Raw genomic sequence first — 57,671 nt, forward strand, 5'->3', positions numbered from 1 at the left:
TTTGGCTCCCCCCTTATTCACCCGAACTCAACTTAATTGAAATCTTATGGAAGTTTATGAAATATGAATGGATAGAGATAGAGGCTTATCGGGACTGGAAAAGTTTAGTAAAGGATGTCAAAAATGTGCTAAAAAAAGTCGGAACCGAATATGTAATTAATTTTGCTTAAGCACTTAAATAAGTTTTTAAGTTTTTAGTTTTTTTTACTTCCTGATGCAAATAGTTGTATGCGATGTTGCACGCTGTTTATTTTGATAGATAAGGAACGGCGCTGCAAAAATGTTTGTCGGCTCCAAGTTGATGCCGTACACCAGCGTTCATAGGCTGGAACGGCTACATCTGTGAGGAAGTTGCGCCATTGTATAACTAGCCTCACCGGTTGTGTTTTCTCAGCACGGACTCGACCGTTTTCCATCATGGCACGCCGCAACTCTTTGTCATCACGAAGGCGCTGGAGAGCAGCGATCGCATCCTCAAGGGAAGGTACTTCCAAATAGTCTAGTTCGCTTTGGCGCTCTGCTCGGAATGCAAAATCTGTCCCTAGAATTGCCGGTACACCAGCACACCAGGCGTTAATCAACTTCGTGGCAGGTTTCCAGGTGTAATCTTGGCGATCAAAGCTACGCACAGCTACGACTACATCGACATCACTGTAGTCGTTCCAGCGCTCAGACTTCACTATCTGCCAACTCAAACCTAAAGCCTTCAGATGCTCCTGCCAGGATGGCTTCTTTAGTTCAGATGCTAAGTTATACGTAATACCAAAGTAGGCAGCATTCTCAAATCGATCTCCTCGTGCAGGATCGCGAGGAATTAACCCTGGTTGCGACCAAAGTGGAATGTAGGAACTATCTTTGAAGGTCGATTCTTCTTGAGGGTTTTGCACAACATGAAGCTGTGCATAGGGATGTCGCTCGTAGTCTGCCTTCAGACAAACCATCAGCAATTTTGCTTGTGGCTGTAAAGCAAAGGGGAAAGATCGCCGATGTGCTAATACGATTCCCTCAGTAGGCATGGTTCCTGTTAGTTCACACGGAAAGCCATCTGCTTTGAGGCGAAGGTAAGTTTGTAGCGTCCAACAGTATATACCTTGTCCAAAACCTTGCCAGTAAGTATCGGCACTCTTTGGCATATCCTCAACCCAGTCCGATTGGGGAAGGTAAAAATATATTGGCGGTAATTCATCAGTCATAATTGTATGAAGAGGAGCAGGCGTTGCTAGAGAATCTAGGCATATAAAATCTGCAATCAAAAAGCTGCTTTTCTTTCCTTGCCTAGAGGTTTATTAAATTGACAGTAAATAGAGCTACTTTGCACCACTAAGTGTTACTGAGTGTTGTCGTTATTATCAATTTAACGGAAATTCCATGCTTCTCTTACTCGCAATACCGATAATTTTACGGGACGGAACACCTGCGATCGCGCAATTCGGATGCGATGCCTTAAATCTTTCGTTTCCACCGCTAGGTAACGGCGCTTCAGAGATGTTTGCTGAGTCAAAGTTGATGCCATACATCAGCGCTCGTAAGCTGGAACTGCCATATCTGTTAGAAAGCTGCGCTACCGTGCAACGAGGCTCGTCCGTGTTGCCTTTCCTTAGGGCGGGCTCGACTATGGTAGCATGACTATCTTTGAAAGGCGCAATGGGATCGCATCTTCAAGTTAAGCCAAGCCGCTCCAGAGAGCAACTCTTGCCAACGATTACTTTTCAAGTTACTAGTTGATAGCTTGGTAAAGACTACAGAAGAATTCAGCGAACTAGCTTAGTAAGGCTAGGAGCTAGCAATTCCTTTACATATAAACTTTAGAAATTTTATATTGTAGTGCCAAGATAAAGTAGCCGCCTCAAAAAGTGAGACTAGTATAAAGATTTTATAAACTTATTACTTTTTTAATGACATCCATCTATCAAAGTGTTATAAACTTCACTATGCCGATTGTTAAGTAAATATTTTCATGAATTTTTCAGTAATGGAAAATATTAAATCTATTACAGACAGCAACTTGTCTTTTTATCGCTCTTTACATTATTTCGAGAAATATGCTGAGTTTCATACTTTAGAAGAGTTCTACGAATATTGTAATTGGGCTAAATCCAATCATGTTAAAATATATATATTAGGTAATGGATCTAATACTTTGTTTGCGAAAAAGAAGATTAAATCATTAATACTAAAGAATCAGATGAATAAACATTTGCAACCTCTTTCCGGATAACAGGCTTGAAGTGTGTTCCTCTGTTTTCTTAATAGATGTACTCAAATATTGTTATGAAAACTCCTTTGACTCTTTTTATTACCTCGCATCAGTCCCAGCAACAATCGGAGGTGCCTTAGCTATGAATGCTGGTCGTGGTAGACAACACCAGTGTACTATATACGACTTTGTCGAAAGTGTCACTTTTTTTGATTTTGAAAGTAATACCATAAAAACGCTTGGAAGAGAGAACATTGTTAAAGGTTATCGAGAGACTGTATTTACAGGTATTCATTCTTGCCTTATATTAAGCGCTATCTTTAAATTCAACCAAGTAACCATCGAACAAAATCCTATAGCAGAAAGATGTAAATGGTCAAAAAAGTTTCAAGATAATTCAGCACCTAATTGTGGCTCCGTGTTTAAATTAGCCGATCATCGCATATTAAACCGATTAAAAGGATTTAAAATTGGAAAAACATCCTTTTCTTCTAAAACTTATAACTGGATCCTTAATAAGTCTGTAGACAGTAAATCAATACTAATTCTTATTAAGATTGCCAAGTTTTTGCATCTAATAAATGGTAAAAAAGCTGAACTTGAATTAATTACTGTAGATTAAATAAACCTCCCAAATTTAATCAATCCAACTAAATTCGACGGTTTGTTCCAAAATTACAGATTAGGATAAAAAAATGAGAGTAGGAATTCTCACTTTTCACCATACAACTAACTACGGTGCAACTCTTCAAGCCTATGCATTGTGGACAATTATTAAAGAACAAGGTTTTGACGTTGAATTTATTGATTATCGTCCTCACAAAGCTGTCAGGCACTATTTAAAAGAAATTCAGCCTATTCAGCAAAAAAGTAATAAGTTTATAGTAAATCGCCAAGCTTTATCTAATTTGATCAAGGCTTGGAAGATGAGAAGATTTTTACTTTCTAAAGTACGTCTAAGCCGAAAAAAATCTTATGTAAGAACTGGTTTAAAAGAATTATACGGTAATTACGATATAGTCGTGTGCGGTAGCGATCAAATTTGGTGTATTGATACTTACTTTCGCGGCTTTGATCCTTCCTACTTTTTAGATTTTCTAAGTGAGGAAATGACTTGCCAAAAAGTTAGTTATGCTGCTAGTTTTGGTAAAACAGAGACTCTAGGAAAACATAAAGAAATAATCTGTAAACTAATCAGCCAGTTTAATGCTGTTGCGGTTCGAGACTCCAATAGTTTACGTTTAGTTCAACAAGAATGTGGCAGAGAAGCAGTAAAAGTCCTCGATCCGACTTTTTTGGTTGAGTACAGCAAAATTACCTCAGTTCCTAAGTTAACAGAGGAATATCTTTTAATTTACAATCAAACACCTTTGAATCAGGAGCAACAAAACTTTGTTAGAGCAGTAGCTAAAGTTAAAAATTTAGTTATTATTTCTATTGGGGAATACGATCAAGTTGCTGATAAAAATTTCATAAATATTAGTCCACAGGAATGGTTAGGATATTTTAGTAAAGCTTCTTATGTTGTTACCAATACTTATCATGGAACGATATTTTCACTGATATTTAAGAAGTCTTTTACTGTATTTGCTAATAAAAAGAAAGCTAATAAAACTAACGATTTGCTGCAACTTTTTGGATTAGAAAATCGTGTTGTTTTAGATACATGTTCGGTTAGTTCTATAACGGAAGAGTATTTAAAAATTAATTATGCCTTGGTTGACGAAAAGTTAGAAAAAGAGGTTTTCAGGTCTAAGACGTATTTATTCAATGCTCTTGATAGCAAACAAGAATAGTGAAGTTGGAATTTTGCAGCCAATACTCTATCAAGCAGAGCTTTAGAATTATTTTCATGCTCTGTGCCAGTAGCGATAATAAGGTGCAAGATTTCAATCAATATAGTTTGCATCACTTTATTTGCTATAAGGTGTCAAAAACAAATTTTGTATTCTTTACATTTGAAATTTTAGGTGTTTTTGACTTGAGCTATAACTGATTTTACAGGCGCTGTTATCTTTCCTCGTACGCGACGAATTTGGCTTCGCATACCCTGCGTTTTAATATTTAGATCGCGGCGTATCAAGAACGTATGTCTAGTCAAATTGGATGCCATACACCAGCGCTTATAGTCTGGAACAGCTACATTTGTTAAGAAGCTGCGCCATTGAGCAACGAGCTTTGCAGGGTGAGTTTCTTCCGAACGAATTCGACAATTGTCAACCATTGCACGACGTAATTGTGGCTCGTTACACAAACGTTGGAGTGCTGCAAGTGCTTCCCCAAGAGAATTTACTTCTATGTAATCAAGTTCACTTTTTCGCTCAAGTTGGAAGGCAGACTCACGCCCCAATATTGCCGGTACGCCTGCATGCCATGCATTAATTAGTTTTGAAGCTGGTTTCCAAGAATAGTCTTTTTGACCGTTAAAGTCGCGCACAGCGAGAACTGCGTCAATTTCACTGTAATCATTCCAGCGATCGCGGCTTACTATCTGCCAGGACAGTCCTAAAGCATTCAGATGTTCCTGCCATGACGAATCTAACAGTTCAGAGGCCAGTTCTCTCTCACGACCAACAAAAGCAATATTCTCAAATCGATCTCCTCTAGTAACACTGCGAGGAATCAACCCTGGCTGTGGCCAAAACCGTATGTATTCGCTCTTCCAGAAGGGCCATAAAAGCATCTCTTCGCGAGGATTTTGCACGGTATGCAGCTGTGCATAGGGGTGTCGTGCTTTATCCCCTAGAATGCAAACGAGTAGCCATTTTGCTCCAGGTTGCAGATCATCTGGCAGGGAGTCTCGATGTGCAATGACAATCCCTTCGCTAGGTATGGTTCCTACAAGTTCGCATGGAAACCCATCCGCTTTAAGGTGAAGATACGTTTGCAGCGTCCAATTGTATATACCACGACCGCCATTTATAGAACATTGCCACTGCCAGTAAGTGTTAATGCTCTCTGGTAGCTCACCAGCAGGCCAATCATGTTGGGGAATATAAAAATAAATTTTTGGCAACCTATCAGTCATACGGGTGGGGATAATAAGAGATTATGGGAAGCATGGCTCTCGTAGCAGCATTAATTGTGCAAAAGTTTTAAACTCTTCTGGCTTTGGAAATAGCTGAGCGGATTCCGCTGCGAAGCCCTGCCGAATTTCGCATTTGTTGTAAGCTCTTTCGCATTTCCGTTGTTTGAACGGCTAGTTCGCGGCGGGTTAAAAATATTTTTCTAGTCAAATTTGAGGATGTACACCAGCGTTGATAAGCTGGGATTGCTACATCTGTTAAGAAGGTGCGCCAACACTCTACAAGTTTCTCAGGTTGTAGTTCGTCTGCACGTAGCCGACCATTTTCAACCATTGCCTGACGTAATTTTTTGTCATCGCGAAGTCGCTTGAGAGCTTGGATTACTTCATCCAGCGAAGTCACTTCTATATAATCGAGTTCGTTTCTGCGCTCGGCTTGGTAGGCTGACTCGCAACCAAGAATCGCAGGTACACCAGCATACCAAGAGTTATAAAGTTTTGAAGCAGGTTTCCAGTGAAAGTCATTTTGGCGACCGAAGCTACGTACTGCCAGAATGGCATCAACCCCACTGTAGTCGTTCCAGCCTACAGGGGTACCGACTAGCTGAAAACGCAAACCTAAGGCATTAAGTTGCTGGTGCCACGACGGCTGCTTTAGTTCCGCTACTACATTTTCTTCTCGACCCAAATAAGCAATATTTTCAAAGCGATCGCCCCGTGCTGGATCTCGCGGGATCAACCCTGGTTGAGGCCAATGGGGAATATAATATTTTTTTCCGGGAAGCAAATATCTATCTCCGAGCAGCCTATAGGGTTTGAGCATCTCTTCGAGATTTTGTACAACATGTAGCTGTGCGTAGCGGTGTTTTGATTTATCTCCACAAACAACAATTAGTAATAGTTTTGGCCCTGGTTGCAAATTGTTAGGTACAGTAGTTGTCCACGCCACAACAATACCCTCAATAGGCATCTCTCCTACCAATTCGCAGGGGAAGCCATCAGCTTTAAGGCGAAGATAGGTTTGTAAAATCCAGTTATACGAGCCGGTGGATTTACATCTGCTATAAGCTTCTCGGTAAGCCTCAGGACTCTCCAAGATATTAGTAGTAGGCCAGTCTGACTGCGGAAGATAAAAATAAATTGGTGGTAAACTGTCAATCATAATGGTATAAAAATGTGACTAAATTAGTAGAGGAGTAGAGGTACCAATCAACTAGACTACTGAATTACTGACCAATTAACGGTCTTCTAAAGCTACTTTTAACCTTATGTACTAAGTTGCTTAGGCGAATGCGAATTCCCTTTGTTTGTGTGGCTAAGTCACGGCGTGTTAAAAATACTTTCCTGGTCGAATTTGAAGCCGTACACCAGCGGTCGTAAGCTGGAATTGCTATGTCTGATAAAAAGGTGCGCCACTGTCTGACGAGCTGATCGGGTTGTAGTTCCTCCGCACGGAGCTTACTATTTTCAACCATTGCACGACGCAACTCTTTGTCATCGCGAAGACGTTTCAGTGCCAAAATCACTTCATCAACAGAACCCGCTTCTAGATAGTCGAGTTCGCTTTTGCGCTCCAATCGGTACCCAGACTCGCATCGTCCTAGAATTGCAGGTACGCCAGCAATCCAGGCATTGTAAAGCTTTGAAGCTGGTTTCCAGTAGTAATCATTTTTACGATTAAAGCTGCGTACAGCCACGATTGCATCAATCTCACTGTAGTCGTTCCATTGAATCGGGTTTCTGACTACCTGAAACCGCAAACCTAAGGCATTCATCTGCTCCTGCCATGACGGTTGCCTCAGTTCAACTACCAAATTTTCTTTACGACCCAGATAGGCAACATTCTCAAAGCGATCGCCTCGTGCTGGATCTCGCGGGATCAACCCTGGTTGAGGCCAATGCGGAATGTAATACTTTTCTCCGGGAAACAGATATTTATCCCCAACATGTACGTGTGGATAAAGCATTTCCTGGCGATTTTGGACAACATGAAGCTGTGCGTAACGGTGTTTCCCTTTATCTCCACAAACAACCACTAATATTAGTTTTGGCCCCGGTCGCAGATCGTTTGGTACAGTACTTGTCCACGCAACAACAATACCCTCAGCAGGTAATTTCCCGGCAATTTCGCAGGGAAAACCATCAGCTTTCAGCCGAAGATAGGTTTGTAATATCCAGTTGTACGTGCCAGTGCATTTACCACTTTTATAAACTTCTTGATAAGTTTCAGGATTCACCGGAATGTTGCTATCAGGCCAGTCCGATTCGGGAAGATAAAAATAAATCGTTGGAAGCTGTTCAGCCATGAGGGATGGAGATAAGCATGGATAACTACGGTAAATCTTGAAAATCAAGCAATACAAGAAATCTTCAAACGCTCTGTCAAAGCCAATGTTTCAACTGAAGGTCATAATGACCGGCTTGTTCCGGAGGATACCACCCTGTTTCAACCTTCTCGATTATTTTAGGTAAAGCTTCGATAAATTCTGAACCCCGGTCTTTTGGATGAACCGTCCAGGCTTTCGGAGAATCGAGAACCCCTCGGACATACTGCGTCGCCTCCAGTTGGTTCGATACCATCACTTCCCAAGAATCCAAAGCCCCTTTACCAGCGATATTGTTCAATATCGTTTGTAACCTCACTGGCAACCGATTGGCAATCTTTTGCCGATAAGGACGCCACAGCACTGGTAATGGAAGTAACTTGTCGAAACGCTTCTTGTCAATTAAGTAAATGCGACTGCTGAAAAACTTAAATGTGTAGAAACCATGCGGGTTCCGCTCATAGGGCACCCGTTGATACATATTACCATCCTCTGTCGGTGGCCCAGTCAGCGGTCTGATTGCCATCACTTCCGGGTGTTGTTGCATCAACTTCATCCCCTCTTCTACCCAGCTATAATCGGGTTGCTGATGGAGCAGCATATCGCTGTCATAGTGAAGCATATAGTCACCTTGGGCTTCTTCAATGTGAAAAATCGTGCCCAAAATGGGGTAGCCCTTATAGTTATGTGTATACCGGATGCGGCTACCAAAATGTTTGCGATATACTCGGTCGTGATATGCTCCGGAGTAGTCTATATCGACTACCTTGTCTACCACACCATCGCGCAGCAAGCGATCGCAGCGCTCCCGTAACTGTTCTAGAGTACCGATGCCTGGACGCCCGACTTTGTCCCCCGTTAGCGGTGCCGTATCTACAGCCAACACCCGTTCGCTAAACTTGAATTTACTCATCTTCACTAGATGAGGAATGGTGTGCATCATGAACGGCAGATCGGTTCGCGCTACCAAAATCCACAGTGAACAGCTAGCAATTGACATTAATTCTGCCTTTGTGTTTTAGACATCAGGAAGCTCCTAAAAAGATTTTAATGTATTATTCAAATTAACCTGCTGAGGATTTTTATATGACAGACGGCATCTATACACTAGCGAATGATGTAGTCTACGACCAACTCGTTGCTCTATTAAATAGCATAGAAGCCAATGTCGGTAAAGAAATCCCAGTCTGCGTTATTGCCTATGATAATCGAGTAGATCGAGTTCGCGCGGAAATCGCTAATCGGGAAAATGTAACCTTGCTGGATGATGTTAACTTGTTTGCTCGTTGGGAAGATTTTTCTAAACGGGTATGGGCAGCTCATCCAACTGCTTTAAAGACTTGGCAAGAACAAGGAATCCCCGGTGTTAATCGTATAGGCATGAATCGGCGATACTGCGCCTTTGATGCGGATAGCCCTTTTGAAAGGTTTATCTACTTAGATGCCGATATCGTAGTCATGGATTCGTTAAAGATTATCTTTGATAAATTAAATGAGAATGATTTTGTAGTTTATGATTTTCAGTATAAATCCCCCAATCATATCTTTAATCTCCAGTCACCAAAATTATTAGAAGTTGTTGATAAAAACCGGCTTAGCACAGAGATATTTTGTGCCGGAATGTACGCCGGGAAGCGAGGGTTATTCCCCCAGGAACAAAGAGATTGGTTTGTATCCAAGCTAGAGGAAGGCGAGGCAGAAATTTTATTTATGCCAGCGCCTAACCAATCAGTTCTTAACTATATGACGATGAGAGGCGAGATTTCAGTTTATAACTTGGCGCTGCATTTACCTGACGACCAAAAGACTGGAAACGCGGTTACTTCTCCCCATTTTGAAGCTAGGGATAACATTCTGTACGATCGGGGAAAACGACTAACCTATTTACACTATATTGGGCTGTCATCAAAATTGTTTTCTCGGATTAGTGAGGGAGAAAATATTGATTTTCCCTATCGGGATATTTTCTTGTATTATCGCTATCTTCACGAACCAGAGAAGCGCCCCAAGTTTACAACCAAACCGACACCTTACAATCAGGCTCCAAGTTTAGCCAAAAGAGTTTTAAAGAAAATTGGATTCACCAGTTGAGGATATTTGAATGAGTCGTGGTATTTATATTCTTGCCAACGATCGCGTAATTGATAATGCGATCGCGCTATTGAATAGCATTCGTGCTTATGATGCTGATAGTCCGATTGTGATGATTCCCTATAACAATCAGTATCAAGCGATCGCTGATATTATTACTAATTCTTATGGGGTAAAAATATACGAAGATTTACAGTTATTAGAAAAGATAGATGATTTAGTCAAGCAGACCTGTGGTGACAACCTTTTAGATAGACCCAACTTGCTTCGCAAGTTAGCCTGTTGGTTTGGCCCTTTCGATGAATTTCTATATATTGATACTGATATTGTTGTATTTGAAAAAATCATAGAAAATCTTAATTATCTTGAAAACAATGATTTTATCTGCTGTGATTATCAATACACAGGGGGCATCAAACAAGTTTTTACACCCAAAATTACAGAAATCTTCACTGAAGACGAATTGAAAGATGTTTTCAATAGTGGTTTTTGGGGTTCCAAGAAAAATCTAATTACTCAACAAGATTTGCAAGATACTTTTGAATTCTGTGCATCTCATCCTGAATATTTTTATGTCTTGAATTCCGACCAAACGATTCTTAATTATCTCGTATTAAAGCGAATGTCTCGACGATTTAATATTGTTCGAGAAAACGGGAAGGGGCCTGGAAATTGGGCAGGAAGCCCGCATTTTAAGCAGGAAGGCTATAAATTAGTCGATCCAAAAGTTAATCAACCTCTGAAGTTTGTACACTGGGCGGGCGTCCGTTTAGAGCCAGGTGGTTCGTATTGGGATATTTGGGAACACTATCGTTATCTGAATGAACCTAAACCAGCTCAAGTAGCATTCACTCAGAAGAAAAAAAGCTTGTGGCAGCAAATCAAAGATAAAATCAAGGGATAAAAATAGAATTCTGCAATAATATTTAGAAACATCTTCTTAACCCGCACTGCTTTTCAACTCGGAACCTCGCCCCCAACCCCTCGACCTTCACGGAGAGGGGAGAGAATATTAAAGCCTTCTGGGTGAGCGGGAAGACACAGAGATAGGGTGAAACTGTACTGCATCCAATCGAGAATTGCTATTAATTAAAATCTAGATTTTTAAATCAATAGCCTCCCAGGCAGCTTGAAAAAAGTCTCGTTCGCACAACATCGCATAGCGGTAAGTTGATTTCAAAGATGCTGTGGTAGAGGCATAACGATCGGCCAGAGTTTCTAATTTCTGAGCTAGTTGCTCAAATTCCTCACTGCTATAAGTGCGAATCCAGTTAGTGTATTGATGGTCTTTTATTCCACTCTGAGCTATCTGCTGACCTAAGAAAGTATACAGACGCATACAGGGTGCCATTGCCACAGCAATTAGACCAACCTCCGAACTCCAAGCTGTTGCTAATAAAAAGTCCGTGTAGCGGCGTGTAGCGGCTCCCGGTTCTACTGCTTGCAGGTTGACTCCCCACTCATCTGCATAGCCTTGATGAAGGGAAAGTTCATCTAAAACGCCCCCAGCTAGGGAATGAAACGTATTAAATCCTTCCGCGTCGGGAGCTTTAGCCGCAGCAATGCTATAGGCACGGGCAAAAGCTTCTAAGAAAAAGGCGTCTTGCCCCACATAGTAAGCAAATCGCTGCTGGTGTAGCGTGCCGTCGGCAATGCCTTGGACAAAAGGATGCTTGAGGCAGGCTTGTGCTAAATCTTGATTTTCCTGCCACAAATCGCTGGATATCGTCATAAACTGACTCGTAAATACTGGGCAGGGATTTGAACCCACCCTAGCAGAATTAAAAAAGCAATCGGAGGAGTAAGCTCCCAATACCTCCTAGGAAATTCGCCAAATTTCCGCCGCTGCTACCCGCTTCCTGCAAAGGTGTTGTCAGCTCTTTAATGAAAACTTGGCTAGTCTGATAGCCTTGAATATTTCCCTGGATGGTAAAGAGTTCGGAAGCTTTCTGAGAATCCAGAACGGCTCCGGAGCGATCGCCCATTTGATAACGCGCTACTCCTCTCGCTAGATATGCGGGGGCAAAGTTGGGCTTAAGAGCCAGCGATTGGTTGAAATGATCGATTGCCCCTTGTTGGTCTCCTTTTTGACCCTCTGCTACACCCCATGCGTAGAAATCTTCAGGCGTGGCTGCATAGCTAGGGATGCCAATAGCCGCCTGCAAGTTAGCACCATTGATGTTAGCACCCGCCAAATTTGCATTAACAAGAAAAGTTTCTCTTAGGTCAGCGCCTGCCAGGTTCGCACCTGTCAAGTTTGCACCGCTCAGATTGACCCCAAATAGAGAAGTCCCGCTCAGATTTGCACCTCTGAGGTCGGCTCCACTCAAGTTGGCACGACTGAGATTAGCACGGCTCAAATCAGCGCCAGTGAGATTAGCTCCTGATAAGTCAGCTAAAGCTAGACCCGCACCACTGAGGTCGCACTGCGAACATTGTTTAGTAGCTAATAACTGTCTAGTATGTTCGACGTTTTCAGCTTTTGCAGGAGCAGCAAGGGAAAGTGTCGTCAGCAGTGCTGCTGTTGCGGCGATTTGGGGTTTCATATCGAGTTGTGCAGCGGTAGCTCTCTATTTTCCCCAGCATAAACCATTCGGGAAAACATCAAGCTTTATCGTACAGAATTAGAACCGCTGCCATTCTCTGGAGTGTGAGTATTTGGGCGAGGTAAGAGGCTGATAATTTGCGATGCGGTTTCTTGCAAGTTGAGTTCTGATGCCATTTGAGGGGCAGTTGACCAGCTATGTCCCAAAAATACATTGAGAGAGAATGTTAGAGTCGCGGCTACCATTAGTTTTTCCAGCATCTCAAACTCCCCCCCACAGCAGATAAATTAGCGCATAAGATTCTGATACTACTAATATGAATAGTTTTTATCTAACATTAGGTGATTGACATGCCGGAGAAAATGTGATCGTATTTCCAGGACTGGGTGATCCTAGTCACATACAGCGAATTTACCGTCTTAAAGGCGCGATCGCAGCTTCTCATCGGCAAGCGCAACACCAAGCATTCCTACAACCGCAGCACCAAACTGGAGTCAATATCTTGTAACTTGGCGCAGCCACTCAAAGCGATCGCTAAATCAAGTTCATCCCGCAAAAGTTCCAGTACGTGCCCGACACCCGCCTCTCCCCCTACCGCTAATCCCCACAACACGGGGCGTCCCAATAATACTGCTTTCGCCCCTAATGCCAGGGCTTTGAGGACATCAGTGCCGCGACGGATACCGCCATCCACCAGAACTTCTGCGGTGTCCCCCACAGCCGCAACCACCTCACTCAGAGCATCAATCGTAGCGATCGCTCCATCCAATTGTCTGCCCCCGTGATTAGAAACAATCACCGCTTTGGCTCCATGTTCCACCGCCCGAAGCGCATTATCTCCCCGCAAAATCCCTTTTACCACCAAGGGCAAAGGCGACAGAGATTGCACCCATTCCAAATCCTTCCAAGTTAGCGCTGGGTTTAGCTGCTCTAAAAAATAGGCAAATAAACCCGATTCGCCGGGTTTATAGGAAATCTCTAAATCTGTCAACGTCGCTAAATTAGCCAGTTCCATCCCCGATGGCAAAACAAACTGATTTCGCGTATCTCGCTCTCGCTTACCCAGCAGAGGCGCATCAACTGTCAGACACAGCGCTTGGAAACCGGCAGCATAGGCGCGTTCTACCAAAGCACGGGTAAGGGCGCGATCGCGATGCACATACAACTGAAACCACTGCGGTGTCTGATTCCCGACGCTGGCAACTTCTTCTATACTTTTGGTTGCTAAGGTACTCAATACCATCGCGGTCCCCATTTTTGCCGCAGCTTTGGCAGTAGCAATTTCACCGTCTGGATGCGCCAAACACTGAAACGCCATCGGCGCGATGAGAATGGGCAGTTGTAGAGATTGACCGAGGATCGTGGTACTTAAATCTCGCTGGCTGACATCTACCAGCATCCGAGGACGGAGTTTGTAGCGTTCAAAGGCTGCTCGATTATCCCGCAGCGTGATTTCGTCCCAAGCACCGCTAGCGTAGTAATCCAGCGCCATCTGAGAGAGGTGCTGGTTGGCTAGCCTTTCGTACTCAAATAGATTAATAGGTCTAACAGGAGTCGTCATTTGCCAATGCTAGCCGATGCTCATCAAGAGCGATCGCATTTCACTTTGTTGCTATGACCTTTTTGCTATGTTATTGGCTACACAGAATTCAAGATTTGACCATGAATAAGTTATTACCCGCAATTGTAGGTGTGGCAGCTTTGCTCAGTTTAGGTACTGCGGCGGTGACAAATGCAAATGCAACACCAGATGTATCGGGAATCCGCCTAGCTCAACGACCTAACTGCAACAATCCTCAGACTCAAGGAGAAATGAATGCCTGCGCTGGAATAGATTACCAAAATGCAGATAAAAAGTTGAACCAAGTATACAAACAACTCCTACCAAGATTGCAAAGCTCGCGGCGACAGAAATTAATTTCAGCGCAGCAAGCTTGGATAAAGTTTAGAGATGCTAGTTGTACTTATGAAAGAACTGAATTTGCAGGCGGAACAATGGAACCGATGATTTACAGTAGTTGCCTTGCAGAAGTAACAAAACAGCGGACAGCACAATTAGAGCAATATCTAAGCAACGCCGATAAGTAAAGCGAGAATGCGATCGCACTACTGAAATGAAATCCGCGAGGAATGCGATCGCTCCATCCCAACTCTACTTCTGCAACTAGATATATTCTGCTTTATATCAAAGAAATAACCCTAACTCCTAGAGCCAGGGTTGAGGACTACTGGATTTTCCACTACCAAGGCGAATTGCAAATTGCATCCCCATTTGCAGAGTACGGATCAACACGACATTGCAATTCGCGGATAGTCATCCTCAAACTAGAGTTTTCTGCTTCCAGGTAATTTACTTGAGCTTGAAGCTCTTCAATCTGATTCTTGTAGCAATCTAGCTCAGTCACTACATCAAGCTCTTGTTGTGGAAGCAGCAGGATATAAATCATGGAAAAGTCTACCTCAGTAAGGTTTAGAGCGGACTTTTCCAAAATAGGTTTTCTTTCCCTGCGGCAGATGAAACTTGATCCTGATGTGAAGTTTTGTTAATCTTCAGGGTAGACTCCACCCTTTTCAGAAGCGTAAACCACTTTCCCTCTTTTCCATGCGAAACCAGGAAGTTTACGGCTGATAGTGGCGGCTAATTTAAAGGTTTCCTGTAGTAATTTGTAATATTGAATTAATTTAGTCCTCAGTAATGGATCTGACAGCACTGCAAATTGGCACACAATAAGTGTCATTCCCATCCAAGAAAATTCAAGTTTGTCCCAGCCAAAATTGCTTTTTAAATTTTCAACTTCTATTGGAGTTTGTTGAGTATAAAGTTCCTCTGGCTTTTCCTGTTCAAAAATTCTGATTAATTGCTTAATTCCTTTTGCCCATTTTTTAATAGTTACATCGTAGTAGGGTCTTAAGCACCAGGAGAAGCTACCATTCACTTCTTCCTCTAAAGAATTAACGAATAAATCATATGAGGATTTAAAAGGATAGTCTTTGATAAAAATAGTTTTAAAAAACTTATTCCATAATTGGCTAATTGGTGTAGGAAACTTATTAGCATAACAGGAAATATATTGCAGGGCTGAATGCGCCTTTTTGAGATACGGTTCTGCCAGTATTCCAAGTTCCCACTGTGCTTTATAACGATCCACTGTTAGCCAAATCAGCTCGTACTTATGTTTGGAAATTTCTTTTTTATCCAGAGCTATAGCAATGGGATCGCCTTCTTTTACAATAAATTTTGCTTCCCAGCATTCAGCAATTAGGAGTTGGGTATTTCTAGATTCATGCCATTCTCTAATTTGGTCTTTTGTCATCAGATCGGGCTGTAGCAGATAATCGCTGGGCAAACTAGCGATAAGTTGGGCGATTTGCGCCAATATTTCATTCTCTTTTAAGCTCATAGTCAAACTCCAGGCTATTTAGGAAAGCTGATCTACTCACATATAAAGTTTTAGGGCCAGTTGTTGCGATCGCTTACATAAAGTGTCTCTAGTGGCTAGATTCCACTACGGTTGAATTCCAAACTCTCGAAGCCGTTGAGCTAAATATTCAGCCCGTTGTTCGGCTTGTTGCGCTTGTTGCAGCCCTCCTTCAGCCTCCGTAGGAATTAAGTTTCCTTGAGCATCCGACCAACGCAACCAGAGGCGATCGATCCCTCGATACATTCCTTGCCAAAGCCCCAAACCCAATTCCAGCAATGGTATCCAAATTCTGGCTTCGGTCAATTCTATTTCTTGGTAACGACCAGAAATAAGAGTAAAGCCTTGGAATCGATCGATAGAGCGATCAAAAACTACATAGTAAGGCACCCGCAAAATCTGTTCGTAGACTTCCCACTTAGTCAGTGGTTGGATTGGAGGTTGGTTAGCTTCCCTTGTTCCCAAATCTTCTTTTTCTGTGCTGGGAGACAGTAATTCCACCACTACAAACGGACTAACCCCTTCTTGCCAAATTACATAGCTCAGGCGTAAGTCTTTCTGGTCATAAAGCCTCGACACCCCTACGACTCCAAACCAATCAGGTCGTTTGTACCAATTTTGGTGATGGACATCATAGTAAAGATTTAAGTTACTGGCACTAAATATCTGTTCTGGTGGATAGTTGGGGGGGCAAAAGCAAAAGCTTAGCAGTTGGGATTGCAAATCGTGAAATTCGTCAGGCAAACCGGGTTCCTCTGGATTTTCACTGGGTAAATCGTACATCGTGGGCAGAGTTTCCCTTGCAGAAAGAGGCGGATTGCTTTGCTCAACGTGGTACTTCAGCCGAAACATCGGGAGCATTTCTAACAATCGTTCAGGAGAGTCTAATGTTTCTACTGTATCGGCTCAGCTGACAAGCCTATAAAAATCACGCTTGCAGTAGTCTAGAACAGGCGACTTTATTTGCTGTGTTCAGTCGCTCGCTCTATCCATGATGCTGTCCCTGCCAAACATCCATCAACGATGACTGGCTCGCTTCCAGCATCCGGGAGAATTCATATTACTTAACTTATCTTGAGAGTGTTGGCATCAAACTCCAGACCTATTACAGCCACGGCTGCGGTAGTCTAGAACAGGTGACTTTATTTGCTGTGTTCAGGCGATCGCTTTATGTCTCCTACAGTTTCTAGTCCGGCTCGTACTATCCGCATCGGTTCTCGCAAAAGCCAACTCGCACTCGTCCAGACTTACTGGGTGCAAGAACAACTCCAGAAACACTTTCCCGAATGTACCTTTGAAGTCCACACGATGGCGACTCAAGGGGACAAAATTCTAGATGTTGCCTTAGCCAAGATTGGCGATAAGGGACTCTTTACGAAAGAACTCGAACTGGGAATGCTCAACCAAGAAACAGACTTTGCCGTGCATTCCCTGAAGGATTTGCCCACCAACTTGCCAGAAGGATTGGTTTTAGGATGCGTTAGCGAACGAGAAAATCCGGCAGACGCCCTTGTCGTGCATGAAAAGCACAAAGATAAGCAACTGGAAACCCTGCCAGAAGGGGCTGTAATTGGAACGTCCTCCCTGCGGCGACTGGCACAGCTGCGCCACCACTATCCTCACCTATCCTTTAAAGATATTCGGGGCAACCTAAACACCCGACTCGCAAAACTAGATACAGGTGAATACGACGGAATTATTTTGGCAGTAGCAGGATTGCACCGCCTGGGAATGAGCGATCGCATTCATCAAGTGATTGCCCCTGAAGTATCCCTCCATGCTGTCGGACAAGGTGCTTTAGGCATCGAGTGCCGTGCTGGTGACACCGAAATTTTGGAATTACTCAAGGTACTAGAGCATCAACCCACTGCTCAACGCTGCTACGCCGAAAGAGCCTTTTTACGGAACCTAGAAGGTGGCTGCCAGGTGCCAATCGGGGTGAATACTCAGATTGACGGCGATACACTCACCTTAACGGGCATGGTTGCCAGTTTAGATGGCAAGCGGATGATTAAAGATACCGTTAGCGGTGCTGCCAGCGATGCCGAACAAATCGGAATTCAGCTTGCCCATCGGTTACGGGAACAGGGAGCTTCGGCAATTTTAGAAGAGATTTTTACCGAAGTCGGACGCGGTCATTAATCCAAAATCAAAATCCAAAATCGGGTAGGCGATCCCCTGACTCGGTATGATGTAACCAAAATATTTCAGGAAACGCCAGCAATAATGCGAATTCTGTTTGTTGCAGCTGAAGCAGCGCCCATCGCCAAAGTGGGTGGGATGGGTGATGTCGTTGGTGCCTTACCAAAAATTCTGCGAAAAATGGGGCATGATGTACGAATCTTCATGCCCTACTACGGTATGCTGCCCGACAAAATGGAGATACCCAAAGACCCTGTTTGGTCGGGTTCTGCCATGTTCCAGTCGTTCGCAGTCTATGAAACCGTTCTGCCTGGAACCGATGTGCCACTGTACCTATTTGGTCATCCGGCTTTCATGCCACGTCGCATCTATTCTGGGGACGATGAAGACTGGCGGTTCACGCTGTTTGCTAACGGTGCAGCAGAGTTTTGCTGGAATTACTGGAAGCCGCAAATTATCCATTGCCACGACTGGCACACTGGGATGATTCCGGTGTGGATGAACCAAGATCCCGATATTACCACCGTCTTCACGATTCATAATCTGGCTTATCAAGGGCCTTGGCGTTGGTATTTAGAGAAAATTACTTGGTGTCCTTGGTATATGCAAGGACACAACACAATGGCAGCAGCGGTGCAGTTTGCAAACAAGGTGAACACCGTTTCCCCCACCTACGCCCAACAAATTCAAACCCCCGCCTATGGCGAAACGTTGGAAGGTTTGCTGTCTTTCATTAGCGGAAAGTTATCCGGTATTGTTAACGGCATCGATACGGAGGTTTACGACCCCGCCACTGACAAATACATTACTCAGACCTTCACAATTGATACTCTTGAGAAACGTCAAGCCAACAAAATTGCACTGCAAGAAGAAGTCGGCTTAGAAGTTAACAAAAATGCCTTTGTGATTGGCATGGTAACGCGACTGGTGGAGCAGAAGGGCATCGATCTTGTGATTCAAATGCTCGATCGCTTTATGGCGTATACCGATGCTCAGTTTGTTCTCCTGGGTACAGGCGATCGCTATTACGAAACCCAGATGTGGCAAATGGCTTCCCGCTACCCAGGTCGCATGGCAAACTACTTACTCTATAACGATGCTCTCGCCAGACGCATCTATGCGGGTAGCGATGCTTTCCTCATGCCTAGCCGCTTTGAGCCTTGCGGCATTAGCCAAATGCTGGCGATGCGTTACGGCTGCGTGCCGATTGTCCGTCGCACAGGTGGCTTAGTCGATACCGTTTCTTTCCACGACCCAGTGAACCACGCTGGTACGGGGTACTCCTTCGACCGTTATGAACCCCTAGACCTTTACACCTGTATGGTTCGGGCATGGGAAGCTTTCCGCTTCAAACCGCAATGGCAGGAGTTGCAGAAGCGGGGTATGCAGATGGACTTCAGTTGGGACACATCCGCGAAGGAGTATGTCAAACTGTACAACTCCATTTACGGCATCACTGAGGAAGAACCCGCCCAGCCTGAGATGCAGTCAGAGTTAGTAAATACTTAGTCATAAAACGCACTTCGGTTAAAAGCCCCCTGCAAGCAGGGGGCTTTTTGTTAGCTAGGGTGCGTTAGCGATCGCCAACCCTGTCAAACTTGGTGGCAAAGTTTCAAAACCTTGTGAGTGCATAGGATGCGCTCATTGTCAGCGTAAGGTACTCGCCCTAAAATCCAGGCATAAGTTAAGGTTATTGGCAATAATCCTTGAATTACGGACAATAAAAACGCTACAAGCACCATAATCCTTGGGGTTAGACCTTGTTCTAGCTAGCTTGCGATCGCTTATATATATTTTTTATATAAAGTACAGTTTACGTACTACTGATAGCTTCTTTGTAACTTTTTTGCAAACGCAAGTAGCAACCACAATACGAGCCTACAAATAAAGCAAGTTTTTACTGCATTTCAGCGTTTTCTCCGAAATGTGTCAGTAATATCGCGGATCTCAATCGGTATTAACGACGGCTAGGATTTAGCAGACCAGTTTTATGAAGTTTTGATGAAGCTTCCTAAAACTGCACAGCAGGGTCATCTCTAGCGTTCTTGTCGTTTACCAACGAAGTAAAAAATGTCTAAAGTAAACTCTTCTGGATTGAGCCTGCTGTTGATTTTTAGTGCCTCGACGATTAGCGTCGGACTGGTAACAAAACCAGCACTCGCTATTACCACCTACTACGTTGCGACGAATGGTAGTGATAGTAATTCTGGAAGCCAGAACAGCCCATTTGCCACCATCAGCCACGCAGCTTACAAGGCAAAGGCTGGCGACACAGTATACGTCCGGGGAGGCACCTACAGCTTTACGAAAGAACAATACATTGGCAGCATCGGCACCGCCAGCAGTCCGATTAGCTACCAATCCTATCCAGGCGAGAAAGCAATTTTAGATGGCACTAAAACGCCAAGCAACACCAACATCGTGAATCTATCTGGCGCATACAACATCTTCAAGGGCTTTGAAGTAAAGAACTCCAAATTTACAGGCATTGTGTCCTGGGGCGGCAACAACCTCCAGATCCTCAACAACACCGTTTACAACTCCTACAAGAACGGTATCTTTGTTGGTTACGACAAAGATATGACCACAGCCTCAAACATCCGAATCGACGGCAACACCGTTTATATGAATTGCCTTGCGAATAAAAGCCGTACCCTTGCTGATGGTTGGGATCAGGGGATCGCTAGTGGCAGAGCAAGCAATGTCACCATCAGCAACAACCACGTGTATCAGAACTACGGTGAGGGGATCGACTTTATTTTGACCAAGGGCGGTGTAGCTTCTGGTAATAAGGTGTATGACAACTACAGCGTGAATCTATACCTGGACAATGCTACTGACATCACGGTAGAGCGCAACCACATTTACACCACCAACAACACAAACTTTTACCGAGACGGTAAACCAGCGAGTGGGATTCAGGCATCCAATGAATACTACGATTTTTCCAACCCAGTGAATAACATTAAAATCCGCAACAATATCGTCATTGGGGGACTTACAGGCTTTGCCTATTTTTCAAATTACGGCAGAGGCGGAGGGTTGAAGAACTTTGTTATCGCCAACAATACCTTTTACAAAGCGACGCGAGCCATGCTCCTGATCCATAGCGATCCAGGTCATACAAACAATCTGATTGCCAACAACATTTTCTCCCAAACTGGCAGTGTCGCGATGACAGAAATTCCAGCCAAAACGGGATTGGCATTTCAGAATAACTCTTGGTATGGTGGCAGTGCTGGTATTGCTGTGGGTACCGGCGATATCACTGCCAACCCGTTGCTGGTAAATCCGGGAACTACAGTGGCAACGGACTACAAGCTTCAGCCTGGTTCCCTAGCCATTGAAAGAGGTACTACGCTTACTCAAGTCACGAATGATTATGCAGGATCGAGCCGTCCGCTAGGGCTAAAGCATGACATTGGGGCTTACGAATATTTCAAGTAGAAGAGTAATGATTTTTTAACGCAAAGGGCAATCTGGGAAAGGGCAAAGTTACGCAGAGGAACTACAAGTTTTTGCGATTACTAAGTCTTTTCCCTAGCCTTCTGTGCATAAAAAAATCCTACTGACGAATTAAGACCAATCTTTCTGGATGATGCTCTACATTAAATATCCCCTACCCTCAAAAAAAGGGTGAGCTGTATGTAGTGCGTCAAAACAGAAATGGGATGAGTCAAACTAGCTGCAAGCACAGATTCCCGATTATCTATTAACAGTTACTTGCTGAAGATAGGGTTGTGGATCTTGTGCAACCCAGCCTAAATTCGAGTTGTAGCGCAACTCAAAATGCAGATGGGGTTTATCTATGTCAGGGAGTCCTGTGGTACCAACTGTTCCCAGGACATCCCCCTGGCTAACTTGTTTACCACGACTAACATCAATGGTTGCAAGGTGAGCATAACGGGTTTGGCGTCCTCCCGGATGATTAATAACGACTAAATTGCCAGAATCTCCGCGATCGCCAATAAAGGCTACAGTTCCCTTATCCACTGCTAGCACGGGTGTCCCGACTTCTGCCAACAGATCGATACCGCTGTGAAAAACAACTTGATTGCTTCGAGGATTTAGCTGCCAACCATAACCCAGTGCGATCGCTGTCGTTGCGGGTAAGGGATAATGGGCTAGTTTTCGGTTGTTACGTCCAGCCAGACTTACAGGCGACCAATTTACCCCAGGGATGAATACAACTCTAGGATTTTTCTGGCAACCGTTCGCCTCATAGAGTACATCGGCACGAATTCGGTAGGTTTTGGCTACATCTTGCCAAGTTTTCCTAGCCGGAACTTCGACGCGAATGCCATTGTAAGGCGGAATCAAAATTTCTGCCCCTACGGGTGCTTTGCCTTGTCGCAAAGACGGATTGATGCCGATCAAAGTAGTAGGAATGAGATTGTATTGGCTGGCAATACTTTCTAAAGTTTCACCAGCGGCAACTTTGTGGCGAATCAAGCGTTCTAAAACTGGCGGTGGGCACATTTGCTTGTCACCCTTCCCCTCAGTTGCAGGAGGCGATGAAAGGGTAGGTACAGCGAGATTGTCTTCAGCTACAGAGGATTTTGAAAATACCGCCGAAAAAAGGCAAAAAGAAACCGGAAGGAGGAAGAAAAAACTGAATTTTTGCTTTTTTCCTAACATTTCTAAGATGCAATCGCAATATCCGTTCGCTTTTTTGATGCCATCTTTGAGATTCCCCCAACCCCCGCGCTGACGCGCCGCTGCGCTTAAACAAAAGCGGCTAAAAGAGGAGCGATCGCTGTATTTTAGGGAAGCTGTATTCATTCGCCTCTCTACATCTTTCGCCACTTGTCTCCTCATAAAACTCGCAAAATGCTGGGAATACTGTCTATCGTATCTAACGTGCGAATTTCATCCAGGGCTTGTCGAAAGTTGCCTTCCCGGACATCGTGAGTCACGACGACAATTTCGGCAAGTTCGCCGTGGATGCCAGTTTGCACCACAGATTCAAGACTCACCTGGTGGTTGCCGAAACTGGTGCCCAACTTACCAATAACGCCCGGACGATCCCGTGTCAAGAAACGAGCGTAAAACCGCGTAACTAGCTCCTCCATCGGGGCGATCGCGCAGTAATCTTGATGGGAACAGCTTAATAGGGGATGCAGTTTGGCAGCATCTCCACCACTTTTCAAAATGGCAGCAATATTTAAAATATCCGAGACAACGGCGCTGGCAGTCGGCCCGGAACCCGCCCCTCGTCCGTAAAACATCACCTGCCCAATCGGTTCGCCTTCTACGAGAATTGCGTTATAGACGCCGCTAATACTGGCAAGCGGGTGAGTTCTGGGTACGAGAGTCGGATGAACTCTGACTTGTAGAGACGCCAAATTTCCCGTTTCTCTGTCTAGAGTTTCTTTCTCCGGTGCCGGTAAATCTTGTTTAGCGATCGCTAATAATTTGATCGTAAAGCCGAGTTTTTCCGCATAGGCAATATCGGCGGCGCTGACCTTAGAAATCCCCTCACAGTATATTTCTGGCAGCTTGATGCGTCCCCCAAACGCTAAGGAAGCCAAAATCGCCATCTTGTCAGCAGCATCTAAACCATCTACATCAGCCGTTGGATCGGCTTCTGCATAGCCCAACTGCTGGGCATCCGCCAGAATCTCGCTAAATTCACCCCCCTCGGTTTGCATCCGACTGAGGATGTAGTTCGTGGTGCCATTGACAATGCCAGTCACCGAATGAATCCGGTTGACACTCAGCGCCTGCTTCAGGGGTTGAATCACCGGGATACCGCCCCCAACGGCTGCCTCTAGCATCACATAGACGCCTGCTTGATTCGCCGCCGTAAAAATTTCATCGCCGTAGCGAGAAATCACCGCCTTGTTTGCCGTGACAACGTGCTTACCATTGGCGATCGCTTTGAGGATGAGCGATCGCGCCGGTTCTAAGCCTCCCATCACCTCGACCACAATATCCACATGGGGGTCGGTGACAATCGATTCCAAATCGGTCGTCAGCAAGCTTTCTGACATTTCTACGAGTCGAGGCTTATCTAGCGATCGCACTCCCACCCGATAAACTTCTATTTCTTGCAGCAGCGGATGACGCCCTTGCGGATCTAGCAAAATTTGTGCCGTACCCGTGCCGACTGTCCCCAGTCCCAGTAATCCAATTTTAAAAGCCACAACCGTTATCCTGAATTTTAACTCTACAGCGCTTGTAATTTACTTGTAATTTAGCTTTTCGGCTCTGCCTCCATCGCGTTGGCAATGCTAACACAGGGGATGCTACCAACACCCTTCCCATCATCGCCCCGAACAGTGAGCCAAAAACTGAGCAAAAGAGTGAACCGAATTGCCGATCCACCTGAGACATTCTAGAGGTGATGGCACCCATTACAGTTGTTGAGTTGCGATCGCTTATGCTCAAACAAATTGCTCTTGCTGGTTTTGCGAGTTTCGCCGTTGCTGCCTTTCCAGTCGTCAGCAAGGCTTTAACCGTTCAGGAAGTTCCCAATCCCCGGCAAGTCAATGGTGGCTGGGTGACAGACATGGCAGATATGCTCAGTCCGGCGACGGAAGCACAACTCAACCAGATCATCTCAGATTTAGAGGCAAAAAATAGCAGTGAAATCGCGGTAGTGACGGTGCCAGAGACTTCACCTTCTGCTACTCCCAAGGCGTTCGCTACGTCGCTATTTAATTATTGGGGCATTGGCAAGAAAGGGCGGGACAACGGGGTGCTGCTGCTGATTTCCCAGCGGGAACGTCGCGTAGAAATCGAAACGGGTTACCGTATCGAGTCGATTCTCCCCGATGCGCGTGTTAGCAAAATTATCCAACAAGAGATCGCACCGCGATTTAAGCAGGGCGACTTTAACGGTGGTACCCTGGCGGGAACGCAAGCACTAGTTATGGACTTGAGCGCTTATCAACCACCAACTCCTGCTGGCGTTCCGACTCCACCTGTCAGCATTCCGGCTACACCTGCTAGCGTTCCGACTCCACCTGTCAGCATTCCGGCTGCACCTGCTAGCGTTCCGACTACAACTGCTAGCGTTGTAGGAGTGCTTTACCCACTAGCGGGTGTTGGCGGTGTATTAGTGTTGATTCTAGGGACAGTTGCTTATGTGCGTCGTCCTCGCAGTGGAATTTTGCTCGAACCGACAGGGCGAGCGCGCATAGAAGGTGACAGTGGCGACACTCATCCCTGGCATTGCGCTACTTGCAAAAAGCGGATGCAAAAACTGGATGCGATCGCACTCCAGCCTTATCTCAGCCAAGCTGAGCAAGTAGCGCAAAAGTTAGGCAGCGTCAGATTTGAAGGCTGGCAGTGTCTCAAGTGTTATCCGCAACTAACTGGGCAGACAATTCACATTTGTGCGTACATTCTGGACTCACAACAATTTAACACTTGCCTCACCTGTCAGGAATTGACCGTCACCCAGACAATCAAAGCTATTTTGGAACAACCTACATGGAATAGAGAAGGTAAGCAACTGGTTGCCAAAGAATGCCACTGTTGTTCCTATAACGAGGAAGTTAAGGAAACGCTTCCTTGCCTAACTCCCTCGCGCCATACAGTTTTCATCGAACCAACCGGGCGATCGCGAGTAATCGGCTCAACTCGCCCCACCCATTGCGCTGATTGCCGATATCCCATGCAACAAATGGACTGGAATATACTCCAATTCCATCTTAGGAAACCTGAGCGAGCAGCTCAGAACCTAGGTAGCGTCAAATTTATCGGCTGGCAATGTCCCAACGGTTGCCAACAAACGTCTAGTCTGGGAATCCACATCCGTGCATACATTCTGAACTCAAGGCAATTTAGCACTTGCCCCACCTGTCATGAATTGACAGTCCAATGCACATCGCAGGTTACGCGATCGGCAACAGAGTACAGCCAAGGGATACGCCTGTTTACTCACAATTGCCACTGTTGCTCTTATCAGCGGCAAATTGAGACGAAAATTCCTCGCCTACCTCCTCGTCCTAGCAGCACTCAGAGGAATAGCGTTCGCCGTTCTAGCACTAGCTGGATTTCCAACAGCAGCACTAGCACTTTCGATACTAGCAGCAGTAGTTGTAGTTATGACAGTAGCAGCAGTAGCAGCGATTTTGGCGGCGGCAGCAGTGATGGTGGCGGTGCTGGTGGCAGCTGGTAGCAAGCAGCAAGTAATTAACGCCGGAAGGGGCCAGGATTGAGTAAGTTGACTTCAGTAATTTTGATAATGTAGGGGTTGAATTTGCTTTTATCGTAAGATCCCACCCAAATTCCGTAAGTTCCCGGCTGCCACTGACCAGCAATGCCAGGGTTTTTGCCTTCATACTCATCATTGCACCAGCTGCCACCAGGTCCCTTGATCACGAGGGTAGTGTCTTCTGGGCTTTGCACTTGGATGGATAGAAAGTTGAAAAACGAAGTTAAAACTACAGTGTGATCGGGCTTATCGTCCGTAAAACCAACACATGGCCCGGTAGCGGTTTCGCTGCGACCTGCAATTTTTTGGGCCGCTATTTCGCCGCCACTGATACCCCGAATCGTCAACGGATCGGGCGAAAACCGGGGACCGAGGGTGACATTCTCGAATATGGGCGGGGATTGTACGGATTGGGCTTGCACCCTCGAAAGGCTCAACACTCCTACCGCCATCAGGGCTATGGTTGTGATGCCTGCCCAGAGGGACTTTCCTACCGATTTTTCCCCTAAATTGGGTACGGGTTTGTACATCCTCACTTCCAAAAACGGCACCTTGTTACCGATTATGTAACGGCTCTAGTTGTAGCAGTGACGATAGTATCCCATAAGAAGTTCCAAAGAAGAAGCCAAAAGCCTTCTCAGGCTGAGCTTGAGAAGGCTTGCAAAAGAAAAAGAAAGAAGATTTTCAGTTTACTTTTCTAGGGCTTGCTGTAAACGTAGCTTGTCCAGACCCCGCTGATTCAGGATCAACCAAGATTGAATCAAATCAGGACCATGCAAATCGCCGGTTAGAGCTGCGCGGAAACTTCGCATCACTAATCCTTTCTTCAGATTCTTCTCCTTGGTCAGCTGTTTGATGATGTCTTGGGCACCCTCTGCTGTCAAAGTTTGATGATTTTCCAGGGCGTCCAGAATCGCCTGCAAAGCGGTTTCGGTGCCGTCCTGCTGCAACTGAGTCAGTCCCTCTTCGCTGTAGGCTACGGTCTGGCTAAAGAATATCCGACTCATCTCGACTGCATCCTGCAAGCGCGTCAGGCTGGCACTCAGCAGGCTGGTTAACTGTTCTAACCAAGGGCGATCGCGGATCGGGTCAAATTCGTATCCAGCCGCCTGCCAGTAGGGAATCAGCTGATTTAATAGCTCATCTATCGGCATCTTGTGCAGATACTGACTGTTAAGCCAATTCAGCTTATCCCAGTCAAATTTTGCCCCTGCCTTATTGACTCTCTCAAAGCCGAACTGTTGAGCTGCTTCTGGCAGAGTAAAGATTTCCTTGGTGGAATCTGGGGGCGTCCATCCCAACAATGTCATATAATTCGCCAAGGCTTCAGGCGTGTAGCCCATTTGCTGGAAGTCGGAAATGGAAGTGACGCCATCCCGCTTCGAGAGCTTTTTGCCTTCCTTGTTCAAAATCAATGGCGTATGGGCAAATTCCGGGATCGCGCTTCCCAGTGCCTCGTAGAGCAAAATTTGCTTAGCGGTGTTGGCAATATGGTCTTCTCCCCGGATGACATGGGTGATCCGCATATCAATGTCATCCACCACCACTGCCAAATTGTACAGCGGCTGACCCACTGAATCGTCTGAGGCACGAGCAATCACCATATCGCCGCCGAGGTCGCTGGCTTTCCAGCTAACTTTGCCTCTTACCAGATCGTTCCAGGAAATCTCCCGGTCATCATCAATTTTGAAGCGAAGCACCGGACGACGCCCTTCGGCTTCAAAAGCCGCTTGTTGTTCTGGCGTCAAGTTCCGATGGCGGTTGTCATAACGGGGAGCCTCTTTTCTTGCCGCTTGCGCTGTCCGCAATTCGTCTAGTTCGGCTTCGCTGGTGTAGCAGCGATAAGCATAGCCCTTATCTACGAGAGTTTGAATGGCTTTGCGGTACAGGTCGAGGCGCTTGGATTGAAAAAATGGCCCCTCATCCCAGGTCATTCCCATCCATTTCAGACCATCAAGGATGTTTTGAGTATATTCGGGGCGCGATCGCGCTTCATCGGTGTCTTCAATTCGCAGGATGAACTCGCCGCCATGATGGCGAGCAAACAGCCAGTTAAATACAGCGGTTCTCGCCGTCCCAATATGTAAGTTCCCAGTAGGACTTGGTGCAATCCGAACTCTAACGGTCACAGCAGATTCTCTCAAAAGGTTTCTATATTTGTTGTAGCTGCTAGTTGTAGCTGCTAATAATTGTAGGGGCAGGTTTCAACACCTAACCCCTACTAACTTTTCTACTACTTTTTACGGGACTGACGGGGCTCGAACCCGCAACTTCCGCCGTGACAGGGCGGTGCTCTAACCAATTGAACTACAGTCCCTTGTTTTCCGAGCCATTAACGATTATGTCGAGTCTCGTTGGATTTGTCAACCCCTTTTTTTCATTCCCTTTCGAATGGTGGGGTAGACACGGCTTTTTTGGTCTCGTGCCAAGGCGCAAAGGCGCTAAAACGTTGCTTCATTTGGCGTCTTTGCATCTTAGCGCGATATTGTCCGGATTAACTATGAATGTGGCGCTTGACTTTAATGCTCACAAGTGCTGCAAATACCAAGCCTGCGAGTGCCGAAGGTTCCGGGACAGAACGATGCGCCGCTGATTTGGTGCCAATGCCAAAGGCGAGTACCTGGGTAAACTGAATCGGGCTAAAGTTGTTATCGCTAACTACAATCAGCGACTTTCGCCCATCCGCCAAATCAGGGCCAAAAGTCAAACCTTCAATATTATCGAGCGTCACACCTAACTTCTCAAAATCAAGCAGCAGTTTTTTCTGAGCTGGTTTGATAGTGTTGAGGTTGATTGCACTGAGGCTGTTAATACTGCTAATATCGGTTGCCTTTTCTAAAGACACTTCAAACAGCTTGATCGTGTTCCCCACTCCAGTAGAAAAAGACCGTTCTAAGCTCAGAAACGTATCCTTATTCACTGCTAACAAATCTACTAAACCATTGGTCTTGAAACTATTAACAGGATTGGGTGCTGCGGCAACTGGATCGGTAACGTATAAAAATTCCTGTTCCGGCTTCCCAGTTACGAGGTTATATTTTAAGATTCGCGAAGGACTTGCCACCTTGATGTCAGCGACAGCACCATCCTGAACCAAGGCATTTTCTGTAGCTGTAAACAAATACTTTTGGTCAGGGGTAAGCGTCAAGCTTTCAAAGGCTAAATTATTGCGAATCCCGCTATCTTTAGCCGCTGTTGGTAAAAACTTCTGAGGAACTGGTAGAGTTTGAAGTTGCTGACCTGCCAAAGAAAATTCATTAACGAAAGGATTAATTAATTGGTTCGCATCTCCTTCAGAAGAAATAAATAGACTTCCCTGGCTAGTTAAGGCAATGCCTTCTGGGTCGAGACTTAAAGGAGCAAAAGGTTGATTGTTTATATTCAACAAGGTCGTTACATCTACAGGCATCACCCCACCCTGCTTTAAAGAGCCCTGAGAAATATCAATTTTGAGGGTATAAAACCGAGCTGGTGCCTTTTCACTTCGGTCATCAGAAATACTATAATAAACGTCTTTACTGGCATCGTAAGTAATTCCTGATAGCCCTCCCAATTCAGTTCCCTGAAATGAAAAACCAGTCGGAAAAGTGGATTGTCCTAAGTAATCGACGCCGGTTATTTTGAATGCCTGAGCGGGATGTGCTGTCAGAAGTGCAGCGGTTAATCCACCAATAAAACAGAAAGATGTAAAAAATTTATCGATCTTGCTCATGATTGCCAGTGTTAAATTAAGCCATTTACACCAGCACCGTATCATCATAAAAATAAGATTTTTTTAAGAGAAGGTTATAAGAGAGTTGAATTGGAAAAATTGGGTGCTGGAAGATTACTCCCGTGCATCCAAATGAGCCGCATCCTGCATAAAGTCTACCAGCCAGTCTTTCAGGTGACGGGTAGCGCGGCAATCGTCCTCGTTGTAGCGCAGAATGGCGTCGAGGAAAGTGCGATCGCGTGTTTTTAACCATTGATCGTACCAATAGATACACACTTGTCCATTCGCCCCCGCATCGCGCCACTCAAAACCCAACCAATGCGCGATCGCTTTTAAAGCATAACTTTCGACGGGCAGTGTCACCATTCCTGTCACCCACTCGTGGATATCCACAAAGCGCGATAGCACCGGACGTAGCCTCTCCAGCGGGGTGTTGTAGCATTTAGCCAGCCGCTTCATCGTCAGGATTTCGTAGTCGCAGAAATGGAAAATGGGAGCCTGAGGATAAGTCCAAACCAAATCTAAAAATTGCTGCCAAACCAATTCTTCGTCGCTGGGTTGTTCTGCTAAGAAAGGATAAAACGTTTCTGTATTAGCTTGACGGTCTACCACTAAAACTCCCAGCAGATAATCCAGTTCTAGCGACGGTTCTGCTTCAATATCAAAGTAAAGTTCGATAGGTGAAAGGAGAGAAGATGGATTGTCCATCACCCATTCTGCTGTTTTAGTGGTTTTAGCGATCGCAAAGGGTTTCTCTAGGAGAATCGCGCGATTCTGTACCACCGATTGCGCTTGCTGTACTAGCTGTTGCGCGACTTCCTCTCCCAAAACTGGCTCCAAAAAAGCCGGACTAACACCTGCCAAAGACTCCCGACTCGTCAGTTCAAGTGTCTGCAAATGCTGATAGCGACTCGGCGTTACACCCGGAATCAAAGAGAGATGTTGCTGTTCTTGCGCGATCGCATAGCAGTGATTTAACCAAGGGCAAAGATTGCACCGCTGACGGGTAATGAACACCTCTGGCTCTTGCCGAGACAGGAGCATTTCGATACACTCCTCTACAAGTGCCTGCATCATCGGCACCCATTTACTTAAATTGACTGCATAAGCCTTTTTTTCCCGTAATTGCAGCCAAACCGTATCCGGCATAACGCCCTGAACAGATGCCAGCAGATGGGCGTGAAAAGCTGCAACCGTTTGATATTCCAGCTTAGGACGCCGACCTAAATGAATGTCACTGGGAACGTAAATCCAATCGCCAAAGTTTGATTGTCCGGGTTGTTTAACCAAAAAATCAGGACAACTCACGAGGGTCACTGTCTTTGGAAGGTGCAAGAAGGATTCATCCTTTATCCCTACTCCTTCCTCTTTCAGAAGCACGCCTCGGTAAATTAGCTCAACACCTTCTTGCATCAAGGCAATGGTGGCATTCGCACCAGCGTGCCAATCTCCCCAAGCGTAATTGGGTTTGTGATAAGTCTGTCCCGCCAGAATGGTTTGCTGGAGAGCATACCGATCCTGTTGCAATTTGGCGCGAAAATCACTTTGAAAATCCTGCTGGGTAGGATCTCCATATAAATCGAGAAAAGACCGGCGACTACAACGTTGGTAGTGCCGCAACATATTAACAGTTAGCAGCATGACTTCAAGCTAACAGAGAATGAGTGAGCTTTCGCGATCGCTCTTATCGCACTCAGACTAAATGACACTAGACAAACAAAGCCTGACGAGAGCGGACTTGTAGAGACATGATATATCGCGTCTCTACGTGTAGATTTTGACAGCGATTCACCATCGGTTAGAGTAGTGGCGATTTTGAGCGTGAGGGTGTAGGCATGGCTAAGCGCAGCAAACGGCAGTTGATTGGGTGGCGATCGCTCTTATTGTTACTTCCTATATCGTTTTCAGCTTCTATCTATCGTAGTTTGGCGTTATTTGTAACTGTTCTATTGTTGTCATCAGTGAGGGCACAGGCAACCAGCGTTTCAATCGCCCAGCAGCCAGCGACTTCCTCGCCAAATGCAACGACTACTGATGAGCAACAAACTTACGAACAGGGACTGCAACTGATAAAGCAAGGACAACAACTAGAGAAACAAGGAACGGTAGAATCTCAGCAACAAGCGCTTGCCAAATACGAAGAAGCACTCTCTATTTGGCAGCAATTGGCGGTTAACGAAGCTCCGCCGTATGAGGCTCGCAGTTGGGAAGCACTGACTCTTTCTCTCATCGGTACCATCTACAATGTTGACCAAGACGAGCCTCAGAAGGCGCTGGACTATTTCGAGCGGGGGTTAGCTGTCAGGCGCGAGTTGAAAAACCGCCTTCAGGACGCGATCGCTCATGCCTCTGCGGATAATGCTAGCGCTAACTCAAACGACAAACAAAAACTGCTCGACACCTACAAGCAAGCACTTGCATTTACCAGTGTTGAGGAAGCTTCCCTACTCAATTCCCTCGGTGGTGTTTACTTGGAGTTAGGCAAAAAGCAAGAAGCGCTGGAATATTACAATCAAGCCCTGTCGCTGTTTCGATCTGAGAAAAAACCCTCTCGTGAAGCTGTTACACTGAGCTTCATCGCTAATCTCTACTTCCAGTCAGGCGAAACTCAATCAAGCCTCAACTTCTACAATCAAGCACTGGAGATTCAACGTGCCGAGAAGGATATTGCTGCACAAGCCCGAACACTCGGCACTATCGCCATAATTTACACCCAATTGGGTGAATTGCAACAGGCGCTTGCCACTTATAACCAAGCACTCGAACTCCAGCGACAAAGGAAGGATTTTGCTAGGCAAGCGGATATCCTTGGGGGTATTGGTTGGGTCTACTTCAAATGGGGTCAGTTTCAGTTGGCGCTGGATTCCCATCACCAAGCGCTGAAACTCTGGCAAGCAGCACAGGGAAATTTATCTGGAACAGATTTAGCCTTCAACTTTACTCAACAAGCTGAGATTCTCAGGAATATGGGCCTCACCTATTCCTTAGGAGGATTTGGCGATCTTGCTAAAGCGCTGGACTTTTTTAACCAAGCGCGATCGCTTTACCAAAAGGCGGGATATCGATACGGGGAAGCGACCCTTCTCTCCTACATCAGCAATACCTACAAACAATTGGGGGAAATGCAGAAAGCCGTCGATGCCTTAAATCAAGCGCTCGTGCTGTGCCGTGCCATTTCCAGTCCCACTAAGGAAGCTGTTGCCCTCCGTGACATCGCTGGTATCTATGAGTCAATGGATGAGCCGCAGCAGGCACTGGACTTTTACAACCAAGCCCTGGATATCCAGCGTCGGGTGAACGATCGCCCTCAACAAGCCGCCACCCTCAACAGTATCGCTAAGGTCTACGGTTCATTGGGCGATTATCAGCTCAGTATCGATACACACAACCAAGCGCTAGAGATATTTAAAAGTATTGGCGATCGCACCAACCAAGCTCTAACTCTTACCAACATGGGCGGCGTCTACCAAGGAGCAAAAAATTATGAAAAAGCGTTGGAATTTCACAATCAATCGCTGGCTCTGGCAAAACAAAATAATGATTTCCCGCAGCAAGTTACCACACTTGTAGGTATTGCTTCAGTTTACCTATCATTAAAGGATTATTCTAAGGCGCTTGATGCAGCTAACCAAATCCTTGCACTGTCACGCGAACAGAATAACGCCTCCTGGGAAGCCTATGCATTTGGGATGAGCGGTGTTGCTTATCTGAAATCGGGGGATTACCAGAAAGCACTGGAAGCCCTGGAAAAGGCAGTGGCTGGGGATCGGAAGGTGGAGGATCGCCAAGGAGAAGCCACCCACCTGCGCGATCTGGGTAAGGTTTACAATGCATTAAAGCAGTACGAAAAAGCGCTATCAACCTACGATCGGGTTCTAGCACTGCGGCGGATGTTTGGCGATCGTGCGGAGGAAGCATATACACTCTATGAGGTTGCGATTACACAACGCGACAAGGGCAATCTCAACGCAGCCCGTACCCAAATCGAAGCCGCCATCAAAATTGTTGAGGACATACGCACCAGAGTCACCAGCCCAGAACTGCGTACTTCCTACTTTGCCTCCGTGCAGAATTACTACCAGTTCTACATCGACGTGCTGATGCAGTTGCACAAAAAAGAGCCTTCTATTGGGTACGATGCTCTGGCACTGCACGCCTCGGAACGCGCTCGTGCCCGGAGTCTTTTGGAACTCCTAACAGAGGCTAACGCTAATATTCGGCAAGGAGTCGAGCCAAAACAGCTGGAACAAGAGCGCACCTTGCAGCAAAAACTTGATGCTGTTGAAAAACGCCGAGTTGAGTTACACAGTAGCAACCCCACTAAAGGACAGCTAGAGAAAATTGAACGAGAACGCGAAAATCTCTTAGAAGAGTATCGACAAGCCCAAGCTGACATCCGCGCTAAAAGTCCCCGCTATGCCGCCCTCACTCAGCCAAAACCCCTCACCTTGGCAGAGATTCAGCAGCAGGTTCTGGATGACGATACGCTGCTTTTGGAATACTCGCTAGGCGAAGAACGCAGCTATCTATGGGCAGTCACCAAGACTGGCATCACCAGCTGCGAACTCCCTAAACGCGCCGAAATTGAGTTAGCGGCGCGAGGTTTCTATGAACTTTTGAATACCCCTGGCTATCGCTTGGAAACCCGAAAGCCGACTGATAAACGGGGAGGCATTGCGGTTGAACTCGCTCCCGCTAGCACCGAAGTCGTAACCAAACTCAGCCAGATGCTCTTGGGGCAAGTGGCTGGGAAACTAGATAAGAAACGATTACTCATTGTCAGCGAGGGTGCATTGCAGTATGTCCCCTTTGCCGCGCTACCAGTACCAACGCAGCCAAGCACAGAAAACAAAGCCAATCCTTCCACCTCACCCACTCCACTGTTAGTCAATTACGAAATCGTCAATCTGCCCTCAGCCTCCACGCTAGCCGTGTTAAGACACGAACAAGCTGGGCGCAAACCTGCTGCTAAGGCTGTGGCGGTGCTAGCCGATCCCGTCTTTGGCAGTGACGATGAGCGAGTCAATAAAGCAAAAGGGCAGACAGAGAAGCAGGGGAGTATCGGAGAAAACCTTGCACTCAGTGCTTTAGCAAGATCCGCTAGAGAATCGGATGTCACTTTTAAGCGTCTACCCTTTACCCGGCAAGAAGCGGAGGAGATTCTATCCCTGGTACCAGCCGCAGAACGCAAGCAAGCCTTCGATTTTGCTGCCAATCGCGCCTCCGCAACCAACCCAGAACTCAGCCAGTACCGGATCGTGCATTTTGCCACTCATGGCATCCTCAACAGCGTGCATCCAGAATTATCAGGGGTGGTGCTGTCTCTGCTAGATGAAAAAGGGGAATCGCAGAATGGTTTCTTGCGACTGCACGATGTTTTCAATCTCAACTTGCCAGCTGAACTGGTGGTACTGAGTGCTTGCGAAACGGGATTAGGTGAAGAAGTCAAAGGCGAAGGATTAGTAGGCTTGACACGCGGCTTTATGTATGCGGGTACGCCGCGAGTGGTAGTGAGTTTGTGGAGTGTTAGCGATCGCGCAACATCCGAATTGATGACCAAATTTTACAAAGGAATGCTGGAAAAAAATCTACAGCCAGCGGCGGCATTGAGAGCAGCACAGATAGACATGTGGCAAAAAACGGAATGGAAAGCACCCTATTACTGGGCAGCTTTCGTACTGCAAGGCGAGTGGAAATAACAACCGAACTGTATCGCTTCTAGCTCCCTCAGGAGTTACACAGTTGGCTTAAGAATGAAACGAGGAGCCGCCAAGTAGTGACGAACAGCATCTCGCACAATCCTGCGTTGCAATCAGGAAGTTAATGTAATCGGGTTGGTTGACTTTCGCTGGCTTCATTCCTAAGTAGTTCTACCTCACCTCCCCTTTTTTCTCAACTGCGTAACTACTGAATCTTTATGAAGCTGGAATAAAGCTCCACTCTCCACTGATTTCCGGACAAGTTATAAGTTTTAATTATGAATTAAATGAATTTACGTATTTATACTTAGGCAAGCTTTAGAAAAATTGTCCATTTATGATTTATTTTTTTCATCAAGTCTCCCATTTTTACTAACTTTCATGGCTAGACAAGCCGTTGGTAGGTCACTCTAATAAAATTACATTTAATAAGTCTTTACATATATAAGCTGTTTATATATGGATACTTTTTATTTTTTCAGTAAAGTCTACGTGGAATTACTAGAAATTCACAGAGGAGAATAGTAGGCTTCCTTTTACGGCTGAGTTGTATTCAATACCTGGCTAGGGCACCTTTAATTGCAACTTAGTAGGCAAGGAATTCTAACTGCTGGGTCTGTCTACATTCTCGGCTTCAACTTAATTCTGCATGAGAGGAACACTTTATGAGTTTAATGAGAAAAGTTACAGGAATTGTCGGGGGAGCAGCGTTGCTCACAATGGGTATAAATTCAGCTCCCTCTGAAGCTGCTTTGTTGGACTTTTCTTTAAGAAGTTTTAGAAAAGAAATTTCTTTTACTTTAGATACCTCGGTGACAGATCAGGATTCTTCTCCAACCGCTGGTTTCTTCCCAAACGCGATATCAGACCTTAAAATAGACGGTTCGCCAGTTCCATATTCTGATACGGCAAATGTGAATACTAGAGCGACTACTTCTGCGGGGTTTGGCGGTGGAATTGGGCCAGGAGAGTTTTCTAGTTTGAGCTTCTTTTTCAGAGGTTTTGATTTAAATTTACCGGATCCAGTCCCCATTCCTACCTCTTATTTCTTTGTTCTCTGGTTTGATAATTTTTCTTTAGTCAATCAACTCTCTAGTGACCCCAACGACTATGCATTACGCATTGGTTACGGAAGAGAAGATACTATTGGCTCTCTCCGTACAGATATTCCTCCAGAACTGCTAACTGTGACGCTTCGTCAAGCGCCATCTCCCAATCCTGTTCCGGAACCCAGTGCGATGGCAGGTCTTTGTGTCTTAGGCCTGAGCTTCTTATTAAAGAAGACTGCTCAAAAAGCTTAAACAGGGCTTACGCAGCAGCAATTTAAACTGAGGAGATCAGCTTCACCAAACTCGACTACTGCCAATATCTACTGAGCAGTCCTGTCAACAACACGGTCACGAAATTGGTCGATCATCTTGAGGGTATTAGGCTCGCTCGTATCAATCGCTATCTGTGTGGCGAGAAGTTGACGCTTCGAAAGTTGTGGGACACCGTGGAACCCCTTCTACAACCGTCCGAGAATGCCTAAGTGCTATAAAATGATACGGGACACCGTGGAACCCCTTCTACAACCGTCCGAGAATGCCTAAGTGCTATAAAATGATACGGTTCTAGACAAGCGTTATTCAGACTCGATTGAACTGGTCAGGCGACAATACTGGTCAGGCGGCAATACAGTGGGAATGAGCATCGCGTGATTCGGGGCATTGGCTTGACGCCGCTGTCTGTACGTCAATGGTGAAACTGGACTGAAATGTCCCTTGCGTAAGCCCTGTCCTTTACAAACTCAAGGGGAGGCGAACCGTGAAACTAGATCCCATCCCTTCCTGACTTTCTACAGTAATATCACCCCCCATCATCTGGCAGAAGTGACGGCTAATCGCCAACCCCAGTCCAGTACCGCCATACTTTTTCGTAGTCGAGGCATCTCCTTGCATAAAGGCTTGAAACAGTTGCTGTTGTTGTTCATCCGAGATCCCAATCCCAGTATCGGCGACCCGAAAAAGGATGAAGGACGTTTTCAAGGATGAAGGATGTAGGGTGGAAGAATCAGAGTTTCGGGTTTTTAGACTTGCTGCTGATAGTTGACTCTGGGCGATCGCGCTTTCATCTTTCTGCACTGTCAGCGTCACTCGACCTTGCTCGGTAAACTTGGCAGCATTGGAGAGCAAATTAAACAATATCTGCCGCACCTTAATCTGGTCAGCGTACATGGTGCCCAGATTCTCGTCACAATGAACGTCTAAGACATTTCCATTCTTCTCTACTAACGGTTTTACTGTTATGACAACGCTAATAATTAACATTTTGATATCAAACGTTTCCGGGTAGAGAGTCATTTTCCCGGCTTCAATCTTCGACAAGTCGAGGATGTCATTAATCAGTGCCAGAAGATGTTTGCCAGCAGAGTTAATTGATTGAAGATCGCTAATAAAATCTTCATCGCTTAAGCCGAGATCCTGGGCATCTTCTTCGAGAAGTTTGCTCAAGTTAATGACAGCATTCAAGGGTGTACGCAGCTCGTGGCTCATATTCGCCAGAAACTGACTTTTGGAGGTACTAGAAGCTTCAGCTAATTCTTTCGCTTGTTGCAATTCTTTGGTACGCTCGGATACTCGTTCGATGAGATGATTCAGAGAAGTGGCTAATGACCCAATTTCATCGCCAGTGGTGACAGGGGCACGCAGATCAAAATTAGATTCCCGTGCTACCTGCTGAGCCACTTGAGTAACCGTGACGACTGGCTGAGCGATCGCGCGACTGGTACGCAGCGCCATCGTCCCTGCGATCGCAACCGAAACAAGCATACTCAAGATAATAATGATTTTCTCCAGTCCTTGAGCATTCTCCATCACTTCTCTCCCTTGCTGCTCCTGCTTTTGAGCCATGTCAAGGAGGTTGCTCAATTGTGCATTGAAGCCCTCTAAAGTCATCGCTGACTCCCCACGGATCGCGATGAGTAGTTGCCGTCGCGCTGACTCAACCGCCTTTGGCTGCAATTGCAATTGGTCAATTGGTTGCAAGCTAGACTCAGTTTGCTGAACGTAGGAGTCCAAAGTAGTCGTGTAAGCCTGCAATAATTCCTGTATTGTGTCGGGGGTTGCTGCTAACCAGGCAGGGTTGCTCTTGATGAAGCGTTCAATTTCCAACCTCAACTTCTTAGCTTTGCTAACACAGTCGAAAAATTGCGCTTTTTCCAATTGCAGCTGTTGTGAATCCTCTAGTACAGCAGCTAAATGCGAACCATGTAATTGCACCTCGATGACCGCATCCTTAAAATTTCCGAGCAGTTGTGCTTGTACGTGGGCATCATTGAGTTGTTTGACGCCTTGCCCTTGGTAATAGTCTGCGATTACTAACCCAGCTAGCGAACCGAAAAAGCCAATCGCAATTGCTAGGAAATAGCCGTAGCCAATCTTTTGGTGGATGCGCCAAGAACCGGCTTTCGGTTTCCAAGGTAAGAGAGATTTTAGCGAGTGGCGGTCGGTCGAGAGCGGCTGAGTCGCTAAAACTTTTTGGCTCTCTGTGGTGTCGTCAGCAGCGGTTGGCTCTTGAGGTTGCATCAGCACAAATTCCTTGCCTTGCTGCTAAAAATGACCAAATCAGCCCTATTAGATCGAGTCGAGTCTCGCTCGACCCTTAGCTCCACTTCTTTTATAACAGCACCACCGCTGAGCCAATGTGATTTGTATGGTGTTTTAAACAAGATCGAGGAAAGGGTTAAGTTTCCAAAAATGTAACCTAAAGCACTACTCGAAAGCTACAGTGCCAGATTAGGAACACGAGATTATTTGTTGTTCTAATTTGTGTTCCAAAATATGAATCGCTTTCTCCCGTGTAGTGCTAAGCCGAATTTCTGGAATCGTGTAAAAATTGTTTCTCTAGCGCTGGGTATCCTCAGCCTGAGTGCCTGCCAATCTGCCCCGACGCTAGAGAAACTACCCAGAAGCCTGACTGTCTCCGGAAAAGGAGATGTCAGCATTCCGACAACGATCGCGCAAGCGCGTTTGGGTGTGGAAGTTCAGGGGAAAACTTCTCAGGAAGTTCAGCAGCAAGTCGCCCAACGCTCTTCTGCGGTAGTGAAACTGCTGAAATCCCGTCAGGTGGAAGAACTAAAAACGACTGGGATTACTCTCGCTCCTAACTATAGTTTCAAAGACGGTAAGCAAACCCTCAATGGATATATCGGCACCAACATTGTAAGTTTTCGGACTGGTCATGAAAAAGCCGGGACGCTGTTAGATGATGCCATCAAAGCCGGTGCAACACGAATTGATGGCGTTAATCTTGTTGCTGCGGATGAAGCAATCGCGCAGGCTCAACAGGAAGCGATTAAAAAAGCCTCCGAAGACGCCCAAAAGCAAGCAGCAGCGGCGTTGGGGGCACTCGCTCTCAATCAGCGAGAAATTGTCAGCATTCAAATCAATGGAGTCAATCCACCACAGCCAGTCATCGCCTCCGAGCAGGCTTTATTATCCCCTCGAAATCAGGCTGCTGACACGCCGGTTGTGGGTGGCGAACAGAAGATTATTTCATCCGTTACCTTGCAAATTCGCTATTAAAGAGCGGCTTAACGTTTCAGGATGCGTCCAATCCAAATTACACCTAAAGTCCCTAACCCAAACCAGATAGCCACGATAATAAAGGCAACAATCCAATTCGTAGGTTTATCTTGAGCGATCGCGCTTGTTGCTCTTTCCCGACAATCCGCCATCACGGCTGGGGGAATCATCTTCAGTACCAGCCAAATTCCCAGCGGCACAAGAATCAGATCGTCTAGATAACCAATGACTGGGATAAAATCTGGAATGAGATCGATCGGACTAAAGGCATAGGCGACGATCAACCCAGCCAATATCCTTGTATACCAAGGAACTCTGGGATCTTTACAAGCCAAGTAAATTGCGTAGGTTTCTTTTTTCAACCGATGGAGTTGTTGTTTCCATCCCTGCATTTGCGTTGACCTGAATGAACGTTAAACGCTAATGAAGCTGTAGCGATCGCTTACTGCAATACTTGAATAAGTTGCCACTCTCGGACTTCCCCGATCGCTCGGTAAGGCGAGGATAAATTGGCGAGTTGTTCTGATCTAATCCAAGCGTAGCTAGACGGTTGCAGCTCTGAAACTTGTTTAACCTGTTTCGCCAAATCGTGAGTGTAAAAGCATAGTAGCACTCCAGTTTTTCCCGTTCCTCTGATCCAATTCACTGGATGAGTTTGTAACACAGCAGCAATTTCCGGCTGCTGCATTAATGCCTTGATCTCAGGGTTGTAATCTCCAATTAAACCCGTGCTTCCCGCTACGGCTAAAGCAAACCAAGGTCCTACCAACCAAGCTGCTAACCAATAACGAGCCGTTAAAAACTTCTTGCCAAAGTAATAACGACCCATCCATACCGCTGGTAACATTAGCCAACCCAACCCCAAACCAAGAGCGATCGCTCCATACTTTTGTATTTGTGCATCCCCTTTCACGCCAGGAATCGGAAAACTACCGTACAACGCCACACCTGCTAACACTAATAAGCAAGCTAACCCCCCAAAGGCATAACTGAGATTTTGCGGAAGCCATTTTCGCGGCGATTTGTTCTCATAAATCCTGGCAAGCCAATCCAAAGCAAGTCCTGCCAATAAAGCCACAAAAGGATAAAGAGCCAAAGCATAATGGGGCAAACGAGTCGAGAAAAAACTGATTTCTACAAACAGAATCAGCGGAAGACCCACTAATATTAGCTTCTGTCGAGGAAGTAAATTTCGTAAACAAATGCCTATACCTAACAAACTGAAAAAAGGCCAGGGAAACGCTTTGGCTGGAATATTCCAGAAATAGTAAGGCCAAGTATTTCCATCACTTTCATCTGAGCTAAGCCTGAAAATAAACTGGAACAATTCCTGAAAAGTATCTTTGTCATAGTGCAGCCAACCATTCAAAAGCCAGACAATTGTTGGAATGAAGCCAACTACAAAGCCTAAATAGAGCATGGGATTTGTGAGATGTCGGTGACGACGATGCTCCCAAATTAGGTAAGGTAACAGCGCGATCGCTGGCAAAAAAATCATATAGCTTCTGATTAAGAAGCCCAGGCCTAAACTTATACCAGCGACAAAGCTCCAAAAACCTTGATATTTTGGATGTCGTTCAGCTTTTAATAAAGACCAACTACCCAAAAGTGCCATGCAAACCATCGGCACATCTGGAACGGCTAATCGACTATATTGAAACCAAAAAAACTCAACACTTAGAATTGCCGCTGCTAACCATGCAGCTCGTTTACTTAACAGAATTGTCCCAATTTCATAGACCAATATCACGCTAATGATGCCAGCAATGATGCTCGGTATTCGCGCAGTTGCCTCACTAATGCCGAACAGCGAGAATGAACTGGCAATCAACCAATAGGCACCGGGAGTTTTACCATAATTAGCGATAGAGGGCTTTAACCAGTTGCTAGACTCCACTATTAATTTAGCTCGCCAAGAGTAAAGTCCCTCATCATGCGCCATTAGGCTTTGCTGTTCGTGACTGAATAGCAATAAAGGGACTGACCAAAGTAACAAGGTCAAATAGGGTAATAATGCCTGTAGGCGAGAGATTTTAAGCATTTGACTTCTCATTAAGCAGTCATTTTATTTAGTTGAAAATTAGCCTAGAAGATTTTAAGTTTTTTTTATCTAAACTTTTTTGTTGACCCTCACAAAAAAGCCGAGAGGAAACTGCTTTTTTCAAAGCAAGCATCTCTTCGGCTTTAAGCTTCGAGGTATTCAGGTACTTGAAGTACAAGGGTTAAGCAGTCGCTTCACACTCGGTCATTGCTTCCCGCAGGAGTGCTGCTTTGTCAGTTTGTTCCCAAGGCAAATCTAAATCCGTCCGTCCAAAGTGACCATAAGCAGCGACATCTTGGTAGAAACGACCGCCGCGATCGCTGGGTAGGTGACGTAATTTGAATTCTTGGAGAATCCCCGCTGGGCGCAATTCAAAGTTCTGTTTCACCAGTTCCAGTAAGCGCTCATCGTCTACTTTGCCGGTACCGAAGGTTTCTACCAAAATACTGACGGGTCGAGCAACGCCAATTGCATAGCTCAACTGGACTTCGCATTTTTCTGCCAAGCCAGCCGCCACAATGTTTTTAGCCACATAGCGACAAGCGTAAGCCGCACTGCGGTCTACTTTTGTCGGGTCTTTTCCGGAGAAGGCACCGCCACCATGACGGGAGTAGCCGCCATAGGTATCAACAATAATTTTCCGCCCAGTCAGACCAGAGTCGCCTTGAGGTCCCCCGATGACGAATTTGCCAGTGGGGTTGACTAGAAAGCGGGTTTCTTCGTCCGGCTGAATCGCCATATCCGCAAAAACGGGTTGTACAACCGCCGCCCACAAATCTTCTTTAATCTTGGCTTGGACTGCGGATTGCTCGCTAATTTCACCAATGTTGGCGGTGTGCTGGGTGGAAATCAGGATGGTGTCAATCCCAACGGGTTTCCCACCTTCATAGGCAACCGTTACTTGAGTTTTGCCGTCTGGACGCAGGTAAGGCAATTGTCCAGTTTTCCGAACTGCTGCAAGGCGGCGAGAAATTCGGTGTGACAAACTGATCGGCAAGGGCATCAGTTCCGGTGTCTCGTTGCAGGCGAAGCCAAACATGATGCCTTGATCGCCAGCGCCAATGGCGTCTAATTGGTCGTCGCTGGCTTCTTCGCGGGTTTCCTGCGCGGTGGTAACACCTTGGGCAATATCTGGGGATTGTTCATCCAAGGCAACCAAGACTGAGCAGCTGTTGGCAGAGAAGCCATTATCGGCATCGGTGTAGCCGATCTCTGCAATTTTTTTCCGGGCTAAGTTAACGAAATTTACTTGAGCTTTGGTGGTAATTTCACCTGTGATTAGCACTAAGCCGGTGTTGACGACGACTTCTGCGGCGACGCGGCTGCTGGGGTCTTGTGTCAGTAGCGCATCTAGAATGGTGTCAGAAATCTGATCGCAGATTTTATCGGGATGACCTTCAGTAACAGATTCAGACGTAAATAGGTAGCGACGAGACAAGGGCAATTCCTCCTGGGATGATGGCTCTTGCTAGGGCAGTGATTTGAGTTAAGTTAAGCTATTTTAACCTGCGATCCTAAAAACATTGAGACGCGATCGCTATTATGGTCAATTTATTTGATAAAGCTTTGATGAAGCGAATCGGCTGCCCTAGTATTTGGCGTTACAGTGGGAAGACATCGGGATTCGCTTTGTAGCGGGAATTTTTCGATGATTTTTATCAGAATAGTCGCTCTTGGTGGACACGAAAGCGATCGCGCTCATGCCAATTACAAATAAATCGGTGACGCTGAGACGGTGCTAGTGATGACAGCAATTTTACCGACAGCCCAACCGGAGAAATCTTTTCCCCTAGTGCCGATGGTGAACCAGTAGCAGAAACCTATGACCATCTCTATGCCATTTTGACGACTTTGGAAGTCCTCAAACAATACTTGGCAGAGCGTCAGGCAACTGTTCTTGCTAACCAGTTTCTTGACTATTCCCAAGGCTTTCCTAAAAGGGAAACTACTTGGCTTTTACCGAGAAGATACTAGGAAAAAGTTGCTAATTGCCGATGAGCTAATGCAGGCGCTCAAGCAGGAAACTCAGAGGCGACAGCATGCAGAAGAACAAGCCGAACAAGAACGCCAACGAGCCGAACAAGAGCGCCAGCAGCGGGAATTTGCTCAACAACAGCTTGCTGATATGGAAAACCTGTTAGCTCGTTATCGCGATCGCTTTGGGAATTTGCCTGATAGCTAATGGCTAACGGGTGTCAGGGGTTCTCACCGATTAGCCATTAGCATCCAAAATTTGAATTTCGTCGAGTTGCGCGATCGCGACATCTGCACTTTCTAGATGCGCCGCCTCCGGCTTTCCCCAGCAGATGCCAACACAACCAGCGGCACCCGCCTGACGTGCCATTTGAATATCTCCGGCAGAATCTCCCACCATCAGAGTATTGCTGGGTGAAACTCCCAGTCTCTGGCAAGCTTGCAAAAATAAAGCTGGATCGGGTTTAGTGGGACCTTCATCCACTCCCATCTCTAGCTGGATGTAGGGCGAGAGCTGATGGCGTTTGACAAATGCTTCTACTCGTGACGTAGAAGCAGCTGATAAAATTCCTAATCTTAAGCCAGCTTGAAACAGAAGTTGCAGCACTTCCAAAGAACCGACAAATAAGGGGGAAGGGGCAGCATCTTTTAGAAATTGATCTGCTTCATTAAAGGCGCGATGAGCGATCGCTCTTGATTCCAGCCACCCCCGCCCGGTCTCAGCAATATAAGCAGCAGCAGCAATTTCATTCTCTCCATGACTGCCTACTGCTAATAACCCTGTAGGGTCGAGAGTATCTCCATTAATGCCAAACGCCATTAATAAAGGGTCTCCGGTTCCGGGGATTTGAGCGTCTATAATGCGCGATCGCTTTTGCCCCAACTTTCTCAAAAATGACTCCGAATCCTCTAGGGTGCCGTCCTTGTCAAAAATTACCGCCTGGATATTCGGGAACGTGACCTCTCGACAGCGAATTGTTACCAAAATTTCCCCCTCAACTCATTAAACTGCAATAAAAAAAGAGGGAAATTCCCTCTTTGGTCATTACTAATTTCAAATTTCAAATCTGAAATTTCTCTGTCTCCTAACAAAATTACTCTTGTTCTATAGCAGGTGACAGCTCTTTAGCTTCTGTATCAGGTGACTCTTCTTCCTCTTCTGTAGCGGGTGGCACCTCTTCAGCTTCGATAGCGGGTGGAACTTCTGCCTCTTCTGTAGCAGGTGGCACGTCTTCATCTTCGATAGGAGGTAGCGCTTCTTCGTCAGAAACGCCGATTTCTATAGAAGGTATCGTAGTGCCTTGCAGCTTGGCTCGCATCTGCTCCCGATACTTAGCCGCCATTTCTTCCGCCATGTCATAGACGCGATCGCGGTTCTTGATCATGTCGCCTGGTTCTGGCTCTAGCTGCTTGGTGGAGAGCGAAATCCGTCCCCGTTCAGCATCAAGGTCAATGATCATCACTTTCACTTCATCATTGACATTGAAGACGCTGTGAGGTGTGTCGATGTGGTCGTGGGAAATCTCGGAGATGTGCAGCAGTCCGCTGACGCCGCCAATATCGATAAATGCACCATAAGGCTTGATGCCTCGTACTGTTCCAATAACGACCTCGCCCACTTCCAGACGATTCATCTTCCGCTCGACTAGCGCCCGTCGGTGTGACAGAACTAGACGGTTGCGGTCTTCGTCTACCTCTAAGAATTTTAGCGGTAGTTCTTCACCAACCAAATCTTCCTTGGGTTTGCGAGTGCTGATGTGAGAACCAGGAATAAACCCGCGCAATCCTTCAATCCGTACCAACGCGCCACCGCGATTGGTAGCGAAGACAAGCGATCGCACTGTAGCGTCTTCTGTCTGCAACTGCCTGACTCGCTCCCATGCTCGCATGTACTCAATGCGGCGGATGGAAAGGGTTAGCTGTCCATCTTCATTCTCGTCGGTCAGAATGAAAAATTCTCGCGTCTCGTTGGACTGCAACACTTCTTCCGGAGCATCAACCCGATTGATTGACATCTCCTGAATCGGAATGTAAGCCGCTGTTTTAGCGCCAATGTCAATCAGAGCGCCCCTAGGCTCTAAACTGAACACGGTACCGGCGACAATATCACCGGGATTAAAGTGATAGTCGTACTTATCGAGTAGGGCCGCAAAATCTTCGTGAGAAAATCCAATATCTGCTGTAGCGGTTGTTTTCTGATTGACCATGCGTATCGTTTCCTGGTGTTATCTCCGTATTTAACTGTGCCTCCTGTCGATGTACGCCCACGTTTACCGCGTGCAGTTTACACCTACATAGCTCTCTCGCCAAACCTATTGTATGAGATTTTCTAGGAGCGAGAAGTTGTCCAGACAGGATATTATAACTTAATTTGCTCATCCTCCGTTTGGCTAAAATTGCTCCCTAGCAGTAGGTAAGCGGTATTTCAGCTAAAGACTACATCTGAGGCAACAACTACTATTTCTGCATCTGGTTGCGGTACTTTGCCGCCATTTCCTCAGCTTTTTCATAGACTTTCTGAGGATTTTTCAGCATATCACCTAGTTCGGGTTCTAGTGCTTTTGTGGAGAGTGAGACGCGATCTTTCTCAGCATCCATCGAAATTATCATTGCTTTTATTTCATCATCGACCTTAAAAATACTTTCAGGTTTGTCAAAGTCAGCGTGGGAAATTTCGGAAATGTGCAGCAGAGCGTTAATGACTGCAATATTGATAAATGCACCATACGGCTTGAGTGCAAGTACTCTCCCAGTAACAACTTGACCAACTTCTAAATGCTTTATCCCTGCTGGATACAGTGCTAGTCGATGGGAAACAAACAAGCGATCGCGGTCTTCATCTACCTCAACGATCTTGATAGGGATTTCTTCTCCCATTAACTCTTCTTTCGGCTTACGGGTATCGAGACGAGAATGTAAAACACAGCCGCGCAACCCCTCAACTTTAACTGATACGCCAAAGCGATGAGTTTCAAAAATTATGGCGTAAACTGTGACGTTTTCTGCTTGCATTTGACGCACTCGTTCCCAAGCCAACTTTTTCTCAAGCTGTCGTATCGAAAGACCGAGTATCAAATTCCCCACTTCATCGTATTGGTTCACGATCAAGAATTCACGGGTTTCATTAAGCTGCAAGACTTCTTCTGGTGAGTCAATCTCATTGATTGACATTTCCCGAATTGGGAGAAAAATAGCTGTTGGTGCGCCAATATCAATTAAAGCGCCTTCCGGCTCCAGAGCGATCGCTTTACCAATTACAACGTCGCCAGGACGAAAGCTAGATAAATTTGAATTCAAAAATGTTCGGCTGTACCTACCGCATCTCTAATGCATACTATAGCAGTTTTGTCAACTGCTAGTTACTAATAACCAATAAACAAAGAAGCCTGGATTGCTGTGTCACCAGGCTCTGATAAAGAAGACTTATTATTTTCGAGAGGATCTGTTAGTTCAGTGTCTTCCTCTGTTCCACTGCCATGACTTCGCAGATGATTCAAGGTATCCACAAAATCTCGAATTCCTTGAAACTGCCGATAGACCGAGGCAAAACGGATATATGCAACTTCGCTGATAGATTGCAGACGCTGGAGGACTAATTCCCCAATTTCTTGACTGGTGACTTCTCTGATGATGCGCTGCTGTAATTCTGCTTCAATTTCATCAACCAATACTTCCAGAGTTCCTTGGGGGATGCCGGTTTTTTCACAGGCTCGAACAATCCCACGAATTAACTTGGAACGATCAAAGGAGTCTCGCTGACCTCCCCGTTTGATCACCGTAATTGGAACAAATTCAATGCGTTCGTAGGTAGTGAAGCGATGATTGCACTTCAAACACTCGCGGCGTCGCCGGATACTTTGTCCGGCTTCTGTAGAACGGGACTCAAGGACACGGCTATCGGTGTACTGGCATAAAGGACATTGCATTTTAAAAAGTCCTCGCTTGTTGGATAGACGAGCGTGAGGAAGGATTAGAATTATCTGCCACTTTACTAAAGAAATACCTAAAATTGGAAAAGCTGAGCCGGTTATTATCTTAACCCTTGTGGAAATACAAGGGTTAAGACAGTTGCGGCTCAGTAGCTTTTCCTACATATTAAGTTGTAGTGCTGCGAGCTTTAGGTGCGAACTACTTCTTCTCAATCCGAGGAGGTTCGCGGAAAGCGATCGCAAAGAAGAGAGTACCCAATGCGAGGGTCAAAATCAAAATGTAAGCAGCGGCTTCCATATCAGAATTTCCTGATTGTTTGCTTTACTACCAGTCTACCTTGTCAAGAAAAACTAATAAGGCAAAAGGCGAAAGAAAAATACTTAACTTTTGCCTTTCGCCTGATTACATTTCTAGACAGCTTCCTTCTTGCGGGTACTCTTGTCACCCACTTTCTGGAACAGACCCCACTCAACCTGCTCTTCCAGGTCAGCCTCAACCCCAGCAAACACATCCCGGAACAGAGTCCGAGAGCCATGCCAGAGGTGCCCGAAGAAGAACAGCAGAGCAAATACAGCGTGTCCGAACGTGAACCAGCCACGGGGACTGGTGCGGAACACCCCGTCAGAATTCAGCGTTTCGCGGTCGAATGCAAAAGGCTCACCCAGCTGAGCTTTCCGAGCAAATTGCTTCACTTTAGCGGGGTCATCAAAAGTTTTCCCATCCAAAGCACCGCCGTATAAGCTTACGGTGACACCCGCTTGCTCAAAGCTATTTTTTGATTCTGCCCGACGGAACGGAATATCGGCGCGAATCACACCGTCTTTATCGGTCAAGATCACGGGGAAGGTTTCAAAGAAGTTGGGAAGACGACGTACCGACAATTCCCGACCTTCAGCATCTTTGAATACTGGATGCCCTAACCAAGCCTGAGCAATCCCATCTCCTTTATTCATTGGACCTGCGCGGAACAAACCACCCTTCGCAGGGCTGTTTCCGACATAGTCATAAAATGCGAGTTTTTCTGGAATTTGCGACCAAGCTTCGGAAGCGCTCGCCCCTTCAGCAATATTGGCTTGAATGCGCCGGTCAATTTCTTGCTTGAAGTAACCGCCATCCCACTGATAGCGGGTGGGACCAAACAGCTCAATCGGAGTTGTAGCACTGCCGTACCACATCGTACCTGCCACAACGAAGGCGGCAAAGAATACAGCGGCAATACTGCTGGAAAGCACGGTTTCGATGTTCCCCATCCGCAAAGCTTTGTAGAGCCGCTCTGGGGGTCGAACTGCTAGGTGAAACAAACCAGCGATAATTCCTACGACACCTGCTGCAATGTGGTGAGCGACGACACCGCCAGGATTGAACGGATTAAAGCCATCGGGTCCCCACTCTGGCGCGACAGGTTGGACGCTGCCAGTGATACCGTAGGGGTCGGAAACCCACATACCAGGGCCAAATAGCCCCGACAGGTGGAATGCACCGAATCCAAAGCACAAAAGACCCGACAAAAGCAGGTGAATGCCAAACATCTTTGGCAAGTCGAGCGCTGGTTGGCCGGTGCGGGGGTCTCTAAACAGTTCCAAATCCCAGTAAACCCAGTGCCAGACGGCAGCCAGGAACAGCAGACCGGAAAGGACGATATGAGCGGCAGCAACGCCTTCAAATGACCATACGCCAGGGTAGTTTCCTGAGCTGCCAGTAATGCTCCAACCACCCCAGGATTCGGTTACACCCAAGCGAGCCATGAATGGCAGTACAAACATCCCCTGACGCCACATGGGGTTCAGGACTGGGTCGCTGGGGTCAAAAATTGCGAGTTCGTACAGGGCCATCGAACCGGCCCAGCCTGCCACGAGGGCAGTATGCATCAGGTGTACAGATATCAATCGACCTGGATCGTTCAGGACGACTGTGTGTACTCGGTACCAGGGTAGTCCCATTGACTACGCTCCTCCTCAGATGAATAAGTGTCTACTTCGACGCTTCTTTTTTTATGTGCGATTTGCCGTTGTTTACCATAATCTAAGCCAGAGAAGCTCTCTTGCAAGACTGCGGGACTGTTTCACAAGGCAAAAGTGAAAATGAAAGATTATGTTACCTACTCTTAGCTTTAAAAGCCATGCCGATTGCAGGCTTTTTGCATGAGAGTTTCGCGTACTTGATGTTTTACCTCGGCAGATGTTACAGACACGATTTATCATGTCGATGAGGTTTTTGGCCTCGTCACACCAGGTTCACGCCATTCCTAGGTCGGAAGACCGAGGGGAGTTACCATTTAAAGAAGTGTAACTATTGTTAGAATCCATTGCAAGCGGGTTGACAGTTGGGATTAAGGTAGCGATCGCATTCTTAACCTTTCATCCCGACTCCTGGGTGCTGCTGAGTTGGGGTAACGCTGCTGACTCGTTCATTCTCTGGATGACCTCTTCAGCATCAATCAAGCGTTTTAGCACTACTTGACCAATATTCTGATTGGCTGACTCAGTTGGGACATGAGCTGTAGGTTTGACTTCGACCATGAGAATGGCGTCTTCTACTCGATACAGCCACAGTTTTTCACCTTGCTCGAAGATGCAAAGGTTCATTTGCTGAATTTCGGGTTTGCGTCGCCAGGAGTTTTCGTTCCACAAGCCACCGAATTCCCATACTCGACCGACAGTCCATCCATCAGAAAGGAAAAAATACTTCACGAACTTTCAACTTTCTTTATACAGGCCCTAGATTTGGAAGTTGTTCACCATTAACTACCACTTCTATCACCCAGATGTCCTGGTTATGACGAAATCTGCTCTCCTAGAGACTATAAATTAAACTTATGAGTATATTTTGTTACCCTTTCTCAGGAAACATGGCTAAAGATGCGATCGCGGTTGACTAAGGCTTGAGGGGATGCAAAAGCACTAAAGGCAAAGCGAACAAAGCACCCCTTGGCTAGGGCATCTTAGTTGATGAAGGCGATCGCACCTGTAAAAGGCTCAAGATCCAGATAAAAATCTCCCATATTCAAGCTTCATCCTCTTCCTGAAGTGGAGGGAGATAATTGGTTAACGTGGCTTCTGCGATCCCTAGGTCTTCATCTCTCAAGTACACTTGGTCACCTTCAAGAAATGGGTGTGCAGACCAGCCAAAAAAAGCACCTCCAACAATAGCCATATATTCAGCCAGACTATCTATTAAATGCCAACCAAACACGCTAAATACCCATTGTGTTATTTTTAAACCCAAAGCTAAAAGTACAATTCTGATAATTCTTACACTTACTCCTGGCTCCCCCTCGGTAATTGAGTTTATCAACCAGCCTAATAAAGCCCCTCCCAATAAACCAGTTAATTGTGGTAGATTATCTAGAGCATGCCAGTGGAAAAATCCCATTAGAACTTGTAAGGTAAATTGTAGTATTTGCAAACCTATAGCAAAAGTCAAGATAACGGAAAACCTGGAAAAAGCTTCGCTACATGATTCTTCTTCATCTTTAGTAATTGAAGTTGCAATCCAGCCTAAAGAGGCGATTCCAAATATACTAAAAAGATTTGGAACTTCTCCTGTAAACAAAGACCAATGTAAAAGATTTGATGATGCTTGCAATAGAAGCATGAAAATTAAGACAAAAGTTAGCCTCGTAATAACCTCTTGCACTTCTTTTATAAGGATTTGAACAATATATTTGTCCAGCCGCAATGGGTGTGCAGACCAGCCAAAAAAAGCACCTCCAACAATAGCCATATATTCAGCCAGACTATCTATTAAATGCCAACCAAACACGCTAAATACCCATTGTGTTATTTTTAAACCCAAAGCTAAAAGTACAATTCTGATAATTCTTACACTTACTCCTGGCTCCCCCTCAGTAATTGAGTTTATCAACCAGCCTAATAAAGCCCCTCCCAATAAACCAGTTAATTGTGGTAGATTATCTAGAGCATGCCAGTGGAAAAATCCCATTAGAACTTGTAAGGTAAATTGTAGTATTTGCAAACCTATAGCAAAAGTCAAGATAACGGAAAACCTGGAAAAAGCTTCTCTACATGATTCTTCTTCATCTTTAGTAATTGAAGTTGCAATCCAGCCTAAAGAGGCGATTCCAAATATACTAAAAAGATTTGGAACTTCTCCTGTAAATAAAGACCAATGTAAGGAATTTGATAAATTGGATAGTGCTTGCAATAGAAGTATGCAAATTAAGACAAGACCTAGCCGCGTAATAACCTCTTGCACTTCTTTTATAATTATTTGAACAATATCAATATAGCGGGCGACAAAGGGTCTAAAAAAACCGAAGCATATTTTAAATAGTTTTGAAATAATAGAAATGAAAACAGCACACGCAGAAATAAAAACAGCACAAAGGATTCCGAAAACAGCTCCATTTTTTGCTGTTATTATAAACTGTACTGGAAATGGTTTTGGTTCTACACTTAAGCTGATGATTGCTCCCAGGATAAAACCAGTTATAAGCCCGTTGAGCAAGTCAACACACAAACGCTTAATGCCCCATCGTTCCCACCATTTTATTTTCAAAGCCTCATATCGTTCTAAGTCAGCATAACTAATAAGTACAGCGACGGCTTGACCTTCCTGTTCAATCACAAACTGCTCTCCACACTCGCCAACACGAGTAATGAGTTCTGGAAACTTTTCTTGAGCTTGGGTTGAGTTTACTTGAGTCATCCTACACAACTCCTGCCAATCGTAAAATTTAGAGCAAACGCTGACATCAATGCTAACCGCTAAGATTATGTATGAGTCTCAAATGCTCAGATGCTTTTAATGACCATGCACACGCCCGTAGAATTTCAAGACGCTTTTGATGTTGTTGTAGTCGGAGCCGGACACGCCGGTTGCGAAGCTGCCCTCGCTACAGCACGATTGGGCTGTCGTACCCTGCTGCTGACCCTTAACTTGGACAAAATTGCTTGGCAACCGTGTAACCCAGCAGTCGGTGGCCCTGCCAAGTCCCAGGTGACTCACGAAATCGATGCGTTGGGTGGGGAAATTGGGAAAATGGCGGATCGCACTTACCTACAAAAGCGGATTCTGAACTCGTCGCGAGGGCCTGCGGTATGGGCATTGCGGGCGCAGACGGATAAACGGGAATATGCGGCGGTGATGAAGGAGATTGTCGAGAACCAGGAAAACTTGACAATCCGCGAAAGCATGGTCACAGATTTGGTAATGGGCGCTAACGATGAAGTGATTGGCGTCGAGACTTACTTTGGTGTGGCGTTTGGTTGCAAAGCAGTCATCCTGACGACGGGCACTTTTTTGGGGGGTCGCATCTGGGTCGGGAACAAGTCGATGTCAGCAGGTCGTGCGGGGGAATTTGCCGCAGTTGGGTTGACGGAAACCTTGAATCGGCTAGGGTTTGAAACAGGGCGACTAAAGACGGGGACTCCAGCACGGGTCGATAAGCGATCGCTAGACTATACTAATTTGGAACCCCAGCCGGGTGATACGGAGGTGCGGTGGTTCAGCTTTGACCCCTCAGTTTGGGTAGAACGGGAGCAGATGCCTTGTTATCTCACCCGGACGACACCGGAGACTCACCGGATTATTCGGGAAAATCTGCACCTATCGCCAGTTTATGGCGGTTGGGTGGATGCAAAGGGGCCGCGTTATTGTCCCAGCATTGAAGATAAAATTGTGCGCTTTGCCGATAAGGAAAGCCACCAGATTTTTATTGAACCGGAAGGACGGGATATTCCAGAACTGTATATTCAAGGCTTTTCGACGGGATTGCCAGAGAATTTGCAGTTGCAAATGTTGCGAAGTCTCCCCGGTCTAGAAAACTGTACGATGCTGCGTCCAGCTTACGCGGTGGAGTATGATTATTTACCCGCAACTCAGTGCTATCCGACACTGATGACCAAAAAGGTAGAGGGATTATTTTGTGCTGGGCAAATTAATGGCACGACCGGCTATGAAGAAGCCTCTGCTCAAGGCATTGTAGCGGGAATTAACGCAGCTCGATTTGTCCGCAATCAAGAAATGATTGTGTTCCCGCGCGAACACAGTTACATCGGGACGCTGATGGACGATCTGTGTACCAAAGATTTGCGGGAACCTTACCGGATGCTGACTAGCCGTTCTGAGTATCGGTTGTTACTGCGGTCGGATAATGCAGATCAGCGCTTGACGCCTCTGGGTCGGGAAGTCGGCTTAATTGATGACCGTCGCTGGGAGTTGTTTCAACACAAGCAAGCGAATATTGCTGCTGAGAAGGAACGGTTGTACTCGACGCGGATTAAGGAGCATGATGAGATCGGGAAGGCGATCGCGTCTGACACCCAACAAGCCATCAAAGGCTCGATTACTCTGGCTGATTTGCTACGACGCCCTGGTTTCCATTACGTTGACTTAGATCGTTACGGACTGAGCAACCCCAGTCTAGACTCCGTGGAGAAAGAAGGCGCAGAAATCGATCTCAAATACTCTGGGTATCTCCAGCGTCAGCAGCACCAAATTGACCAAGTGAGCCGTCATGCAAACCGCCAGCTACCGCCGGATCTAAATTATGCAGCGATCGAGACTCTCTCGAAGGAGTCTCGTGAAAAGTTAGCGCAAGTGCAACCGCTCACGATTGGTCAAGCAGCTCGAATTGGCGGCGTCAATCCGGCTGATATCAACGCTTTACTGGTATATCTAGAATTACGCTCTCGGCAAACCGCCTTGGTTAGCAGCCAGTCATCGTAGAGGCTTTTTTGGTACCGCCTCCTTGCCTGAGTGAGTGGTAAAAACATCAACAACTGACCGAGAGACGAGATTCGTCGCCTGTCTACCCGTTGACAATTGACAAGTGACAAAAAGCATGGTTTGCTAACTGGGTCAAGCCCAATTTAAAGACAAAATTGGCTTGGTCGCCACGGGAAAATATAAGCTAGAAGTAAGGCGTTCTTTGAACCAATCAGTCAGGGAGCATTGACAACTGATTGCCTTAGGGAATAATGTCCCACAATTAGGAATTTATTTACCGATATAAGCCCCATCAAATGTCTTAAGGCTTATCGTTGATTCAGTGTAGCCACGAGAGTGAGCAATCGATGACTCAGGATGTTAGCAATAACCAGAGGGACTCAGCACCCTTGGCAAATTCCACTTCTATCCAACCTTGGTCGGTTGACAAATATGCCGATCAATTGATGGACGACTTGTTTGCAGACATCGACCGGGTTTTGGAGGGCGGCAGCATCTCAACTCCAGAGCAGCCGCAGTCAGAGTATATCTCCTTACAACCTGTCCAAGTTTCGCAAGTCACATTGCCCCCTACCTGGGTTCCACCAGAGGAGCTGCTCCCGGAGCAACCTGACAATACACCCCGCAGTATTGTGCAAACGCCTCTGGCGCTGGATATCAGCGTAGAGGAGATTCAACCCGAAGACAACAAGGATCGTGGGGAAGGCAAATTATTTGAGAAACTCCTGCTTGGACTGGCTTTGACATCGGCGGCAGCTACATTGCTACTGTGGCTGGTGAGCCAGGGCAGGCTCAATTGGCTCTTTTCGCCCCCCGCAACGGTTACACCCGTCAGCCAAGAGGTTCAATCTAAAGCAGATGAGCAGTTTGTGAACTATATGCAGCGATCGCTCGAAGTCATCGATCGCAAAGCTGACGCGAACAAACGCATGGGAAGTGCCGCCGCGCCCCAAGGGACTAATCTGCCGCCCGTGACAACTGTCCCCGGAAATACGGCTGGGGCAGCCAGAGGATCGGGTGTTATGGAAAGAGTCTACATTCCCATCTATCCATCACCCCAAAGTCAGTCTGTAGTTCCACAATCTGCCCTAGGACTGCAAGGCGTTTCCCCCTTAGTCCGTCCTCCCTTGCTTCCATCACTGCCAAGGCGTCCGGTACCGCCGGTGCGTCCCGCGCCCTCAGTGAGTTCGATGCTGCCAGTACGTCCCGCGCCCTCAGTGAATTTGATGCCGCCAGTGCGTCCCAAACCCCCAGCCAGTCGTCCGGCACCGTCGGTTCGTCCCTCAGCACCCTCATTGGGTTCCAAACCTCTGACACTGCCTCCGATGGCTGCCACAATGCCTCGGCTCCCCATCCCTGCCTTACCACCCCTGGCACCCCCAGCACCCCCCGCGCCCCCAGCCGCAGTACCCGCACCCAACCCAGATCCGGCTCCTACGGCGACGCATACGCTTGTGGGAGTCTTAGAATTGGGCGATCGCTCTGCTGCTCTATTTGACTTCGGCGGTGTTGCCAACCGCATCCGCGTGGGCGAAAACATTGGCTCTAGTGGATGGACTTTGGTTTCCATCTCGAATCAGGAAGCGGTTATCCGACGCAACGGAGAAGTCCGTTCTGTTTATGTTGGGCAGAAGTTTTGAATGAATTATTCGTGATTAGTCATGAATCTATTACTAATGACCAATGACTAATGGCTGATGAGCGATCGCGCCTAATTGCTAACATAATGACAAACCTGTAGTGGGAGTTCTTGCAGTGGGTCTATTTGACGATTTCAGCCGGTTTTTAGAAACCCGATTAGAAGAATTCTTGCGGAATAATCCTCATTTGGAATTACAGGCGCTAGAGGAGCAGCTACGGGAACAAGAAGATGATGCCCTTAAGCTGATTGCAGACCTGCAACTGCAAGAGAAAAAATTACAAGATGAAATCCTCTCAACCGCTCAAGAAATTCAGCGCTGGCATGTCCGGATTGAAAAGGCAAAAGCTGCCAACAGGTTCGATTTAGTCCAGCCTGCCCAAGAGCGAGAAGCAGCTCTGCTACGTCAAGGTAATCAACTTTGGGGACAGATGCAAGGGATTAAACAGCGAAGCGAGCAAGCAAAACAGCTACAGCGTCAAATTCAAGTTCGCCGCCAGGAAGTCCATACCAAAGCTGTTCAGGCGCAAGCAGCGCGTACAAGTTCTCAAGCTCAGCAGCGTGCGGAGACGGTTGGCTGGAATCAGAATTACCACCGCCCGATCAACAGTGGTCCCGATCCATTAGAGGCTAAATTTAAGCACTGGGAAGCGGACGACGAGCTTGAGCAGTTGAAGCGAAATATCGGGCGGTGAAAAGTTTTTGAGATGGGTAATTGGTAATCGGGAGAAGTGATATTAGCTCTGGTTAATTACCCGTAATAAAAGAACCTCACCCCGCTATCGCCTGCGGCTCCGGCTCCCTGCCCCTAATCCCCAGAGGGGACCCCGAGTTCCCCTCTTGCGGGGTGGGGTTCCTAGAGATTTTTGAACTAGCGAGATTTCATATCTGCGATCGCGCCTCTGGTCACTCCAGCGATCGCTTGCTCGGTTGCTTTGGGTAAGTGATAATATTTCCCCCCTGATTGCTTCGCCAATTCCTTCGCGAAGCCAGTGGAAATAAACTTATTTTCCGTATCAATTACTAACAACTGAATCCCCAAAGCGCGAATTCTGGAAGCAATATCCAACAATTCAGCTTTAATATCCGGCTTCTCCCCTTCCTGTATCGGTTCGCCCAAAGAACGCGCTAAAGGAATATTGCCCCGTCCATCGGTAATCGCCACAATCACCACCTGACCGATGTCTCCAGACATCTGAGCATTCATCCCGACGCGCACTGCCTGAGTCAAACCATGAGCCAGAGGGGAGCCGCCGCCACAAGGCAATAGCTCCAGACGCCGCCGCGCTAAGGCAATCGACCGGGTTGGCGGTAGCAGCACATCGGCTTGTTCTCCCCGGAAGGGAATTAACGCCACTTGGTCGCGGTTTTGATAAGCTTCCGTCAGCAGGCGCATCACCGCACCCTTGGCTGACTGCATCCGGTTCAGCGCCATTGAGCCAGAAGCATCGACGACGAAAACGACGAGCGCCCCGGCTTTGCGGACTAAGCGTTTAGAGCGAACATCCGCCTG

The 57,671-nt window shown here is 46.3% G+C and carries 47 protein-coding genes, 1 tRNA gene and 1 pseudogene (1 of these 49 running past the window's edge); 17 read left to right on the top strand and 32 right to left on the bottom strand.

The features are described from left to right. A partial coding sequence (locus tag H6F52_RS23320) for a transposase (RefSeq protein ID WP_190531622.1) occupies positions 1 to 170 on the top strand: 170 nt, incomplete at its 5' end. A 24-nt stretch (positions 171 to 194) separates the two neighbouring features. Here H6F52_RS23320 and H6F52_RS23325 read toward each other — a convergent pair. Then, the gene (locus H6F52_RS23325; protein ID WP_190536885.1) at positions 195 to 1,193 is read right to left on the bottom strand and encodes a glycosyltransferase; all 999 of its coding nucleotides are present in this window, start codon (positions 1,191 to 1,193) and stop codon (positions 195 to 197) included. Between the two features lie 161 nt (positions 1,194 to 1,354). Continuing rightward, entirely contained in the window at positions 1,355 to 1,513 is a 159-nt protein-coding gene (locus tag H6F52_RS23330) for a hypothetical protein (RefSeq protein WP_190536886.1), read from the bottom strand. An 826-nt stretch (positions 1,514 to 2,339) separates the two neighbouring features. On the opposite strand from H6F52_RS23330, the gene H6F52_RS25395 reads away from it, so the two are divergent. Together H6F52_RS25395 and H6F52_RS23340 are read left to right on the top strand one after the other, a co-directional pair. After that, positions 2,340 to 2,819: a hypothetical protein gene (locus H6F52_RS25395; RefSeq protein WP_199300692.1), complete on the top strand. Its 480-nt coding sequence runs from the start codon at positions 2,340 to 2,342 to the stop codon at positions 2,817 to 2,819. Positions 2,820 to 2,892: 73 nt separating this feature from the next. Continuing rightward, positions 2,893 to 3,993: a polysaccharide pyruvyl transferase family protein gene (locus tag H6F52_RS23340; RefSeq protein WP_190411261.1), complete on the top strand. Its 1,101-nt coding sequence runs from the start codon at positions 2,893 to 2,895 to the stop codon at positions 3,991 to 3,993. A gap of 170 nt (positions 3,994 to 4,163) precedes the next feature. Here the strand turns inward: H6F52_RS23340 and H6F52_RS23345 are convergent, their stop codons facing one another. The 4 genes from H6F52_RS23345 to H6F52_RS23360 form a co-directional block, all read right to left on the bottom strand. After that, entirely contained in the window at positions 4,164 to 5,225 is a 1,062-nt protein-coding gene (locus H6F52_RS23345) for a hypothetical protein (protein ID WP_190411262.1), read from the bottom strand. A 67-nt stretch (positions 5,226 to 5,292) separates the two neighbouring features. Next, positions 5,293 to 6,384, bottom strand: a complete 1,092-nt coding sequence (locus H6F52_RS23350) for a hypothetical protein (protein WP_190536887.1) — start codon at positions 6,382 to 6,384, stop codon at positions 5,293 to 5,295. A 64-nt stretch (positions 6,385 to 6,448) separates the two neighbouring features. Beyond that, entirely contained in the window at positions 6,449 to 7,528 is a 1,080-nt protein-coding gene (locus H6F52_RS23355; protein WP_190536888.1) for a hypothetical protein, read from the bottom strand. A 76-nt stretch (positions 7,529 to 7,604) separates the two neighbouring features. Further along, positions 7,605 to 8,546, bottom strand: coding sequence for a glycosyltransferase family A protein (locus H6F52_RS23360; RefSeq protein WP_190411265.1), 942 nt, complete (start codon positions 8,544 to 8,546; stop codon positions 7,605 to 7,607). Between the two features lie 86 nt (positions 8,547 to 8,632). On the opposite strand from H6F52_RS23360, the gene H6F52_RS23365 reads away from it, so the two are divergent. Beyond that, a complete protein-coding gene (locus H6F52_RS23365) occupies positions 8,633 to 9,637 on the top strand; it encodes an Npun_R2821/Npun_R2822 family protein (protein ID WP_190536889.1) in 1,005 nt (334 codons plus the stop codon). Positions 9,638 to 9,647: 10 nt separating this feature from the next. Next, positions 9,648 to 10,541, top strand: coding sequence for an Npun_R2821/Npun_R2822 family protein (locus H6F52_RS23370; RefSeq protein WP_190536890.1), 894 nt, complete (start codon positions 9,648 to 9,650; stop codon positions 10,539 to 10,541). Positions 10,542 to 10,733: 192 nt separating this feature from the next. Here the strand turns inward: H6F52_RS23370 and H6F52_RS23375 are convergent, their stop codons facing one another. From H6F52_RS23375 to H6F52_RS23390, 4 genes are all read right to left on the bottom strand, one after another. Continuing rightward, positions 10,734 to 11,369, bottom strand: a complete 636-nt coding sequence (locus H6F52_RS23375) for a TenA family protein (RefSeq protein WP_190536891.1) — start codon at positions 11,367 to 11,369, stop codon at positions 10,734 to 10,736. Between the two features lie 49 nt (positions 11,370 to 11,418). Next, a complete protein-coding gene (locus H6F52_RS23380) occupies positions 11,419 to 12,183 on the bottom strand; it encodes a pentapeptide repeat-containing protein (protein WP_190527256.1) in 765 nt (254 codons plus the stop codon). 65 nt (positions 12,184 to 12,248) lie between these two features. Continuing rightward, the gene (locus H6F52_RS23385) at positions 12,249 to 12,443 is read right to left on the bottom strand and encodes a hypothetical protein (RefSeq protein WP_190411270.1); all 195 of its coding nucleotides are present in this window, start codon (positions 12,441 to 12,443) and stop codon (positions 12,249 to 12,251) included. A gap of 209 nt (positions 12,444 to 12,652) precedes the next feature. Next, entirely contained in the window at positions 12,653 to 13,744 is a 1,092-nt protein-coding gene (locus H6F52_RS23390) for an alpha-hydroxy acid oxidase (RefSeq protein WP_190536892.1), read from the bottom strand. 101 nt (positions 13,745 to 13,845) lie between these two features. On the opposite strand from H6F52_RS23390, the gene H6F52_RS23395 reads away from it, so the two are divergent. After that, positions 13,846 to 14,271 carry a lysozyme inhibitor LprI family protein gene (locus H6F52_RS23395; protein WP_190536893.1) on the top strand — a complete coding sequence of 142 codons (426 nt, stop codon included), beginning with the start codon at positions 13,846 to 13,848 and terminating at the stop codon, positions 14,269 to 14,271. A 455-nt stretch (positions 14,272 to 14,726) separates the two neighbouring features. On the opposite strand, the gene H6F52_RS23400 is transcribed toward H6F52_RS23395, so the two are convergent. Both H6F52_RS23400 and H6F52_RS23405 read right to left on the bottom strand, forming a co-directional pair. Then, positions 14,727 to 15,584, bottom strand: a complete 858-nt coding sequence (locus tag H6F52_RS23400; protein ID WP_190536894.1) for a hypothetical protein — start codon at positions 15,582 to 15,584, stop codon at positions 14,727 to 14,729. A gap of 105 nt (positions 15,585 to 15,689) precedes the next feature. Next, positions 15,690 to 16,454 carry a Uma2 family endonuclease gene (locus H6F52_RS23405; RefSeq protein WP_190536895.1) on the bottom strand — a complete coding sequence of 255 codons (765 nt, stop codon included), beginning with the start codon at positions 16,452 to 16,454 and terminating at the stop codon, positions 15,690 to 15,692. Positions 16,455 to 16,772: 318 nt separating this feature from the next. Here H6F52_RS23405 and hemC point away from each other — a divergent pair, with 318 nt between their 5' ends. The 3 genes from hemC (at position 16,773) to H6F52_RS23420 (ending at position 21,191) form a co-directional block, all read left to right on the top strand. Further along, a complete protein-coding gene (gene hemC, locus H6F52_RS23410; RefSeq protein WP_190411275.1) occupies positions 16,773 to 17,744 on the top strand; it encodes a hydroxymethylbilane synthase in 972 nt (323 codons plus the stop codon). 84 nt (positions 17,745 to 17,828) lie between these two features. Then, positions 17,829 to 19,253: a glycogen synthase GlgA gene (gene glgA / locus H6F52_RS23415; RefSeq protein ID WP_190536896.1), complete on the top strand. Its 1,425-nt coding sequence runs from the start codon at positions 17,829 to 17,831 to the stop codon at positions 19,251 to 19,253. A gap of 561 nt (positions 19,254 to 19,814) precedes the next feature. Next, positions 19,815 to 21,191: a right-handed parallel beta-helix repeat-containing protein gene (locus H6F52_RS23420; RefSeq protein ID WP_190536897.1), complete on the top strand. Its 1,377-nt coding sequence runs from the start codon at positions 19,815 to 19,817 to the stop codon at positions 21,189 to 21,191. Positions 21,192 to 21,449: 258 nt separating this feature from the next. Here H6F52_RS23420 and H6F52_RS23425 read toward each other — a convergent pair whose 3' ends face one another. Next, complete coding sequence (locus H6F52_RS23425) at positions 21,450 to 22,526, bottom strand: M23 family metallopeptidase (protein ID WP_242034043.1); 1,077 nt, start codon at positions 22,524 to 22,526, stop codon at positions 21,450 to 21,452. Positions 22,527 to 22,558: 32 nt separating this feature from the next. Next, positions 22,559 to 23,890 carry a homoserine dehydrogenase gene (locus H6F52_RS23430; protein ID WP_190536898.1) on the bottom strand — a complete coding sequence of 444 codons (1,332 nt, stop codon included), beginning with the start codon at positions 23,888 to 23,890 and terminating at the stop codon, positions 22,559 to 22,561. 200 nt (positions 23,891 to 24,090) lie between these two features. On the opposite strand from H6F52_RS23430, the gene H6F52_RS23435 reads away from it, so the two are divergent. Beyond that, a complete protein-coding gene (locus H6F52_RS23435; RefSeq protein WP_199300694.1) occupies positions 24,091 to 25,872 on the top strand; it encodes a TPM domain-containing protein in 1,782 nt (593 codons plus the stop codon). A gap of 14 nt (positions 25,873 to 25,886) precedes the next feature. Here the strand turns inward: H6F52_RS23435 and H6F52_RS23440 are convergent, their stop codons facing one another. The 5 genes from H6F52_RS23440 to H6F52_RS23460 all read right to left on the bottom strand — a co-directional run bounded on the left by H6F52_RS23440 (position 25,887) and on the right by H6F52_RS23460 (position 31,261). Then, the gene (locus H6F52_RS23440) at positions 25,887 to 26,360 is read right to left on the bottom strand and encodes a hypothetical protein (RefSeq protein ID WP_242030517.1); all 474 of its coding nucleotides are present in this window, start codon (positions 26,358 to 26,360) and stop codon (positions 25,887 to 25,889) included. A 237-nt stretch (positions 26,361 to 26,597) separates the two neighbouring features. Next, positions 26,598 to 28,037: a glutamate--tRNA ligase gene (gltX, locus tag H6F52_RS23445; protein WP_190536899.1), complete on the bottom strand. Its 1,440-nt coding sequence runs from the start codon at positions 28,035 to 28,037 to the stop codon at positions 26,598 to 26,600. 114 nt (positions 28,038 to 28,151) lie between these two features. After that, positions 28,152 to 28,225 (bottom strand) — tRNA-Asp (locus H6F52_RS23450). A gap of 177 nt (positions 28,226 to 28,402) precedes the next feature. Continuing rightward, a complete protein-coding gene (locus H6F52_RS23455) occupies positions 28,403 to 29,620 on the bottom strand; it encodes an esterase-like activity of phytase family protein (RefSeq protein ID WP_190536900.1) in 1,218 nt (405 codons plus the stop codon). 114 nt (positions 29,621 to 29,734) lie between these two features. Beyond that, a complete protein-coding gene (locus H6F52_RS23460) occupies positions 29,735 to 31,261 on the bottom strand; it encodes a TM0106 family RecB-like putative nuclease (RefSeq protein WP_190536901.1) in 1,527 nt (508 codons plus the stop codon). 194 nt (positions 31,262 to 31,455) lie between these two features. Here H6F52_RS23460 and H6F52_RS23465 point away from each other — a divergent pair, with 194 nt between their 5' ends. Together H6F52_RS23465 and H6F52_RS23470 are read left to right on the top strand one after the other, a co-directional pair. Continuing rightward, the gene (locus H6F52_RS23465; protein WP_190536902.1) at positions 31,456 to 35,319 is read left to right on the top strand and encodes a CHAT domain-containing protein; all 3,864 of its coding nucleotides are present in this window, start codon (positions 31,456 to 31,458) and stop codon (positions 35,317 to 35,319) included. Positions 35,320 to 35,984: 665 nt separating this feature from the next. Beyond that, the gene (locus H6F52_RS23470) at positions 35,985 to 36,620 is read left to right on the top strand and encodes a PEP-CTERM sorting domain-containing protein (protein ID WP_190536903.1); all 636 of its coding nucleotides are present in this window, start codon (positions 35,985 to 35,987) and stop codon (positions 36,618 to 36,620) included. Positions 36,621 to 37,100: 480 nt separating this feature from the next. Here H6F52_RS23470 and H6F52_RS23475 read toward each other — a convergent pair whose 3' ends face one another. Further along, positions 37,101 to 38,885 (bottom strand): ATP-binding protein, encoded by a 1,785-nt coding sequence (locus H6F52_RS23475; protein ID WP_190536904.1) that lies wholly within the window; start codon positions 38,883 to 38,885, stop codon positions 37,101 to 37,103. Positions 38,886 to 39,140: 255 nt separating this feature from the next. Between H6F52_RS23475 and H6F52_RS23480 the strand changes: the two genes are divergently transcribed. After that, on the top strand, positions 39,141 to 39,884 hold the full coding sequence (locus H6F52_RS23480) for an SIMPL domain-containing protein (RefSeq protein WP_190411286.1): 744 nt from the start codon (positions 39,141 to 39,143) through the stop codon (positions 39,882 to 39,884). Between the two features lie 8 nt (positions 39,885 to 39,892). Here the strand turns inward: H6F52_RS23480 and H6F52_RS23485 are convergent, their stop codons facing one another. From H6F52_RS23485 to metK, 3 genes are all read right to left on the bottom strand, one after another. After that, the gene (locus H6F52_RS23485) at positions 39,893 to 40,276 is read right to left on the bottom strand and encodes a YkvA family protein (protein ID WP_190536905.1); all 384 of its coding nucleotides are present in this window, start codon (positions 40,274 to 40,276) and stop codon (positions 39,893 to 39,895) included. 50 nt (positions 40,277 to 40,326) lie between these two features. After that, positions 40,327 to 41,925: a glycosyltransferase family 39 protein gene (locus H6F52_RS23490; protein ID WP_199300696.1), complete on the bottom strand. Its 1,599-nt coding sequence runs from the start codon at positions 41,923 to 41,925 to the stop codon at positions 40,327 to 40,329. A 181-nt stretch (positions 41,926 to 42,106) separates the two neighbouring features. Beyond that, positions 42,107 to 43,363 (bottom strand): methionine adenosyltransferase, encoded by a 1,257-nt coding sequence (metK, locus tag H6F52_RS23495; protein ID WP_190411289.1) that lies wholly within the window; start codon positions 43,361 to 43,363, stop codon positions 42,107 to 42,109. Between the two features lie 306 nt (positions 43,364 to 43,669). On the opposite strand from metK, the pseudogene H6F52_RS23500 reads away from it, so the two are divergent. Continuing rightward, positions 43,670 to 44,107, top strand: a pseudogene (locus tag H6F52_RS23500) (hypothetical protein). Between the two features lie 30 nt (positions 44,108 to 44,137). Here H6F52_RS23500 and H6F52_RS23505 read toward each other — a convergent pair. The 8 genes from H6F52_RS23505 to H6F52_RS23540 all read right to left on the bottom strand — a co-directional run bounded on the left by H6F52_RS23505 (position 44,138) and on the right by H6F52_RS23540 (position 52,497). Then, positions 44,138 to 44,884: an HAD family hydrolase gene (locus tag H6F52_RS23505; protein ID WP_190536907.1), complete on the bottom strand. Its 747-nt coding sequence runs from the start codon at positions 44,882 to 44,884 to the stop codon at positions 44,138 to 44,140. Between the two features lie 109 nt (positions 44,885 to 44,993). Beyond that, positions 44,994 to 46,106 carry a 30S ribosomal protein S1 gene (locus H6F52_RS23510; RefSeq protein ID WP_190433695.1) on the bottom strand — a complete coding sequence of 371 codons (1,113 nt, stop codon included), beginning with the start codon at positions 46,104 to 46,106 and terminating at the stop codon, positions 44,994 to 44,996. Positions 46,107 to 46,356: 250 nt separating this feature from the next. After that, positions 46,357 to 47,196 carry a S1 RNA-binding domain-containing protein gene (locus H6F52_RS23515; protein WP_190536908.1) on the bottom strand — a complete coding sequence of 280 codons (840 nt, stop codon included), beginning with the start codon at positions 47,194 to 47,196 and terminating at the stop codon, positions 46,357 to 46,359. Between the two features lie 65 nt (positions 47,197 to 47,261). Beyond that, positions 47,262 to 47,825, bottom strand: a complete 564-nt coding sequence (nrdR, locus tag H6F52_RS23520; RefSeq protein ID WP_190526488.1) for a transcriptional regulator NrdR — start codon at positions 47,823 to 47,825, stop codon at positions 47,262 to 47,264. A gap of 202 nt (positions 47,826 to 48,027) precedes the next feature. After that, on the bottom strand, positions 48,028 to 48,126 hold the full coding sequence (locus H6F52_RS23525) for a photosystem II reaction center protein T (protein ID WP_190411294.1): 99 nt from the start codon (positions 48,124 to 48,126) through the stop codon (positions 48,028 to 48,030). A gap of 113 nt (positions 48,127 to 48,239) precedes the next feature. Beyond that, positions 48,240 to 49,769, bottom strand: a complete 1,530-nt coding sequence (gene psbB / locus H6F52_RS23530) for a photosystem II chlorophyll-binding protein CP47 (protein WP_190425144.1) — start codon at positions 49,767 to 49,769, stop codon at positions 48,240 to 48,242. A 417-nt stretch (positions 49,770 to 50,186) separates the two neighbouring features. Continuing rightward, positions 50,187 to 50,519 carry a hypothetical protein gene (locus H6F52_RS23535; RefSeq protein ID WP_190425142.1) on the bottom strand — a complete coding sequence of 111 codons (333 nt, stop codon included), beginning with the start codon at positions 50,517 to 50,519 and terminating at the stop codon, positions 50,187 to 50,189. Between the two features lie 313 nt (positions 50,520 to 50,832). Then, the gene (locus H6F52_RS23540) at positions 50,833 to 52,497 is read right to left on the bottom strand and encodes a type II toxin-antitoxin system Phd/YefM family antitoxin (protein ID WP_190536909.1); all 1,665 of its coding nucleotides are present in this window, start codon (positions 52,495 to 52,497) and stop codon (positions 50,833 to 50,835) included. A 99-nt stretch (positions 52,498 to 52,596) separates the two neighbouring features. Here H6F52_RS23540 and mnmG point away from each other — a divergent pair, with 99 nt between their 5' ends. The 3 genes from mnmG (at position 52,597) to H6F52_RS23555 (ending at position 56,853) form a co-directional block, all read left to right on the top strand. Then, entirely contained in the window at positions 52,597 to 54,519 is a 1,923-nt protein-coding gene (mnmG, locus tag H6F52_RS23545) for a tRNA uridine-5-carboxymethylaminomethyl(34) synthesis enzyme MnmG (protein ID WP_190536910.1), read from the top strand. A 347-nt stretch (positions 54,520 to 54,866) separates the two neighbouring features. Next, complete coding sequence (locus H6F52_RS23550; RefSeq protein WP_190536911.1) at positions 54,867 to 56,159, top strand: hypothetical protein; 1,293 nt, start codon at positions 54,867 to 54,869, stop codon at positions 56,157 to 56,159. A 115-nt stretch (positions 56,160 to 56,274) separates the two neighbouring features. Next, a complete protein-coding gene (locus H6F52_RS23555; RefSeq protein ID WP_190425136.1) occupies positions 56,275 to 56,853 on the top strand; it encodes a TIGR04376 family protein in 579 nt (192 codons plus the stop codon). Positions 56,854 to 57,029: 176 nt separating this feature from the next. Here H6F52_RS23555 and bchD read toward each other — a convergent pair whose 3' ends face one another. Further along, positions 57,030 to 57,671: the 3' end of a magnesium chelatase ATPase subunit D gene (gene bchD / locus H6F52_RS23560; protein WP_190536912.1), read on the bottom strand. It continues 1,422 nt past the right edge of the window; only the last 642 of its 2,064 coding nucleotides appear in the window; its start codon lies beyond the right edge, outside the window — the gene reads right to left on this strand; it ends in the stop codon at positions 57,030 to 57,032.

Origin of the sequence: Coleofasciculus sp. FACHB-542 (genome assembly GCF_014695825.1) — a bacterium.
GTDB lineage: Bacteria > Cyanobacteriota > Cyanobacteriia > Cyanobacteriales > FACHB-T130 > FACHB-T130.

Bases quoted from the DNA above. Each gene is read 5' to 3' on its own strand.
- H6F52_RS23325 (WP_190536885.1), bottom strand. From the start codon at position 1,193: ATGACTGATGAATTACCGCCAATATATTTTTACCTTCCCCAATCGGAC.
- H6F52_RS23330 (WP_190536886.1), bottom strand. From the start codon at position 1,513: ATGGCATCAACTTTGACTCAGCAAACATCTCTGAAGCGCCGTTACCTA.
- H6F52_RS25395 (WP_199300692.1), top strand. From the start codon at position 2,340: ATGAATGCTGGTCGTGGTAGACAACACCAGTGTACTATATACGACTTT.
- H6F52_RS23340 (WP_190411261.1), top strand. From the start codon at position 2,893: ATGAGAGTAGGAATTCTCACTTTTCACCATACAACTAACTACGGTGCA.
- H6F52_RS23345 (WP_190411262.1), bottom strand. From the start codon at position 5,225: ATGACTGATAGGTTGCCAAAAATTTATTTTTATATTCCCCAACATGAT.
- H6F52_RS23350 (WP_190536887.1), bottom strand. From the start codon at position 6,384: ATGATTGACAGTTTACCACCAATTTATTTTTATCTTCCGCAGTCAGAC.
- H6F52_RS23355 (WP_190536888.1), bottom strand. From the start codon at position 7,528: ATGGCTGAACAGCTTCCAACGATTTATTTTTATCTTCCCGAATCGGAC.
- H6F52_RS23360 (WP_190411265.1), bottom strand. From the start codon at position 8,546: ATGTCAATTGCTAGCTGTTCACTGTGGATTTTGGTAGCGCGAACCGAT.
- H6F52_RS23365 (WP_190536889.1), top strand. From the start codon at position 8,633: ATGACAGACGGCATCTATACACTAGCGAATGATGTAGTCTACGACCAA.
- H6F52_RS23370 (WP_190536890.1), top strand. From the start codon at position 9,648: ATGAGTCGTGGTATTTATATTCTTGCCAACGATCGCGTAATTGATAAT.
- H6F52_RS23375 (WP_190536891.1), bottom strand. From the start codon at position 11,369: ATGACGATATCCAGCGATTTGTGGCAGGAAAATCAAGATTTAGCACAA.
- H6F52_RS23380 (WP_190527256.1), bottom strand. From the start codon at position 12,183: ATGAAACCCCAAATCGCCGCAACAGCAGCACTGCTGACGACACTTTCC.
- H6F52_RS23385 (WP_190411270.1), bottom strand. From the start codon at position 12,443: ATGCTGGAAAAACTAATGGTAGCCGCGACTCTAACATTCTCTCTCAAT.
- H6F52_RS23390 (WP_190536892.1), bottom strand. From the start codon at position 13,744: ATGACGACTCCTGTTAGACCTATTAATCTATTTGAGTACGAAAGGCTA.
- H6F52_RS23395 (WP_190536893.1), top strand. From the start codon at position 13,846: ATGAATAAGTTATTACCCGCAATTGTAGGTGTGGCAGCTTTGCTCAGT.
- H6F52_RS23400 (WP_190536894.1), bottom strand. From the start codon at position 15,584: ATGAGCTTAAAAGAGAATGAAATATTGGCGCAAATCGCCCAACTTATC.
- H6F52_RS23405 (WP_190536895.1), bottom strand. From the start codon at position 16,454: ATGTTTCGGCTGAAGTACCACGTTGAGCAAAGCAATCCGCCTCTTTCT.
- hemC (WP_190411275.1), top strand. From the start codon at position 16,773: ATGTCTCCTACAGTTTCTAGTCCGGCTCGTACTATCCGCATCGGTTCT.
- glgA (WP_190536896.1), top strand. From the start codon at position 17,829: ATGCGAATTCTGTTTGTTGCAGCTGAAGCAGCGCCCATCGCCAAAGTG.
- H6F52_RS23420 (WP_190536897.1), top strand. From the start codon at position 19,815: ATGTCTAAAGTAAACTCTTCTGGATTGAGCCTGCTGTTGATTTTTAGT.
- H6F52_RS23425 (WP_242034043.1), bottom strand. From the start codon at position 22,526: ATGAATACAGCTTCCCTAAAATACAGCGATCGCTCCTCTTTTAGCCGC.
- H6F52_RS23435 (WP_199300694.1), top strand. From the start codon at position 24,091: ATGGCACCCATTACAGTTGTTGAGTTGCGATCGCTTATGCTCAAACAA.
- H6F52_RS23440 (WP_242030517.1), bottom strand. From the start codon at position 26,360: ATGGCGGTAGGAGTGTTGAGCCTTTCGAGGGTGCAAGCCCAATCCGTA.
- H6F52_RS23455 (WP_190536900.1), bottom strand. From the start codon at position 29,620: ATGAGCAAGATCGATAAATTTTTTACATCTTTCTGTTTTATTGGTGGA.
- H6F52_RS23460 (WP_190536901.1), bottom strand. From the start codon at position 31,261: ATGCTGCTAACTGTTAATATGTTGCGGCACTACCAACGTTGTAGTCGC.
- H6F52_RS23465 (WP_190536902.1), top strand. From the start codon at position 31,456: ATGGCTAAGCGCAGCAAACGGCAGTTGATTGGGTGGCGATCGCTCTTA.
- H6F52_RS23470 (WP_190536903.1), top strand. From the start codon at position 35,985: ATGAGTTTAATGAGAAAAGTTACAGGAATTGTCGGGGGAGCAGCGTTG.
- H6F52_RS23475 (WP_190536904.1), bottom strand. From the start codon at position 38,885: ATGCAACCTCAAGAGCCAACCGCTGCTGACGACACCACAGAGAGCCAA.
- H6F52_RS23480 (WP_190411286.1), top strand. From the start codon at position 39,141: ATGAATCGCTTTCTCCCGTGTAGTGCTAAGCCGAATTTCTGGAATCGT.
- H6F52_RS23485 (WP_190536905.1), bottom strand. From the start codon at position 40,276: ATGCAGGGATGGAAACAACAACTCCATCGGTTGAAAAAAGAAACCTAC.
- H6F52_RS23490 (WP_199300696.1), bottom strand. From the start codon at position 41,925: ATGCTTAAAATCTCTCGCCTACAGGCATTATTACCCTATTTGACCTTG.
- H6F52_RS23510 (WP_190433695.1), bottom strand. From the start codon at position 46,106: ATGGTCAATCAGAAAACAACCGCTACAGCAGATATTGGATTTTCTCAC.
- nrdR (WP_190526488.1), bottom strand. From the start codon at position 47,825: ATGCAATGTCCTTTATGCCAGTACACCGATAGCCGTGTCCTTGAGTCC.
- H6F52_RS23525 (WP_190411294.1), bottom strand. From the start codon at position 48,126: ATGGAAGCCGCTGCTTACATTTTGATTTTGACCCTCGCATTGGGTACT.
- psbB (WP_190425144.1), bottom strand. From the start codon at position 49,769: ATGGGACTACCCTGGTACCGAGTACACACAGTCGTCCTGAACGATCCA.
- H6F52_RS23540 (WP_190536909.1), bottom strand. From the start codon at position 52,497: ATGACTCAAGTAAACTCAACCCAAGCTCAAGAAAAGTTTCCAGAACTC.
- mnmG (WP_190536910.1), top strand. From the start codon at position 52,597: ATGACCATGCACACGCCCGTAGAATTTCAAGACGCTTTTGATGTTGTT.
- H6F52_RS23550 (WP_190536911.1), top strand. From the start codon at position 54,867: ATGACTCAGGATGTTAGCAATAACCAGAGGGACTCAGCACCCTTGGCA.